51 protein-coding genes and 2 pseudogenes are annotated in these 55,107 nt (G+C 64.8%); 21 read left to right on the top strand and 32 right to left on the bottom strand.

The window, feature by feature from the left end; genetic code table 11:
- Positions 1-166: 166 nt before the first annotated feature.
- The 3 genes from J1M87_RS02830 to J1M87_RS02820 all read right to left on the bottom strand — a co-directional run bounded on the left by J1M87_RS02830 (position 167) and on the right by J1M87_RS02820 (position 3,777).
- Positions 167-1,585, bottom strand: a complete 1,419-nt coding sequence (locus J1M87_RS02830; RefSeq protein WP_206487612.1) for a xylulokinase — start codon at positions 1,583-1,585, stop codon at positions 167-169.
- A 32-nt stretch (positions 1,586-1,617) separates the two neighbouring features.
- Positions 1,618-3,324, bottom strand: a complete 1,707-nt coding sequence (locus J1M87_RS02825) for a SulP family inorganic anion transporter (RefSeq protein ID WP_206487611.1) — start codon at positions 3,322-3,324, stop codon at positions 1,618-1,620.
- Positions 3,325-3,432: 108 nt separating this feature from the next.
- A complete protein-coding gene (locus tag J1M87_RS02820; RefSeq protein ID WP_206487609.1) occupies positions 3,433-3,777 on the bottom strand; it encodes a helix-turn-helix transcriptional regulator in 345 nt (114 codons plus the stop codon).
- A 105-nt stretch (positions 3,778-3,882) separates the two neighbouring features.
- Between J1M87_RS02820 and J1M87_RS02815 the strand changes: the two genes are divergently transcribed.
- The 4 genes from J1M87_RS02815 to J1M87_RS02800 all read left to right on the top strand — a co-directional run bounded on the left by J1M87_RS02815 (position 3,883) and on the right by J1M87_RS02800 (position 7,785).
- Positions 3,883-4,530 (top strand): TetR family transcriptional regulator, encoded by a 648-nt coding sequence (locus tag J1M87_RS02815; RefSeq protein WP_206487607.1) that lies wholly within the window; start codon positions 3,883-3,885, stop codon positions 4,528-4,530.
- A 137-nt stretch (positions 4,531-4,667) separates the two neighbouring features.
- Complete coding sequence (locus tag J1M87_RS02810; protein ID WP_206487605.1) at positions 4,668-5,834, top strand: acyl-CoA dehydrogenase; 1,167 nt, start codon at positions 4,668-4,670, stop codon at positions 5,832-5,834.
- Between the two features lie 5 nt (positions 5,835-5,839).
- Complete coding sequence (locus tag J1M87_RS02805; RefSeq protein WP_307830743.1) at positions 5,840-6,688, top strand: 3-hydroxybutyryl-CoA dehydrogenase; 849 nt, start codon at positions 5,840-5,842, stop codon at positions 6,686-6,688.
- A 203-nt stretch (positions 6,689-6,891) separates the two neighbouring features.
- Positions 6,892-7,785, top strand: a complete 894-nt coding sequence (locus tag J1M87_RS02800) for an SDR family oxidoreductase (RefSeq protein WP_206487602.1) — start codon at positions 6,892-6,894, stop codon at positions 7,783-7,785.
- A 173-nt stretch (positions 7,786-7,958) separates the two neighbouring features.
- Here the strand turns inward: J1M87_RS02800 and fabG are convergent, their stop codons facing one another.
- From fabG to J1M87_RS02775, 5 genes are all read right to left on the bottom strand, one after another.
- On the bottom strand, positions 7,959-8,717 hold the full coding sequence (gene fabG / locus J1M87_RS02795) for a 3-oxoacyl-ACP reductase FabG (protein WP_206487600.1): 759 nt from the start codon (positions 8,715-8,717) through the stop codon (positions 7,959-7,961).
- Positions 8,718-8,784: 67 nt separating this feature from the next.
- A complete protein-coding gene (locus tag J1M87_RS02790; protein ID WP_206487598.1) occupies positions 8,785-9,519 on the bottom strand; it encodes a 1-acyl-sn-glycerol-3-phosphate acyltransferase in 735 nt (244 codons plus the stop codon).
- A gap of 15 nt (positions 9,520-9,534) precedes the next feature.
- Positions 9,535-10,290 (bottom strand): ABC transporter permease, encoded by a 756-nt coding sequence (locus J1M87_RS02785; RefSeq protein WP_206487596.1) that lies wholly within the window; start codon positions 10,288-10,290, stop codon positions 9,535-9,537.
- The gene (locus J1M87_RS02780) at positions 10,287-11,282 is read right to left on the bottom strand and encodes an ATP-binding cassette domain-containing protein (protein ID WP_206487594.1); all 996 of its coding nucleotides are present in this window, start codon (positions 11,280-11,282) and stop codon (positions 10,287-10,289) included. The genes J1M87_RS02785 and J1M87_RS02780 overlap by 4 nt, the downstream gene beginning before the upstream one ends.
- Before the next feature lie 97 nt (positions 11,283-11,379).
- The gene (locus J1M87_RS02775; protein WP_206487592.1) at positions 11,380-12,345 is read right to left on the bottom strand and encodes a lysophospholipid acyltransferase family protein; all 966 of its coding nucleotides are present in this window, start codon (positions 12,343-12,345) and stop codon (positions 11,380-11,382) included.
- Between the two features lie 116 nt (positions 12,346-12,461).
- Between J1M87_RS02775 and J1M87_RS02770 the strand changes: the two genes are divergently transcribed.
- Complete coding sequence (locus J1M87_RS02770) at positions 12,462-13,865, top strand: GntP family permease (protein ID WP_206487590.1); 1,404 nt, start codon at positions 12,462-12,464, stop codon at positions 13,863-13,865.
- A 10-nt stretch (positions 13,866-13,875) separates the two neighbouring features.
- Here J1M87_RS02770 and J1M87_RS02765 read toward each other — a convergent pair whose 3' ends face one another.
- Both J1M87_RS02765 and J1M87_RS28475 read right to left on the bottom strand, forming a co-directional pair.
- Positions 13,876-14,580, bottom strand: a complete 705-nt coding sequence (locus tag J1M87_RS02765; protein ID WP_206488738.1) for a M50 family metallopeptidase — start codon at positions 14,578-14,580, stop codon at positions 13,876-13,878.
- Between the two features lie 93 nt (positions 14,581-14,673).
- Positions 14,674-14,814, bottom strand: coding sequence for a hypothetical protein (locus tag J1M87_RS28475; protein ID WP_241256292.1), 141 nt, complete (start codon positions 14,812-14,814; stop codon positions 14,674-14,676).
- On the opposite strand from J1M87_RS28475, the gene J1M87_RS02760 reads away from it, so the two are divergent.
- The 4 genes from J1M87_RS02760 to J1M87_RS02745 all read left to right on the top strand — a co-directional run bounded on the left by J1M87_RS02760 (position 14,813) and on the right by J1M87_RS02745 (position 19,587).
- A complete protein-coding gene (locus J1M87_RS02760; RefSeq protein WP_241256291.1) occupies positions 14,813-15,703 on the top strand; it encodes a tripartite tricarboxylate transporter substrate binding protein in 891 nt (296 codons plus the stop codon). The genes J1M87_RS28475 and J1M87_RS02760 overlap by 2 nt on opposite strands.
- Positions 15,704-15,793: 90 nt before the next feature.
- Complete coding sequence (locus J1M87_RS02755; RefSeq protein WP_206487588.1) at positions 15,794-17,179, top strand: GntP family permease; 1,386 nt, start codon at positions 15,794-15,796, stop codon at positions 17,177-17,179.
- Between the two features lie 46 nt (positions 17,180-17,225).
- On the top strand, positions 17,226-18,908 hold the full coding sequence (locus tag J1M87_RS02750) for an ATP-binding protein (protein WP_241256290.1): 1,683 nt from the start codon (positions 17,226-17,228) through the stop codon (positions 18,906-18,908).
- Complete coding sequence (locus tag J1M87_RS02745; RefSeq protein WP_206487584.1) at positions 18,901-19,587, top strand: response regulator; 687 nt, start codon at positions 18,901-18,903, stop codon at positions 19,585-19,587. The genes J1M87_RS02750 and J1M87_RS02745 overlap by 8 nt, the downstream gene beginning before the upstream one ends.
- A gap of 61 nt (positions 19,588-19,648) precedes the next feature.
- Here the strand turns inward: J1M87_RS02745 and J1M87_RS02740 are convergent.
- From J1M87_RS02740 to J1M87_RS02725, 4 genes and pseudogenes are all read right to left on the bottom strand, one after another.
- Positions 19,649-20,605 (bottom strand): annotated as a pseudogene (locus J1M87_RS02740) (acyl-ACP desaturase).
- Between the two features lie 128 nt (positions 20,606-20,733).
- Positions 20,734-21,231 (bottom strand): GtrA family protein, encoded by a 498-nt coding sequence (locus J1M87_RS02735; RefSeq protein WP_206487582.1) that lies wholly within the window; start codon positions 21,229-21,231, stop codon positions 20,734-20,736.
- Positions 21,232-21,328: 97 nt separating this feature from the next.
- Positions 21,329-21,496 (bottom strand): hypothetical protein, encoded by a 168-nt coding sequence (locus tag J1M87_RS02730; RefSeq protein ID WP_206487580.1) that lies wholly within the window; start codon positions 21,494-21,496, stop codon positions 21,329-21,331.
- A 170-nt stretch (positions 21,497-21,666) separates the two neighbouring features.
- Positions 21,667-23,052 (bottom strand): hypothetical protein, encoded by a 1,386-nt coding sequence (locus tag J1M87_RS02725; RefSeq protein WP_241256289.1) that lies wholly within the window; start codon positions 23,050-23,052, stop codon positions 21,667-21,669.
- 157 nt (positions 23,053-23,209) lie between these two features.
- On the opposite strand from J1M87_RS02725, the gene J1M87_RS02720 reads away from it, so the two are divergent.
- The gene (locus tag J1M87_RS02720) at positions 23,210-23,974 is read left to right on the top strand and encodes a pirin-like bicupin family protein (RefSeq protein ID WP_206487578.1); all 765 of its coding nucleotides are present in this window, start codon (positions 23,210-23,212) and stop codon (positions 23,972-23,974) included.
- A gap of 58 nt (positions 23,975-24,032) precedes the next feature.
- Here J1M87_RS02720 and J1M87_RS02715 read toward each other — a convergent pair whose 3' ends face one another.
- Genes J1M87_RS02715 through J1M87_RS02705 form a run of 3 tightly spaced genes read right to left on the bottom strand, consistent with a single transcriptional unit; the run spans position 24,033 to position 27,111 of the window.
- Positions 24,033-25,616, bottom strand: a complete 1,584-nt coding sequence (locus J1M87_RS02715) for an ABC transporter permease (protein ID WP_241256288.1) — start codon at positions 25,614-25,616, stop codon at positions 24,033-24,035.
- Positions 25,613-26,491, bottom strand: coding sequence for an ABC transporter ATP-binding protein (locus J1M87_RS02710; RefSeq protein ID WP_206487573.1), 879 nt, complete (start codon positions 26,489-26,491; stop codon positions 25,613-25,615). The genes J1M87_RS02715 and J1M87_RS02710 overlap by 4 nt, the downstream gene beginning before the upstream one ends.
- The gene (locus J1M87_RS02705; RefSeq protein ID WP_274610832.1) at positions 26,488-27,111 is read right to left on the bottom strand and encodes a TetR/AcrR family transcriptional regulator; all 624 of its coding nucleotides are present in this window, start codon (positions 27,109-27,111) and stop codon (positions 26,488-26,490) included. The genes J1M87_RS02710 and J1M87_RS02705 overlap by 4 nt, the downstream gene beginning before the upstream one ends.
- Before the next feature lie 45 nt (positions 27,112-27,156).
- On the opposite strand from J1M87_RS02705, the gene J1M87_RS02700 reads away from it, so the two are divergent.
- Positions 27,157-29,115 (top strand): M13 family metallopeptidase, encoded by a 1,959-nt coding sequence (locus J1M87_RS02700; protein WP_206487569.1) that lies wholly within the window; start codon positions 27,157-27,159, stop codon positions 29,113-29,115.
- A 41-nt stretch (positions 29,116-29,156) separates the two neighbouring features.
- Positions 29,157-30,467 (top strand): cytochrome P450, encoded by a 1,311-nt coding sequence (locus J1M87_RS02695; protein WP_206487567.1) that lies wholly within the window; start codon positions 29,157-29,159, stop codon positions 30,465-30,467.
- On the opposite strand, the gene J1M87_RS02690 is transcribed toward J1M87_RS02695, so the two are convergent.
- From J1M87_RS02690 to J1M87_RS02675, 4 genes are read right to left on the bottom strand one after another with little or no spacing between them, the layout of a single operon-like run.
- Positions 30,445-31,539, bottom strand: coding sequence for an ABC transporter ATP-binding protein (locus J1M87_RS02690; protein ID WP_206487565.1), 1,095 nt, complete (start codon positions 31,537-31,539; stop codon positions 30,445-30,447). The genes J1M87_RS02695 and J1M87_RS02690 overlap by 23 nt on opposite strands.
- Entirely contained in the window at positions 31,539-32,864 is a 1,326-nt protein-coding gene (locus tag J1M87_RS02685; protein WP_206487563.1) for an ABC transporter substrate-binding protein, read from the bottom strand. The genes J1M87_RS02690 and J1M87_RS02685 overlap by 1 nt, the downstream gene beginning before the upstream one ends.
- A 28-nt stretch (positions 32,865-32,892) precedes the next feature.
- The gene (locus J1M87_RS02680) at positions 32,893-33,783 is read right to left on the bottom strand and encodes a carbohydrate ABC transporter permease (protein ID WP_206487561.1); all 891 of its coding nucleotides are present in this window, start codon (positions 33,781-33,783) and stop codon (positions 32,893-32,895) included.
- Entirely contained in the window at positions 33,780-34,733 is a 954-nt protein-coding gene (locus tag J1M87_RS02675; protein ID WP_307830715.1) for a sugar ABC transporter permease, read from the bottom strand. The genes J1M87_RS02680 and J1M87_RS02675 overlap by 4 nt, the downstream gene beginning before the upstream one ends.
- 140 nt (positions 34,734-34,873) lie before the next feature.
- On the opposite strand from J1M87_RS02675, the gene J1M87_RS02670 reads away from it, so the two are divergent.
- The gene (locus J1M87_RS02670; protein WP_374222344.1) at positions 34,874-35,353 is read left to right on the top strand and encodes a DinB family protein; all 480 of its coding nucleotides are present in this window, start codon (positions 34,874-34,876) and stop codon (positions 35,351-35,353) included.
- Positions 35,354-35,368: 15 nt separating this feature from the next.
- Here J1M87_RS02670 and J1M87_RS02665 read toward each other — a convergent pair whose 3' ends face one another.
- Complete coding sequence (locus tag J1M87_RS02665) at positions 35,369-36,274, bottom strand: L,D-transpeptidase (protein ID WP_206487557.1); 906 nt, start codon at positions 36,272-36,274, stop codon at positions 35,369-35,371.
- A gap of 293 nt (positions 36,275-36,567) precedes the next feature.
- Between J1M87_RS02665 and J1M87_RS02660 the strand changes: the two genes are divergently transcribed.
- The 4 genes from J1M87_RS02660 to J1M87_RS02645 are packed head-to-tail and all read left to right on the top strand — an operon-like array spanning position 36,568 to position 39,686.
- The gene (locus J1M87_RS02660) at positions 36,568-37,308 is read left to right on the top strand and encodes a glycosyltransferase family 2 protein (RefSeq protein WP_307830714.1); all 741 of its coding nucleotides are present in this window, start codon (positions 36,568-36,570) and stop codon (positions 37,306-37,308) included.
- A complete protein-coding gene (locus J1M87_RS02655) occupies positions 37,305-38,300 on the top strand; it encodes an acyl-CoA dehydrogenase family protein (protein WP_241256287.1) in 996 nt (331 codons plus the stop codon). Before J1M87_RS02660 ends, J1M87_RS02655 begins: the two co-directional genes overlap by 4 nt.
- Entirely contained in the window at positions 38,294-39,043 is a 750-nt protein-coding gene (locus tag J1M87_RS02650) for a PIG-L deacetylase family protein (protein WP_206487555.1), read from the top strand. The genes J1M87_RS02655 and J1M87_RS02650 overlap by 7 nt, the downstream gene beginning before the upstream one ends.
- A 13-nt stretch (positions 39,044-39,056) precedes the next feature.
- On the top strand, positions 39,057-39,686 hold the full coding sequence (locus J1M87_RS02645) for an SAM-dependent methyltransferase (RefSeq protein ID WP_206487552.1): 630 nt from the start codon (positions 39,057-39,059) through the stop codon (positions 39,684-39,686).
- Between the two features lie 6 nt (positions 39,687-39,692).
- Here J1M87_RS02645 and J1M87_RS02640 read toward each other — a convergent pair whose 3' ends face one another.
- Together J1M87_RS02640 and J1M87_RS02635 are read right to left on the bottom strand one after the other, a co-directional pair.
- Positions 39,693-40,433 (bottom strand): GAF and ANTAR domain-containing protein, encoded by a 741-nt coding sequence (locus J1M87_RS02640; RefSeq protein WP_206487550.1) that lies wholly within the window; start codon positions 40,431-40,433, stop codon positions 39,693-39,695.
- Positions 40,434-40,533: 100 nt separating this feature from the next.
- Entirely contained in the window at positions 40,534-41,559 is a 1,026-nt protein-coding gene (locus J1M87_RS02635) for a putative zinc-binding metallopeptidase (protein WP_206487549.1), read from the bottom strand.
- 219 nt (positions 41,560-41,778) lie between these two features.
- Here J1M87_RS02635 and nhaA point away from each other — a divergent pair, with 219 nt between their 5' ends.
- The gene (nhaA, locus tag J1M87_RS02630; RefSeq protein ID WP_206487547.1) at positions 41,779-43,635 is read left to right on the top strand and encodes a Na+/H+ antiporter NhaA; all 1,857 of its coding nucleotides are present in this window, start codon (positions 41,779-41,781) and stop codon (positions 43,633-43,635) included.
- Here the strand turns inward: nhaA and J1M87_RS02625 are convergent, their stop codons facing one another.
- Complete coding sequence (locus J1M87_RS02625; protein WP_206487545.1) at positions 43,636-44,721, bottom strand: DNA polymerase domain-containing protein; 1,086 nt, start codon at positions 44,719-44,721, stop codon at positions 43,636-43,638. It lies immediately after the preceding gene.
- Between the two features lie 2 nt (positions 44,722-44,723).
- The gene (locus J1M87_RS02620) at positions 44,724-45,773 is read right to left on the bottom strand and encodes an ATP-dependent DNA ligase (RefSeq protein ID WP_206487538.1); all 1,050 of its coding nucleotides are present in this window, start codon (positions 45,771-45,773) and stop codon (positions 44,724-44,726) included.
- An 88-nt stretch (positions 45,774-45,861) separates the two neighbouring features.
- On the opposite strand from J1M87_RS02620, the gene J1M87_RS02615 reads away from it, so the two are divergent.
- Both J1M87_RS02615 and J1M87_RS02610 read left to right on the top strand, forming a co-directional pair.
- On the top strand, positions 45,862-46,449 hold the full coding sequence (locus J1M87_RS02615; protein WP_206487532.1) for a hypothetical protein: 588 nt from the start codon (positions 45,862-45,864) through the stop codon (positions 46,447-46,449).
- Positions 46,446-47,882, top strand: a complete 1,437-nt coding sequence (locus tag J1M87_RS02610; protein ID WP_206487530.1) for an MFS transporter — start codon at positions 46,446-46,448, stop codon at positions 47,880-47,882. Before J1M87_RS02615 ends, J1M87_RS02610 begins: the two co-directional genes overlap by 4 nt.
- 4 nt (positions 47,883-47,886) lie before the next feature.
- Here the strand turns inward: J1M87_RS02610 and J1M87_RS02605 are convergent, their stop codons facing one another.
- The 5 genes from J1M87_RS02605 to J1M87_RS02585 form a co-directional block, all read right to left on the bottom strand.
- Positions 47,887-48,861 (bottom strand): GGDEF domain-containing protein, encoded by a 975-nt coding sequence (locus J1M87_RS02605; RefSeq protein ID WP_206487525.1) that lies wholly within the window; start codon positions 48,859-48,861, stop codon positions 47,887-47,889.
- Between the two features lie 153 nt (positions 48,862-49,014).
- Positions 49,015-49,893, bottom strand: coding sequence for a universal stress protein (locus tag J1M87_RS02600; RefSeq protein ID WP_206487523.1), 879 nt, complete (start codon positions 49,891-49,893; stop codon positions 49,015-49,017).
- A gap of 114 nt (positions 49,894-50,007) precedes the next feature.
- Positions 50,008-50,796: a hypothetical protein gene (locus tag J1M87_RS02595; protein ID WP_206487521.1), complete on the bottom strand. Its 789-nt coding sequence runs from the start codon at positions 50,794-50,796 to the stop codon at positions 50,008-50,010.
- 23 nt (positions 50,797-50,819) lie between these two features.
- Positions 50,820-51,707, bottom strand: a complete 888-nt coding sequence (locus J1M87_RS02590) for a universal stress protein (RefSeq protein WP_206487519.1) — start codon at positions 51,705-51,707, stop codon at positions 50,820-50,822.
- A gap of 141 nt (positions 51,708-51,848) precedes the next feature.
- Complete coding sequence (locus J1M87_RS02585; RefSeq protein WP_307830713.1) at positions 51,849-52,952, bottom strand: nitroreductase family protein; 1,104 nt, start codon at positions 52,950-52,952, stop codon at positions 51,849-51,851.
- A gap of 198 nt (positions 52,953-53,150) precedes the next feature.
- Here J1M87_RS02585 and ilvD point away from each other — a divergent pair, with 198 nt between their 5' ends.
- Positions 53,151-54,866: a dihydroxy-acid dehydratase gene (gene ilvD, locus J1M87_RS02580; protein WP_206487517.1), complete on the top strand. Its 1,716-nt coding sequence runs from the start codon at positions 53,151-53,153 to the stop codon at positions 54,864-54,866.
- Between the two features lie 121 nt (positions 54,867-54,987).
- Here ilvD and J1M87_RS29380 read toward each other — a convergent pair.
- A pseudogene (locus J1M87_RS29380) lies at positions 54,988-55,107 on the bottom strand (IS30 family transposase); the annotation flags it as partial.

Genomic DNA, 55,107 nt, shown 5'->3' with positions numbered 1-55,107 from the left:
GCGCGCAGTACCCGCCCACCCCGGGTCGAATCTGCTCGAGACTCGGAGGTGTCGACGCCAACCATGGTTCTCCTCGCGCGATAACTGGGCATACTCGATCCCCCTACGGTATTGCGTGTGCGAACGTCGCCGGCAGCCGGCGTTCTCGGCGGCTACCGGCGTCCACTCACCTGGGACTGACGCCCTCGGTCAGATCGCGCACCTCGGCGTATCGTTCTCGAACCGCGGGGGTGGGGTCGGCCTCGTACGTGTGTGCCGGTGCCTGCGCCCAGGTCGGCGGTGCGCTGGTGCCCGCCAGCGTCCAGGCCGCCTGACGCGCTGCACCGTCGGCGACGTATTCGCCCGGCTCGGGCACGATCACCGGAACGCCGAGGATGGCCGGTGCCAGTTCGCGTAGCGCAGCAGATTTCGCGCCGCCGCCGATGAGCAGCACCCGCGTGGTCTCCACACCTTGCCCGCGCAGGTGGTCGATACCGTCGGCCAGCCCGCACAGCAACCCTTCGACAGCCGCGCGAGCAAGGTGGCCCGGCGTCGAATTGTCCAGTCGTAGTCCATGAATCGCACCGGACGCATCGGGACGATTGGGGGTGCGTTCACCCTCGAGGTAGGGCACCAGGACCAGGCCCTCGCTTGCCGTCGACAGCGCCAACCGCGACAGCTCGTCGTGGTCGACGCCCAACAGACGCGCGGTGGCATCGAGGACGCGGGCGGCATTGAGCGTGCACACCAGCGGCAGTTGACGGCCGGTGGCATCGGCGAATCCGGCAACCAGACCCGAACCATCCTGTGCTGCAACCGAAGTCACAGCCGATACGACCCCGGAGGTGCCCACCGACACGAGCACGTCACCGGGCTGTGCGTCGAGCGCCAGTGCTGCCGCCGCATTGTCGCCGGTGCCCGGTCCGATCAGCGCCCCGGACTGCGTGCGGCCGATCGCCTCGTTCGGTGCGGCCACCCGTGGCAGCAGCGGAGTGCGGCCACGAAACCCCATCTCCAGCAGATCTGTTCGGTACTCGTCGGACGCGGCCGAGAAATATCCGGTGCCGCTGGCGTCACCACGATCGGTGGCCAGCGCGTCGAGGCCCGATGCGCCGCCGAGCTGCCAACTGAGCCAATCATGGGGAAGGCAGACCGCTGCGGTTCGATCGGCGTTGTCGGGTTCGTGATCGGCAAGCCACCGCAATTTCGCCACGGTAATTGCGGCCAGAGGTACCACCCCGACCGCCTCTGCCCAGGCCTGTCGGCCGTCGACGCCCGACTTCTCGCCCAATTCGGCAACGAGATCCTCCGCGGCCTGCGCCGACCGAGTGTCGTTCCACAGCAATGCCTCGCGCACCACGGCTCCTGCGTCGTCGAGGCAGACCATGCCGTGCTGCTGCGCACCGACCGAGACAGCATCGACGTCCTCGAGGCCCCCTGCGTCGGCGACGGCCTGGTCGAGCGCGTCCTTCCATCGCTGTGGGTCGATCTCGGTGCCGTCCGGGTGACCGGCTCGGCCCTGACGGATCAGCTCCCCCGACTCGGCGTCACGAACGAATACTTTGCACGATTGGGTGGAGGAGTCGATTCCGGCAACGAGAGCCACGGTGAGCTGGTCCTTTCCTACGCAAGTGTGACCTACGACCCTACCCGCGGGTCGAGGTCTACGTCCGCGACGAGGGTGCGGGCGTAGGCGATCGCCTGCGGCGTGGTGTCGAAGCTGCGTCGCACATCGTCGCCTCCGGTGGCGAAGACACCCAGCGCGGTGAGGGGACGCAGGTGTTCGGGTTTGGCTCCGGAGATGAGCACCGTGATGCCACGGTGCTCGAGTTCGCTGATCGCGTCCTCGAGGACGATGGCTCCGGTGGCATCGATCGTGCTGACTCGCGACATGCGCAGGATCACCACCTGCACGTCCGAGACGTCGGCGAGTTCGAGCAGGAAACTGTGCGCGGCACCGAAGAACAATGCGCCGTCGATCCGGTAGGCGACGATGTGCTGCCGAAGCAGCTCACCTTCTTCCGCAGAGACCGCGTCGAGTGCGTCCAGCGGAACCTGTTCGACCGTGGCCGATCGCGCGATGGCACGCAGGGCCAGGACAGCAGCGAAGCCGACCCCGACTGCAACCGCGGTGACGAGGTCGAAGACGACCGTGACGAGGAAGGTTGCCGCCATCACTGCGGTGTCTGCTCCGCTGGCGCGGGTGATCGCCAGGATGGACGCGGTCTCGACCATGCGGACCGTCGTCGCGAGAAGAACTCCCGCCAAGGCGGCGAGCGGGATATCGGCCACGAGTCCAGCGGCGGCGTACATGATCGCGGCCAGGATCAGAGCGTGTGTGAGTGCCGCGAGCCTGGTCCGAGCCCCGGACCGGACGTTGACGGCCGTGCGGGCAATGGCACCGGTAGCGGGAACGCCGCCGAACAGCGGTGCGGCGATATTGGCGAGCCCCTGCCCGAACAATTCGCGGTCGGGATTGTGCCGCGCGCCGACGCCCATCGAGTCCGCGGCCGTCGCGGAGAGCAAGGACTCCAGTGCCGCCAGAGCGGCGACGGCGAATGCGGGGGCCACCAGCGTGGTCAGGTCGCCGAGGTGCAGGAAGCTCAGAGTCGGGACGGACAACGAGGACGGAATCGCGCCGATCCGGGCGATATCGAGGTCGAACAGTCGAGTGGCTACCGTCGCGGCCGCCACCGCAACCAGCGAGAACGGAATCTTGGGTACCAGACGGCCGCCGACAAGCATGACGACCGCGACCGCCAGCGCGACAGCGGGGCTCAGCACGCTCGCGTGTGAGACGAACGACCGTGCGGCGTCGAACGCGGACTGCCACACCTTCTCGCCTCGGGCGTCGGTGATACCGAGCGCGGCCGGAATCTGCTGCAGCGCAATGACAACCGCGATCCCGGCCGTGAATCCTTCGATGACCGGTGCCGGCATGTAGCGCACAGCTCGGCCGATGCCCGCCACCGCGAGCACCAGCAGGACGACCCCGGCCATCAATCCGACAGCCAGCACACCCGTCGGGCCGTACTCGGCGACGATCGGCACGAGCACCACCGTCATCGCCCCGGTGGGCCCTGAGATTTGGAACCGCGAGCCGCCGAACACTGCGGCGACGACGCCTGCAACGATCGCCGTCGTCAGCCCCGCTGCAGCTCCGAGTCCTGTGCTGACACCGAAACCGAGCGCCAGGGGCAGGGCGACCAGAGCCACGACCAGGCCGGCGAGAAGGTCCGCACCGGGTGCCCGGAACGCGGGTTTCCATTCACTCCACCGAGGCAGGAGTGCCGTCATGGCCCCGAGTGTTTCGCTCGTACGGGTGTGGCTCGTCGGATCGGGCATGCGGTGGCCTCTGACTACTATTGGTTACCTTGTCTATTTGATTGCGAAGTTTAGTAAGTAATGAATCAGGAAGACAGGGTGCAGGCCGTCACACCTGGTGCGGTCAGGTCACGAACGCGGTCCGGACTCACCGTCCAGCAACTCGACCTGGTTGGCCACCACGCCGGTCAGTATCTCCCGCGCCACCACCAGTAGGTCCGCCACCTTCGGTGACGTCAATTCGTACGACACCGACAAGCCTTCCCGAGTGCCCACGATGAGACCGGCACGGCGCAGAATCGACAGCTGCTGCGACAGATTCGCCGGCTCGATACCCACTTCCGGAAGCATCTCGGACACCGCATGTTCGCGCTCGCTCAACAACTCGAGCACTCGAATACGTGCAGGGTGGGCCAACGTCTTGAAGAAGTCGGCTTTCATGCGGTACAGCGGTCGGCTCGAATCCGAGACCATGTCATCCTCCCGGGTCGCCCGCCAGCGGAGCGCCTACTTGCGAACACTAGCAATCAGCCGATGCGACCTGCCTACCGACGCCGAAACTCCGCTACCTTCACTCCCATGCGCGGAGAACCCGACGAGTCGACCGACTTCAGACTGACCGTGGCCACAGCGGCCCTGGACTTGTTCTCGGTCAAGGGCTACGAATCGACGACGGTCGACGACATCGCCGGAGCGGCAGGCATCTCCCGACGGACGTTCTTTCGCCAGTTCCGCGCCAAGGAAGACGTCGTCTTCGCCGATCACGAGATCCTGCTCGAGCAGGCAGGCGCATTCCTCGCATCCAACGAGGGCGATCCCTGGCATGCGGTATGCGACGCCGCCCAACTGGTGTACGAGCGATTCTCGGACTGGAAAGAGATGTCACGCCTGCGCTACCAGGTGGTCCACCGGATTCCGGCCCTGCGCGACCGCGAGATCGTCACCGTCTTCCGCTACGACCGACTCTTCGTCGAGTACCTCCAGAGCGTCCTCCCCGATCATCCCCACCTGGAAATTCTGCAGTTCTCGGCCTCGGTCACCGCCACCCACAACTACATCCTCCGGCGAATGATCCGCGACGGACTCCCGACGTCCGTCGACGATCTGCGGTCTGCGCTGGCGCAGGTACGAGCGCAGTTCCTGGGCGAGATCGTCGTCGCGTCGTTCCCGCGGGGAATGTCCGTCACCAAGGTGCTCGACGCATTGGCCGATCACACAACCGACTGACCGACCCGTTCGAGTGGCACTCAGTGCCGCCATTTGGCAACAAGCCCTTGAACACGGCCCGATTGCGTCGTACAGTGGATACACCCTTGGCACTGAGTGCCCTATCTCGTCAGTGCTGACCCCTAGATTCAAGGAGTGTGGCCGATATGGCCGGAAATCCCGACTTCGATCTGTATCGATCGCCAGAGGAGCACGACGAACTTCGTGCAGCCATACGTGCGCTCTCGGAGAAGGAGATCGCCCCGTACGCCAAAGAGGTGGACGAGGACTCGCGCTTCCCCGAAGAGGCACTCCAGGCCCTCAACGCCTCGGGCTTCAACGCCATTCACGTTCCCGAGGAGTACGAGGGCCAAGGTGCCGACTCGGTCGCGACCTGCATCGTCATCGAAGAAGTCGCTCGTGTCTGCGGTTCGTCCTCGCTGATCCCCGCGGTCAACAAGCTCGGCACGATGGGCTTGATCCTCAAGGGCTCCGAGGAATTGAAGAAGCAGGTCCTGCCGTCACTCGCCGGTGGCGCGATGGCCTCCTACGCCCTGTCCGAGCGCGAGGCAGGCTCCGACGCCGCGAGTATGCGCACCCGGGCCAAGGCCGACGGCGACGACTGGATCCTCAACGGCTCCAAGTGCTGGATCACCAACGGCGGCAAGTCCGATTGGTACACCGTCATGGCCGTCACCGATCCCGACAAGGGCGCCAACGGCATATCCTCGTTCATCGTGCACCGCGACGACGAGGGATTCGTCGTCGGCCCCAAGGAGAAGAAACTCGGAATCAAGGGCTCGCCCACCGCCGAGCTCTACTTCGAGAACTGCAAGATCCCCGGCGATCGCATCATCGGCGAACCGGGCACCGGCTTCAAGACCGCCCTCGAAACTCTCGACCACACCCGCCCCACCATCGGCGCACAGGCCGTCGGCCTGGCCCAGGGCGCTCTCGACGCAGCAATCGCATACACCAAGGACCGCAAGCAGTTCGGTACCGCGATCTCGAGCTTCCAGGCCGTGCAGTTCATGCTCGCGGACATGGCGATGAAGGTCGAAGCGGCACGATTGATGGTCTACAGCTCCGCAGCCCGCGCCGAGCGCGGTGAGAAGAACCTCGGGTTCATCTCCGCGGCAGCGAAGTGCTTCGCCTCCGACGTGGCCATGGAGGTCACCACCGACGCGGTACAGCTGTTCGGCGGTGCCGGATACACCACCGACTTCCCGGTCGAGCGCATGATGCGCGACGCCAAGATCACGCAGATCTACGAGGGCACCAACCAGATTCAGCGTGTCGTCATGTCACGGGCGCTGCTCAAATGAGCAACATCGACCTCGTAGGCGTCATCGGCGGCGGCACCATGGGTGCCGGGATCGCCGAGATGTGCGCGCGCTCCGGCAGTTCCGTCATGATCCTCGAGACGAGCCAGGCCACCGCAGACGCGGCCCAAGCGCGCCTCGACAAGTCCTTCGCCCGCGCCGTCAAGTCCGGCCGCATCGAACCCGACGCAGCCGAGAAAGCCCGCGCCGCAATCACGTTGACGCTCGATATCAACGATTTCGCAGACCGCGACCTTGTCGTCGAAGCGGCACCGGAGATCGAATCGCTCAAACTCGAGCTGTTCGGCAAGCTCGATTCCATCGTCAAACCCGAGGGAATCCTGGCCACGAACACCTCGTCGATCCCGGTCATCAAGATGGCCAATGCAACGAAGCGTCCCGACAAGGTCGTCGGCGTGCACTTCTTCAACCCCGTGCCGGTGCTCCCGCTGGTCGAGATCGTCGTCAGCCTGCTCACCAGCGAAGAGACCGTCGCCGCTGTCACCGACTATGCGGGAAACACGTTGGGCAAGAAGACGATCCGCGCCGGTGACCGCGCAGGCTTCATCGTCAACGCGCTGCTCATCCCGTACATGGTCTCGGCCATCCGCATGCTCGAGTCCGGGTTCGCCAGTGCCGAGGACATCGACGAGGGCATGGTCAACGGATGCGCGCATCCCATGGGGCCGTTGCGTCTGACCGACACCGTCGGCCTCGATGTCACCCTCGCCGTAGCCGAGTCGCTGTACGCCGAGTTCCGCGAACCCCACTACGCGCCGCCGCCATTGCTGCAGCGCATGGTGGACGCGGGAATGCTCGGCCGCAAAACTGGTAAGGGTTTCTACACGTATTCGTAGTACCCCTCCCATTCCGCGTGAATGGTCCATTCACCTGCACTGGACCCCGTCAGGGCCTGTGAATGGACCATTCACGCGTTCAGGGGTGTCGCCGGAAAGGGCCAACTGTTTGCCACCGACGAAACCGGGAACCCAGAGTGGACCCGGAATCGAGCAGCTGGTTCCTCCTCCACCGTCGACTCAGGTCTGGAGACAGCACTTTCATGTCCGACCAATACACCTTCACCGACCCCGTCACGCAGTACCGTCAGGACGGCTTCCCTGAGCAGCATCAGGATCCGCCCGGTCTGGCGGCAGAACTCGAGCCCCTCGCCGACCACGGCGAGGACAGCTATCGCGGGTCCGGTCGCCTGACCGACCGCAAAGCGCTCATCACAGGTGCCGACTCCGGAATCGGTCGCGCAGCAGCGATTGCCATCGCCCGCGAGGGTGCCGACGTGGTGCTCAACTATCTACCGTCCGAGGAGAAAGACGCTCAGGAAGTCGCTGCGCTGGTTCGCGACGCGGGACGCACGGCCGTCCTGGCTCCCGCGGATCTCACCGACGAGCAGGCCGCGCGCGGAATCGTGCGCACTGCCGTCGACGAACTCGGTGGCCTCGACCTGTTGGTCAACGTGGCAGGCAAGCAGCAGTTCGTCGAGGATCTGGCCGACCTGACGTCCGAGCAGTTCGATCAGACGTTCAAAACCAACGTATACGCACTGTTCTGGATCATCCAGGAAGCAGTCCCGCACATGCCCGCCGGTTCGACGATCGTCAACACCAGTTCGATTCAGGCGTACACACCCTCACCCGGCCTGGTGGACTACGCGACGACGAAGATGGCCATCAACACCATCAGCAAGGCACTTGCGCAGCAGTTGGCACCCAAGGGAATTCGCGTCAATGTCGTTGCGCCGGGCCCGTTCTGGACGCCGTTGCAGGCGGCCGGCGGTCAGCCGACCTCGGCATTGCCCGAGTTCGGCAAGGAAACCCCGCTGGGCCGGGCAGGTCAGCCAGCCGAGATCGCGGGTGCCTACGTGTACTTGTCCTCGGCCGAATCCGGTTACGTCACCGGCGACACGCTCAATGTCAACGGCGGCATGCCGACGCCGTAGTCGACACCCGCTCTGTGTGAATGGACCACTCACACCCGTCTGGGCCCGTGAATGGACCATTCACACCCGTCTGGGTTCTGCGTGAATGGACCACTCACACCCGTCTGGGCCCGTGAATGGACCATTCACACCCGTCTGGGCTCGTGAATGGTCCATTCACACATCGCGAGAGGTCAGTCCTTCGGACCACCCGCCGCGTAGACGACCTGACCCGAGATGAAGCCGGCTCCCTCGCTCACGAAGAACGATGCCAGGTGTGCGATGTCGTCGGGATGTCCGACGCGATTGACCGGGATCTGCGATGCGGCAGCAGCTTTGAAGTCCTCGAACGGCACTCCGACCCGCTCGGCGGTTGCCGCGGTCATCTCCGTTTCGATGAATCCCGGGGCGATGGCGTTGGCGGTGACGCCGAACTTGCCGAGCTCGATGGCGAGGGTCTTGGTGAAGCCCTGCATTCCGGCCTTGGCGGCGGAGTAGTTCGCCTGGCCGCGGTTGCCGAGCGCCGAGGTGCTCGACAGGTTGACGATGCGGCCCCATTTGGCGTCGATCATGTGCTTCTGGACCGCGCGAGTCATCAGGAACGATCCACGCAGGTGCACGCCGAGCACCGAGTCCCAATCCTGCACCGTCATTTTGAACAGCAGGTTGTCGCGGGTGATTCCTGCGTTGTTGATCAGCACGGTCGGTGCACCGAACTCGCTCGCGATGCGATCGACCGCAGTCTGAACGGATTCCTCCTCTGCGACGTTGGCACCGATGGCCACCGCCTGCCCACCCGCGGACTGGATCGCGTCGACGGTGTCGCTGCACGCGGCCTCGTCGAGGTCGACCACTGCAACCCCGAAACCGTCCTTGGCCAGGCGCTTTGCCACCGCGGCACCGATTCCGCGTGCACTACCGGTGACAATGGCCGTCTTGATCTGATCACTCACGAATATCTCCTAGTACGACGCGAACCCGTTTACCTGTCATCTGTTTCTATCAACCCCGGTGCCGCGGTCAGTACGCAGCCACCGCCCCGTCGAGCGCCTTCTGCATGTTCTCTGCCACCACCCGCGTGATATCGATCGGTTTCTCGGGCAACTCGGTGATGGGAGTGTCGATGTAGACGCTCGCCTGCTTCACCTTCGTGGTGGGGCCGTAGCTCAATCCGATACAGATCAACACCGGTTCGACGCCCAGTTTGCGAGCCCGCAAGGCGATGTGGCCGATCCCGCTGCCGACGTGCTGCACTTTGGTTGGATCTTCGAGATTGCAGGTGCCCTCGGGGAACACCGCCAGGTCGTCGCCTCGCTTCATGCGCTCGGCGCTGATGTCCATCATGCGGCCGCCTGCAGCGCTGACGGCACGCATTCCGTGGTTCTTGCCGCGAAAGACGGGGATGCCGCCCATCATGTCGATTCGCCTGCGCTGCTTGGGTTCCTGGAACAACTCGTCCTTGGCCAGCACGCGTGTTCTGCCGATCACCGGACGCAGCGGCGACGACCATGCCGCCGCTGCGAGGGTGTACGGGTCGCTCTCGGTGAGATGGTTGACCGCGATCAGCAACCGGGTGTTGTCGTACACCAGGCGACGCAACTCCTCACGGGCACCGTCGGGATAAGACACCCGAGGGCGGAATCGCCGGGCAAGGGCGGCGTACGCCAGCCTCGCGACGTGACGGTTCTGCTGGTGTCGCAGATAGAAGTCGTACACGGTCACATCGTTGTCGAGAATGACTGCAGGCCGATCCATGAACCGAGCTTAGCCTCACACCCGCGAGGAACCCATAGCTCGGATTCCGACGGCAAGTCCGACCACCGCGGTAGCCACGGCGGCGACCACACCTGCTGTCACGGTCGACCCCGTGAACTCGCCCGCGAAGAGCGCACGCTCGGCATCGACGAGGTACCCGAGTGGGTTGATATCGACGAGGAACTGCATCCATCCAGGAGCGGCGGTGAGCGGAAGCATCGTGCCGGAGAGGATGAGGAGCGGAAACATCAGGGTTTGCTGGATGGACCAGAACACCCAGTCCTGGCCGCGCACAGCCAGAGCCAGCGCGTAGGACAACGCCCCCAGCCCGACGCCGAACACCCCGAGCAACACGATCCCCACGGCCGCGCCGATCGGATGCACCGACAGCCCGAGCGGCAGTGCCACCAGAATTATCAACACGGCTTGAGCGGCCAGCGGCACCATTTCCTTGAACGCACGCCCCACGAGCAGGGCCGATCTCGGCAGCGGGGTCACCAGCATCCGTTCGTGCGAACCCTGCTGCAGCTCGGCCAGCAAGTTCGAGCCCGTCATGGACGTGCCGAAGATGGTGATCATCGCGAGTACGCCCGGCACGAACCAGTCCCAGACGCTGCCACTGCCGAGGCCGGGAACCTCGGTGAGCAGTGGACCGAACAGCGCCAGCAGAATCAGCGGTTGAACGAGACTGAAGATCACCGTGAACGGATCACGCACCATCGGCCGCAGTTCACGACTCATCACCAGCGTGCTTCCTGACAGAACGTTCATCGGAGTTCTCCTGCCGTGCGTGCGAATTCGAGGGACGAGCTGGTCGATGCGGCGCTCTCGCGCAGACTGCGACCGGTGAGGCCGAGGAACACATCGTCGAGAGTGGGTCTGGTCATCTCTGCCGTGCGCACGTCGATGTCGTGAGATCGACTCAGGTGCAACAGCTCCGGGAGGATCACCTCGGCGCGCTCGACCCGGATGTTCAGACGCGAATCCGCGACGGTCACATCCTTGACCCCGGCGACACCGGCGAGCAGGGATGCCAGCGCCGAGGCGTCGGACACGGTGAGGACGATCAGATCGCCCGCCAATTCCGATTTGAGTGCGGCAGCCGTGTCGTCGGCGATGACGGTGCCGTGATCGACGACGATCACTCGCTCGGCCATCGAATCCGCCTCGTCGAGGTAGTGCGTCGTGAGCACGATCGTGGTCCCCATTTCCCGCCGCAGACGCAGGATGTGTTCCCAGAGGTTCGCCCGGCTCTGCGGATCCATGCCGGTGGTCGGTTCGTCGAGAAACAACAGCGGTGGCCTGTGCACCAAGCCCAGGGCGATGTCGAGTCGCCGCCGCTGGCCACCGGACAGCGTCGAGACGGTACGGGCCGCGAGCTCACCGAGTTCGAGAGCCTCGATCAATTCATCAGCGCGACTGCGTGATCGGTGACGCGTCATGCCGTAGCACAGCCCTTGCACCACCAGCTCGTCGCGGACGCGCTGATTGTGACCAGCACCGTTGCCCTGACCTACGTAGCCGAGGCTCCGCCGAACTCGATCCCGATCTCGAGCCACATCGAATCCGGCGATCCGAGCCGAGCCCGACGTCGGGGCGAGCAGCGTGGTCAGCATGCGCAGGGTGGTCGACTTACCGGCTCCGTTGGGGCCGAGCAATGCCACCAATTCGCCCTCGTCGATCGTGAGATCGATGCCGCGAACCGCCTCCACGGTCTTCTTGCCTTGCCTGAAAGTTTTGGTCAAACCCAGTGTTTCGATCATCCGTCGCGCCCCTGTGTCGTATGGATTTTCCGTACGACACAGACGTTAGGAACGATCGCGGTCAAGTTCGGTCCGCGTTGGCCGAGGCAGTGAGCACTCAGCCGAAGACGGGAAACTTTCGCTTACGGGCGAGGGCATCCATGCCTGCCTGAATGCTCGCGCGGACCTCCTCGTATTTGGCGTCGACGTATGCCTCGTCCTCGCACAGAGTCGGATCGTGGTCGAGCTCGATCGGCGGCATGAAACGGGTGCGGATCTTGGCGGGCAGCGGAATCTGTGGCAACGCCGCGGGTGCGATGATCCACGGCAGCGAGATCGCGATGGGAAAGACCTTCAACCGCGCAATCTTGTCCAGCTTGAGCACTTTCGAGAGTGTGTCACCGCGAACGAGCACCGGCATCGCGTCGGCTCCGCCGACCGTGGCCACGGGCACGATGGGCACCCCCATTCTTATGGCGAGCTTGACGAAACCGGTTCGGCCACCGAGAGTCGCCTCGTCTCGTTTGCTCCAGGGCCGCAGTGAATCGACTTCACCGCCGGGCCAGACGATGACGTCCCGCCCTTCGGCCAACGCGGTCGACATCGAATCCGGCGCAGCAGGAAGCACACCCATCGATCGAAACACCTTGCCGATCAACGGAAACGCCATCAGCGCATCGTGCGCCGTTCCGTGGAGCACCCGTGCCTCGCCGAAGTGTCGCCACCACTGCGCTCCGACCGTCCATGCATCCCAGACGAACGGCGCACCCGAATGCACGCCGACCACGAGCACCGGCGACTCGGGGATGGTCTCCCAGCCGTCGATCTCCATCCGGAAGTAGCGGTCCATCACCCCGTTCCACAGCCGCTGCTGACGATCCATCGCCACGGTGTCCTGATCGTCGAGATCCCAGCCACCGGCGCGTTCGGCGACCACCGCTGTCAGGCCCCCGGACGACTTGGCACGTCGCTCTTTCATCTTCAGTCGTGCGGCTGCGGCGTACCGTTGCGCCTGCTCGCGCAACTGCTTCTTCTCGGATTCCGCAGAGCCATCCCCACCCTTTGGGTGATCCCCATCACTCATACTCGCACCGTACTCCCCCGAGCCGAAGACGACAGACGACGAGCGCTCGTAACCCCGCGGGAGGTCCGACTCCTCCGATATGGTCGAAATTCGAGCCGAGCGAACGAGGTGCACCGATGGATCCGATCGAACCGGCATACGGAACGACGACATTGCTGCTCATTGCAGCCGCAGCCGTCGCGGTCCTGCTTTTTCTCATCATGAAGGTGAAACTGCACGCCTTCGTCTCCTTGGTCCTGGTCAGCGCGGTCACCGCCGTGGCAGCGGGAATCCCGCTCGAGGACGTGCCCTCGGCCCTGCTGTCGGGCTTCAGTTCCACACTCGGCTCGGTGGCACTGCTCGTCGCGTTGGGTGTGATGGTCGGCAGACTGCTCGAAATCACCGGTGGTGCCCAAGTGTTGGCGGACACCCTGATCAACCGGTTCGGGGCCAAACGCGCGCCTCTCGCACTGGGCGTCGCCGCACTCATCTTCGGCTTCCCGATCTTCTTCGACGCCGGACTCGTGGTCTTCTTGCCGATCATCTTCACCGTCGCCAAGCGCTTCGGCGGATCGGTACTGCTGTACGCCCTGCCCACCGCGGGTGCGTTCGCCACCATGCACGCCATCGTTCCCCCGCACCCCGGCCCGGTTGCCGCCACCGACCTGCTCGGCGGCGATATCGGATCGGTCCTTCTCATCGGCATTCCCGTCGCCGTCGTCTCCTGGTTCGTCGGCTCCTACCTCGTCGGTACCCAGCTCGGCAAGCGGTTCCACACCACGCCGGTCGACCTGTTCTCCACCGGGTCGACGGACTCCGGCGAGCGCGAGAAAGAGATGGCCGCCCTCCGCGACCCGGCACCGAAATTCGGCGCGGTGCTGTTCATCCTGCTGACGCCGCTGGTGCTGATCTCGCTCAACACCGTCGTCAACACGCTGACCACCTCGGGCGTACTCACCGGTGACGAGACCTGGGCTGCCGCTCTGACCCTGATCGGCCAAACCCCCATCGCCTTGCTGATCACCTTGTTGCTGGCCCTGTTCATCCTCGCGCCGGGACGTTTCCCGGTGGCCGACGGTGCCAAGTACATGGATCAGGCCCTCGGCCCCATCTGTTCGATCATTCTGATCACCGGTGCCGGCGGAATGTTCGGTGGAGTTCTACGGGCCAGCGGTATCGGACAATCGCTCACCGCGTCGCTGTCGGACATCGGCCTGCCGATCATCCTGCAGGCCTTCCTGATCGCCACAGCACTTCGTGTTGCACAGGGTTCGGCCACAGTTGCGCTGACCACCACAGCCGGGCTGATCTCGGTGCAGGTGGCCGAGCTGGGACTGAGCAACTTCAAGATCGCGCTGCTCGTGTTCGCACTGGCCGCCGGAGCCACCGTGCTCTCCCACGTCAACGACTCCGGCTTCTGGCTCGTCAGCCGGTTCTTCGGCATGGACGAAAAAACGACGCTCAAGACATGGACCGTCATGGAAACAACACTCGGTCTCTCGGTCTTCGCCGTCGCGTCCCTGCTGTGGGTGGTGTTCTAGCAGGCCGGAATCACTGCACCGGAACGAGGATTCGCCATGCACCCACTGCCAACGAGCCGACGGTGACGAGCAGAAACAACCCGACCCAGACAATGCCGGGCAGGAAGGTCAGCCGGGCCAGTTGATCGGCGTCCGAATCTCGGGCCCGACCTGCGCTTCGGGAGCGTTGCAGTTCCAACACCGGGCGCGGACCGGCGATCAACAGGAAGAACGTGAGGAAGTACGCAGCAGCCACCTGCTGCTCGCCGGTGCCCCACCAGGACACCACGAACAACGCCGCACCGACGGTGACCAGCGACAGCAAGCCGTAGATGTTGCGAATCATCAACAGCATCAACGCAATCGAGATCAGACCGATCCAGAGCACTGCCACGGCGTGTTGGGTCCCGAGCACGAGCGCAGCGCCGAGGCCCAGCAGCGACGGACCCACATAGCCCGCGAAGGTCATCGCGATGACACCGAGTCCGGTGGGCTTGCCCTTCGAGATGGCGACGCCGGAAGTATCCGAATGCAGTCGCAGCCCCATCAGCTGACGGCCGGTGATCAGCGCGACGAACAGGTGCGCGCCCTCGTGCGCGATGGTGACGACATTGCGCGCGATCCGCCATGTCTGCGGCAACACGACGATGACGAGCGCAGCAAGAGCCGTGGCTTGGACGATCCAAACAGGGGGATCAGGACTCACCGCGGAGATGCGGTCCCAGAATTCGTTCACACCCCAGTATGCGGTCTTGCCGACGAGAGGCAGGACCACAAAGAACTTTGTTTTCATTGCTTTCCTATGGGTGACGCCGGTCACGGCCGTGCGTCAAGATGAACGCACGATGACGAATCCACTGAGTTCGATGACGCGACGCCGGGCGCTGGCGTGCTTGGCGACGCTTCCGATGGCGTTGTCGGCCGGATGCAGCAGCCTCGGTACGTCGTCGACTCCGTCGAATCTGCGCATGCTCATTCCCAACACTCCGGGTGGCGGATACGACGTGACCGCCAGGACCGCGTCGCGCATTCTGGAGAACCGAGGTTTGACCGGACCTATCGAGAAGTTCAACGTCGTCGGTGGCGGCGGTTCGGTCGCACTGGCCAGGCTCGTGCGCGAGGCGGGAAACGGCTCGCTGATCGGCATGGTCGGGGTCGGCGTGGTCGGTGCCGCCCGCGTCGCCGACGCACCCTGGGGAATGTCCGAGGTCACCGCACTGGCGCGACTGGTGGATGAACCGGAAGCCCTGGTTGTCCGTTCGGCCTCCCCGATGGCCTCCGTCGACACCCTGCTCGATGCCTGGCGTCGGGCACCGGAGCAGTTGACCATCGGAGTCGGGTCGGCGGTCGGCGGGCCCGATCACCTGTTCGCACTGGAGTTGGCACGCGCAGCCGATATCGACACCGCCGCTCTGAACACGGTGAAGTTCGACGGTGCCGGAGACCTTCTGGCGGCTGTCCTCAACGGCACGGTCGATGTGGGTGTTGCAGGTGCGGGCGAGTACACCGATCAGATCGAAGGCGGTTCACTGCGCATCCTTGCGGTCTCGAATGCGTCGGGCTCGCAGATCCGCGGCACCACCGCGGCCGCCGACGCTCCGACCCTCGTCGAGTCCGGAATCGCCCTGGAGTTCACCAACTGGCGCGGATTCGTTTCTCCCCCAGATATTTCCGAGGCCGATCGTAGCGAACTGATCGAGGCCCTCACCCGCATGCACGCTACGGACGAGTGGCGGGCGGCCCTGGCCTCACGCGGCTGGACAGACTCGTTCCTCGTCGGCGAGGAGTTCTCGGAATTCCTTGCTGCAGAGGATCTTCGGATGAAAAGTACCCTGACCGAACTCGGCGTCACCCCTTAGCGCCGAACCCGAACTGCCGATCGAGGTCGGCGTCCAACAGTGCACTGCGAAGCTTCGCCGTGCGCTGATCGAATCACGGAAGGACATCTCGTGGACGACTGGGTCCAAACCCTTTCCACAACGGCGCTGCTGTCGATCGCCGGCATCTCCATCGCAGTACTGCTGCTGCTGATCATCAAGCTGAAGGTGCACCCCCTTCTGGCTCTCGTGATCGTCTCTCTCGGAACGGCTTTCGCTGCAAGAATTCCGATCTCGGAGATTCAGGACGTCCTGATCGACGGTTTCGGTACCACCCTCGGCGAGGTTGCACTTCTGGTCGGACTCGGTGCCATGTTCGGTCGGCTCGCCGAGATCAGTGGCGGCGCGCAAGCACTCTCCAGCGCGCTCGTTCGCAAGTTCGGCGACAAGCGCGCCCCGTTTGCGCTGGGCGTCGCTTCCCTGCTGTTCGGCTTCCCGATCTTCTTCGACGCTGCGTTCATGGTGATGCTCCCCATCATCTTCGGCGTGGCGCGCCGCCTCGGCGGAAGCGTCCTGCTCTATGCCCTTCCAGCTGCGGCGGCACTGTCGACGATGCACGTCTTTCTGCCGCCGCACCCGGGCGCAGTGGCGTCGACCATCCTGCTGGGCGGCGACGTCGGATTGACCATCCTGATCGGCATCGTCGTGGCCGTGCCCACCTGGTTCATCGCCGGCCACCTCTACGGCACCTTCATCGGCAAGCGGATCAATCTTCCGGTACCGGATCTGCTCAGCGGTGGCCCTCAGGTCGAGACAGTGGAGAACCCGCCGAAGCCGAGCACCATCATCGCGCTCCTTTTGCTTCCGCTGCTCCTCATCTTCGCCAACACCGCGCTCACCACGGCAGCCCGAACCGGCAACCTCGACGAGGACTCCCCACTGGTCACCATTGCCCAGGTCATCGGATCGACACCCGTCGCCCTGCTGATCACGGTCATGGTCTCGATCTACGTCCTCGCGCTCCGTCGTGGCCGCACCGCGTACTTCGTCGAGGAACTGCTCGACAACGCACTCAAGCCCATCGCGCCCGTCGTCCTCATCACCGGTGCCGGCGGCATGTTCGGCGCGGTGCTGCTCGCCAGCGGTATCGGTGACGCCCTCGCCGAGACACTGCGCGGTGTCGGCCTTCCGCTGATCGTCTCCACGTTCGCCGTTGCAGCCATCCTGCGCATCGCCCTCGGCACGGCCACCGTGGCCATCACCACATCGGCCGGGCTTCTCGGAGCGTCCATCATGGCGGCGGGGCTGAACCCGGTGCAGACGGTCGCGATGATCCTCGCCCTCGCCGCAGGATCGTCGATCTTCCCGCATGTCAACGACGCGAGCTTCTGGCTCATCGGAAAGCTCCTCGGTATGGACGTTCCGACGACCTTCAAGACCTGGAGCGTCATCAAAACCCTGATCTCCGTCGTCGGGTTCGCCCTGTCCTCGGTCGTGTATGTCGTAGCGTCGATCTGAACCGGCGCTCGCCGGCTGGGACACAGATGCAGGCATTATGAACCACATGCGACGACGATCGGCTCCGCGCAGCCTGGCAAGCCAGGTTCTGCTGCTGCAGCTGGTCGTCGTCGCTGTGGTTCTCGTTGCGGTGGCCGGCGTCTCGGTGCATCAGACCGCAATGGAATTCCGAGACACCCAAGGCGGACGCTTGCTCGCCGTCGCCGAGAATCTCGCCTCGACCCCCATCGTCCGCGAGCAGGCCGCATCGATCGAAGCGGACAAGCTGCTGGCACCGGAGGTCGACCGAGCCGTCGACCTGTCCGGGGCCACGGTCGCCGATATCGTCGTGTTGAACGCGACCGCTTCGGGTGGATCGGTGATCGTCGCCTCCTCCGTACCGGACCGCGTCGGGATCACCGGCGAGCTCGGTGCCAGCGATGCTCGTGACGGTCGGGCATGGACCGGGGACGTTCGGGTCGACGGTCAGGAGTCCATTTCCGGTCAGGTACCGGTTCTGTCCCCGACAGGAACAGTCCTGGCCGTCGTCGCCGTCAGCTCGACCTACCCGTCCACCTGGCGTCTCATCGCCGACGCAGGCGCACCGTTCCTGCTCTATCTCGGCCTCGGAGCCGGTCTGGGATTGATAGGTTCGTGGCTGCTGTCCCGACGCATCAAGACGCACACCCGTGGGCTGGAGATCGCCGAGATCGCACATCTTGCCGATCATCGAGAAGCGTTGCTGCACAGCATCCGGGAAGGGGTTGTCGCGGTCAACACCGAAGGCGTGATCACTGTTCTCAACGACAGCGCCGCCGAACTACTCGACCTCACCGAACACACCGCCGGTACGGCCACTGCGGTCGGCCGCAATCTCGACGCCGTGCCGCTCGACCCGTCTGTGCGCCGGTACCTGGTCGACGCGCAGGACAGCGGAGACGTCGTGCTCACCACCGCCACGAGAGTGCTCGTTCTCAGCCGCCGATCCGCATCGAGCAAGGGTCGCCGGATCGGCACGGTCACCACGATGCGAGACAGCACCGAGCTGGCGCGGCTACAGAGCCAACTGTCCTCCCACCGGTCGGTCACCGACACCCTGCGCGCCCAAACCCACGAGTTCGCCAACCAGTTGCACACCATCTCGGGATTGACCCAACTGGGCGACCAGGACGCAGTGACGGACTTCGTCGGTGCGCTCACTCGGCGTCGGGCGGAGATCAGCGATGCAGTCACCCGGCGGATTTCCGATTCGGCCGTTGCGGCACTGCTGATCGCGAAGACATCGCTGGCCGCCGAGACCGGCGTCGTGCTGGAACTGAATCCACGCTCACAGCTGCAGGCGCTGAATCCGATGCTCGCCACCGACATCATCACCGTTCTCGGCAATCTGATCGACAATGCCGTGGATGCGTCGACCGGTAGTGTCGACGCCCGCGTGGTGGTCGACATCGATGGTTCCGATGGAATCGAGATTCGAGTCGCCGATTCGGGACCCGGCGTTCCCGAGAGCATGCGCACCGAGATCTTCTCGCGCGGCGTCACATCGAAGACGCAGACACCGGGAGGGCGCGGAATCGGGCTTGCGCTCGTTCGGATCGTCAGTTCGCAGCACGGCGGCACCGCCGAGGTAGATGATGCACCGGGAACCGGTGGTGCCCGGTTCACCGTGCGCATTCCCTACGACAACGCGCCACCTCAACACGGGAGCACCCGTATGGCAGACATCGGAAGTGACGAGAGCAATGACTGATCCGGGCCGACCCTACGAGGTCCTCGTCGTCGACGACGACTTCATGGTCGCAGACATCCACCGACGATTCGTCGACGCCACCCCCGGCTTTCGGACCGTCGGAGTGGTACACACCGCGGCCGACGCAGTCGCTGCGGTGCGCACCATCGCACCGGATCTGGTGCTGCTCGACGTCCATCTCCCGGACCGCTCCGGCCTCGATGCACTGCAGCGACTCCGCAGCGAAGGCAACGACGTCGCGGTCGTCGTCGTCACCGCGGCCCGAGAGCTCGACACCGTGCGCCGTGCGCTCCGCGGTGGTGCCGCCGACTACCTGGTCAAGCCGTTCGAATACCCGCAACTGCTGGAGAAACTCGAGAACGTGCGCCAACGAGCCCGCGCCCTCTCCGATTCCAACGGCATGGACCAGTCGGTCATCGACTCTCTGTTCGGGGCACCGAAGCAGTCCACTCCGCAGCACCTCCCGAAAGGACTGAGCCAGGAAACCGGATCTCTGGTGCTACGGACCGTCGGTGAGAGCGGGGAAGTATCGGCCCGAGAATGTGCCGACCTCGCCGGTCTCTCGAGAGTGAGCGCGCGCAGATACCTCGAGCACTACGCCTCGACCGGAATCCTCACGGTTCGTCTCGAATACGGCCGCGCTGGAAGGCCGGTACACCGATACCGCGTCACCGGCTGATCCAGAGATCTCGGACGGCATCGCGCGGTGTCATCTCACCGGCGCTTCCCACGCACACACGCTACGACGCGTGCGCCTCGGCCTTCGCGCGTTCGCGGGCGAGGGAGCGATCTCGCATTTCCTCGAACTTGGTGGCCTGACGCTCGAGGTCCTCGAGGAACGCGGCCAGTTCCTCACGCTTGTTCTCCCCGCGGCCGGTGAAGTCGTTGCGCTCGAACACACTCCACTTGCGCAGTACCGGCCAGACGACGTCCTCGAGGTGCTGACGCAGGTCGTAGATGCCGTGCTTGGCCATCAGCACACCGTTGCGGCGGAAGTTCGGCATACCCGCACCGGGCATCACGAAGTTGGTCACGATGTCCGAGACGGCCTGCAACGTCTGATCGGGCGAAATATCCATCGCCGCGCCGGTGATGTTGCGGTAGAAGATCATGTGCAGGTTCTCGTCGGCGGCGATGCGCTGAAGCATCCGATCGGCGATGGGATCGTCGCAGACCTTGCCGGTGTTGCGGTGCGAGACGCGAGTGGCGAGCTCCTGGAACGTCACATACGCCACCGAATGCAGCAGACCGACCCCCGCGCCTGCAGGCGAGGCATAACCATTGGTCATGTGGATCATCCGGGCCTGTTCGAGTGCGACGGGATCGACGCCACGGGTGACGACGAGGTAATCGCGCATGACGATGCCGTGGCGGTTCTCCTCGGCGGTCCACCTGCCGACCTAGGTTCCCCATGCACCGTCCTGGGAGAAGTTCTCGGCGATCTCCCGGTGGTAGGAGGGCAGGTTGTCCTCGGTGAGCAGGTTGGTGATCATCGCCGCCTGCGCGACATCGGAGAGCTTGGACTGCTCGGGGTCGTAGTCCTGGCCACCCAAGGCAGCGAAATTGCGGCCTTCGTCCCACGGCACGTAGTCGTGGGGATGCCATTCCCGCGCCATCGACATGTGACGGTTCACGTTGTCCTCGGCAGTGGGCACCAGCTCCTGCAGAAGCTCGAGCTGTGTCAGATCCCTGGCCATCGACATGCCTCCTAGCATTGACGTCAGCTCATCAGCCTAGAGCCATACACCCGACGAACGTGAAGCCTCGCCGAGATTCTGTTAGACCTAGCAAGCCCGACCCCGCGACCGCTGGTGCGATTCACAGGTCAATGCTGCGCAGGCTCGGGAGCCGAGAACGTCGGTGCGCGAAACACCCACCCGCGAAGAGCCAGGAACCGAGCCGCACCGAAAATCCCGCTGACGGCGATGACCACCGACACCTGCACATAGGTCGCCGCACCGGGAAACAGGATATGCACGGCAGCCAGCGAAGCGGTACTGAGGCCGAGTCCGATCAGAGCAAGCCCACCGGCCTCCCACTGGGCCTGGAACCAGCCCACCCGACCTGCGGCCCGAAAGGTGTGCCGGCGATGCAGCTCGTTGGCCAGGACAGTGCTGACCGCGACACCGACAAGATTTGCGGTGAACGATCCGAGAAAAGACAGGGCGACGAACAGTAGGGCATAAACACCATTGCTCGACGCGCCGACGAGGACGAAACGCGCGAACTGAGCCAACACCGACTCCTCGCGCAGTCTCGCCGTGATGCGAGGGGCACAGCTCGGCCGCCCGGACGGGCCCGACGCCTTCACCGCAGTACTCACGAGGTCTCCAGTTGCAGAACCGGAAGCGTTCGGTCAGCGCTTCGACTCGATACAACTCCGAGTACCGACACATCGATACTCGGACGTGACGGAAGTCTCAGGCCTTCGAAGAACTTTCTTCACGGGCGCGCTTCTTGCGGTCCAGGTCGATGTTCAGGCTGTCCGCCTTGATCGACGCGACGAACAACACCGCAACGAGAACCACCACTACGACGATGGTGATGACGACCACCGCGATGCCGAAAATTGCCAAGATACCGTTCATGTCCTGCCTCCCGTGTCAGGCAATACGGTACTTGTCGTAGACCCGCCGCTCCACTCCGGCCCTATAGGTCGTTCCGCAGGCTGCACTCCAGCCCTCTCGGTCGTTCCGCAGGCTGCACTCCAGCCCTCTCGGTCGTTCCGCAGGCTCCACTCCGGCCCTCTCGGTCGTTCTCAGCTCACCAAGCGCGCCACAGCACGCATCGGCAGCGACAACCAGGTCGGTCGGTTGCGGGCTTCGTAGAGGACCTCGTACACAGCCTTGTCGAGTTCGTATGCGCGAAGCAGATCGGCCTCGTCTCGGGGATCATGCCCGGCCACCGAGGCATACCCCTCGAAGAAGGCAGCGATGCTCCGCGCCGCCCACCGATCGGCACGCTCACGCACCGACGGGTCCTCGGGAGCGTCGACAAGCAGATGATTCGCGGCGTAGTCGAACGAGCGCAGCATTCCCGCCACGTCACGCAGGGCGCTGTCCATCTGCTTGCGCTCGGCCAAGGTCTTGGCCGGTTCGCCTTCGAAGTCGATGAGCAACCACCGCTCGGGCGTCCCCAATACCTGTCCCAGATGCAGATCACCGTGAATCCGCTGCACCGAGGTACTGTTCGACGCCTCGGCCCGCGAGATCAGGGTCGTCGCTGCCGGAATGTACCGAGCGATGTCCGGCACCACTCGCGCCACTCCCGAAATGCGGGCGAGAATCTCCTCGACGGCAGTCGATTCCACCGGGCGTTCGACGGTGCCCATCACCGACGCCAGGTCGTGATGCACCTGCGCGACGGCCGCTCCGATACGGTGCGCGTCCGGGGCGAAGTCACCGGGCAGGTCCTCCACCGCCGTCTCCGGAGAATCGAACACCTCGCGCACGCTCGCCAATGCAGCCGTCCAGCCCTCGGCCGAGTTCGCGGCGAAATCCTGGATCATCCCCAGTGTGGTCCGCTCGCCGCCGACCTCGGCCTCCAGCCAGCCCCGCAGCGGTGCCACGTTGACACTGCCCGCCTGCGCCAGAGCACGATGTAATTCCACATCGGGACTGATCCCCGGCGGTATCTGACGAAACAGCTTGAGCAACAGTTGATCACCGAGAATCACCGACGTGTTGGACTGCTCGGCCCCGAGAACCCGACCACGCAACCCGCTCGGCACGCTCGAGCCGTCGACGACTTTGAATTCGATACTGCCCGCGCCAGTTTCGTCTGCAAAGGCATCGCCGTACAAACCGATGATCTCGGGATCTCGCAGACCGTCGAACACGGCCACCTCGCCGACCACCGGCAGCACCCACGGTCGAAGCTCATCGGTCAACTCGGTGCGGAACCCCAAGGGCACCTGGTAGGTCTGCGTCACCACCGCCGCGTCCTGAGTGAGCTGCACCTCCACCAGCAAGTGTTCTGCGGCGAAATGCGGTTCGTCACGGAGAACTTCGCGCGCAACGATCCGCACCGAGTTCACCGTCGACCCCTTTGCGCCGAACCAGCGTTGCGCCGGCAACCACGTCGTCAGAGCTTCGGTGAGCTGCGGTTCGACAGTGCGTGCCACACTCGAGCTGGAATCGATCATGAGAATCTCTCGCCGCCTTCTTCGGAGTGTGCAGAGGATGTGACCGTACGCAGCGAAACCTACCCACTCGTGGCCACGTCCACACCCCGGCAGCAAAGACACCCGAACGTTATGCGGGTCGTACGCCCGCACACCGACATGCTCGTAGAGTGGTTTCATGTCCGCTCCATCGACTGCCCACATCGACGTGCACCGCGCCGGTGACCGTCTGAAAACCCGTGTGTCCTGGCTGGACTCGAAACATTCGTTCTCGTTCGGTCAGCACTACGACCCCGACAACACACACCACGGACTGCTCCTGGTCAACAACGACGACATCGTCACCGCCGGTCAGGGATTCGAGACCCACCCGCACCGGGATACGGAAATCGTCACGTGGGTAGTGCAGGGCTCACTGGTACATCAGGATTCGATCGGACACTCCGGAATCATCTATCCCGGATTGGCCCAGCGCATGAGCGCAGGCAAAGGCATCATGCACTCGGAGAAGAACGACTCCTGGAGCATCGACGGCAATCGACACACCGAACCCGTTCGCTTCGTGCAGATGTGGGTCATTCCGGACAGCCCGGGCACCACCCCGGGTTACGAACAACTCGAGATCGGCGACGAATTGTTGCGCGGCGGGCTGGTCACGGTCGCGTCGGGCATGGACAAACATCGCGGTCAGGCCGCGATCGGCATCGGCCAGAAGTCGGCCGCTCTGCACGCTGCGAGGCTCGTTCCCGGTAAGACGGTGACCGTGCCCGAGGCACCGTTTCTGCACGTGTTCGTCGCGCGCGGCACCGTCGTGCTCGAAGGTGTGGGTGATCTGTACGAGGGCGATGCGGTACGCATGAGTTCCACTGGTGGACAGCGCATCAGCGCCATCGAACCGGCCGAGGTACTGATCTGGGAGATGCACTCACGGCTCGGTGCGTAGGGCCGACGCTCAGCGATCCGCTCTCCACCAGCCGGCAAGCAATGCTGCTCGCCCATCCTCACCCGCGGATGTCTCTTCGCACGAAGGCTGCCGAGCCCGCACTGCAGACGACGGCCGCGATGACGAGCAGCCAGCCGATCGACTCGAGCGAGTCGATGCCGTCCAGCGACCTCGGAACATGAGTGAACGGGGACAGGTCGAGCCACGGCTGCGGCAGTCCGATCACCGCCCCGACCTGACCGAGCGCCACGAAGCCGGCGAGAACGGCCCACACGGCCGACGCGAACCCAGGGAACGCGCCGAACAGCGCAACACCGAGCGCCGTCACCACCCACACGGCCGGCAGTTGCCCCAGTGCTCCGCCCACGACAGAACCGATTTCTCCTGCGATATCACCGGTGGACGCTCCGTAGCCTGCCCCGATGGTGAGCCCGAGGACCACGAGCAACCACACCGGCCCGAGCACGGGGAACAGCAGGTGGGCGACCAACCAACGAAGACGCGAGACGTCGGTGGCCAACACGATCTCGGCCAGCCCTGCCTCTTCTTCACTGTGCGCCCGCAGCAGAGCCGATACCGAATAGGCGGCCACGAGGATGCCGACGCCGCTCAGCACGGCGACGATGAACGACTGTTCGACGGTGCTGCCGCCGAACTTTTCCAGTGCATCGTTGAAGGTGGTGCTCGCGCCGATCTGCCCGCCGATTCCGTCCACCGAGGATCCGATGGTGATGCCGAACAAAGCGATCCCGACGGTCCAGAGGGCAAGGGTCCCGCGAGAGAGCCGCCAGGCGAGGGCGACCGGCCCGGACAGTGACGGCGCGGCCGACACCGAGCCGCGACGCTCGGCTCGTAGGCCACTGCCGAGATCGCGTCGCTTCGCCCCCACGAAGGCCGCTGCGCAGAACGCGGCTGCTGTCGCCAGAGACAGCAGCATCGGCCACCACCGCTCGTCGGCAAAGGGCCGCACCTGGGCCGACCATCCGATCGGTGACAACCATGACAGGGTGCCCGAGCCGGCGTCGCCGATAGCCCGAAGCGCGAACGCTGCGGCCAACACGCCGAGCGCGTAGCCGCGTGCCGCACGCGCATCCGGTGCCACCTGCGCCGCCAGCGCAGCGCAGCCGACGAAGACGCCACCGACGACAACGATCGCCGCTCCGAACGCCACGCTTCCGACCAACGGCAGACCGAACGCCGACAACGAGATCGAGGACAACAGTGCCGTCGCCGCGACCCCGCCGCCTGCCAGCAGCATCGCGGCAGTCAGCCCGGCGTATCGCCCGACCACCGTGGACCCGATCAACTCGGTTCGTCCGGCGTCCTCGTCCCCTCTGGTGTGCCGAACCACGGTGAGGATCGCTGCCAGCGGCACCAATGTGAGCATCAGTCCGGAGCGCCACGACACCAGAGCGCCCAGACTGCTGCCGAAGATCGGGCCGACGAGTGCCGCCTGAGCCGGGACGGCGACGGTGCCGACATAGAACGTCTGACGATCTGCGGCCGTCGGATACAGACCCTCGATACTGACTGCATAGAGCAGCGGTAGCGCACCGAGCAGAACGATCCACAGCGGCGCCACCACCCGATCACGGCGCAGGTACAGACGCAGCAACGCGCCGGTACCGACCAGGGCGCTCATGCGTAGTACCTCAGGAACAGCTCCTCGAGAGTCGGGGCCGAACTGACCAGGCTCTGCAACCCGGCGTCGGAGAGGATGCGCATCGTCGCTGCGAGGGCATCGTTGTCGACGGTGCAGGTGATGGCGGCACCGTCCACGGTCACTGCGCTCACCCCGGCGAGGGTGTCCAGATTCTCGGGTACTCGATCGACCTCGGCGGTGATGGTCGTGTGAGTGAGGTGCCGCATCGACGCGAGCGTGCCTGCGTCCACGGTTCGCCCGTCCTTGACGATGGTCACCGAGCTGCACAGCGCATCGACCTCGGACAGAATGTGCGAGGACAACAGCACCGTGACTCCGCGTCGGGCGGCGTCTTTCACGCAGTCGGCGAAGTGCTGTTCCATCAGCGGGTCCAGCCCCGAGGTGGGTTCGTCGAGAATCAGCAGTTCGACGTTCGATGCCAGCGCCGAGATCAGCGCGACCTTCTGCCGGTTGCCTTTGGAGTACGTGCGGGTGCGCTTGCCCGGATCGAGCGAGAACCGCTCGATCAGCTCGGCGCGCCGAGCGGTGTCGATCCCGCCGCGCATCCGAGCGAGCAGGTCTATCACCTCGCCGCCGGTCAGCGACGGCCACAGCGTCACATCGCCCGGGACGTAGGCCAACCGCCGATGCAGCGCCGCGGTGTCGGTCCACGGGTCGCTTCCGAGTAAGCGCACGGCACCCGAGGTGGCCCGGATCAGACCGAGCAGGATGCGGATCGTCGTGGACTTACCCGCGCCGTTGGGCCCGAGGAAGCCGTGCACCTCACCGGTCTCGACGGTCAGGTCGAGTCCGTCGAGGGCGGTGACGGTGCCGAAGGTCTTGCGCAGGCCTTCCACCGTGATTGCGTCGGTCATTCTTTCGCCTCCAGATACGTGTCCAAAGCCTGCGAATCGGTGAGCAGCCCGTCGGTGTAGAGCTCGAGCGCCGGTAGCGTGACCTCGTCACCGAGCGCGGTCAGTGCCTCGGCGAAGGTCACATCGGGGCCGGCCATCTGCACGTACAGCAGTAGACCGCCCACGTTCTGTCGGGTCAGGAATCGGGCGCGGGCCACCGGGTCTCGGCTGGGTGTCAAGCGTCCCTCACGCACACCGTCGTCCATGTAGCGGACGGCGTCGTCGACCATGTGCTCGAACAGCTCTCGTGCCAGCGCACCGCCCACGGTGAAGCTGCGGACGATGTACGCGACGATCGGTGCGTATTCGTCGAGGCGAGCGAGCTGTTCCATCATCGCCGCGGGTGCGGCCGACGCAGTCTTCGAGTCGCGGATCACCCGTAGAACATGCTCGTCGCAGGCCGCGCGCAACCCGTCCTTGGACCCGAAGTGGTGGTTGACGAGCCCGGGTGAGACTCCGGCGGCCGTGGCGATCGATCGCACCCCGGCGGTGAAGCCCTGCGCACCGAAGACGTCGATTGCGGTATCGCGGATTCGGGCCCTCGTCGTGAGATCCTCCGATGCTGTACGCATGTACAGCATATTAAACACTCGTTCAACCGCGCGCAAGAGTGTAAAGATGGACGGATGACTTCAGTAGTGAACTCGGGCATCGATCTCAGCTACCAAGACGAGAACACACGCGCACAGGACGACCTCTTCGTGCATGTCAACGGCAAATGGCTCGAGGATTACGCCATCCCGGCCGATCGGGCCGTCGACGGCGCTTTCAGGACCTTGTACGACCGCGCCGAGGTGGATGTGCAGACCATCATCGAAGAGTCCGCCGCCGCCGAACCCCCTGCAGGCAGCGACGCGCAGAAGATCGGTGACCTGTTCTCCTCCTTCATGGCCGCCGACCGCGCAGAGGAACTCGGCGTCACCCCGATCGCCGAGGAACTGACCGCCGTCTCCGACGCACCGGACCTCGTCACTCTCGCCGGCGTTCTCGGTTCCCTGCAACGCACCGGAGTCGGCGGTGCCATCGGCCACTATGTCGACACCGACGCCAAGCAGTCCGACCGCTACCTCGTCCACTTCAGCCAATCCGGCATCGGCCTGCCCGACGAGTCGTACTACCGCGAGGACGAGTACGCAGAGATACGCGCGGCCTACATCGAACACATCTCAAAGATGTTCGCGCTCAGCGGACTCGAATACGACGCGCAGACGGTGTTCGAGCTGGAACGCAAGATCGCCGCCGGTCACTGGGACGTCGTGGCCAGGCGTGACGCCGAGAAGAGCTACAACCTCGTCCAGTTCGATTCACTGGTACAGAACGAACCCGGATTCAACTGGGCGGCATGGATTTCCGGACTCGGTGCCAGCACCGAGCAGTTCACCGAGATCGTCGTCCGACAGCCGTCGTTCCTCAGCACCTTCGTATCGCTGTGGACCTCCGAGGACCTCGCAGCATGGAAGGCGTGGTTGGCCTGGCGCGTCGTACATTCTCGCGCGCCGTTCCTGACGAGTGCGATCGTCGACGAGAACTTCGCGTTCTACGGAACGACACTGACCGGCACCGAGGAGAACCGCGAGCGGTGGAAGCGCGGGGTCTCGCTGGTGCAGGACATTCTCGGCGAGGCCGTCGGCAAACTCTACGTCGAACGCCATTTTCCCGCCGATTCCAAGGCACGGATGCAGGTCCTGGTCGACAATCTCACCGAGGCCTACCGCCGCAACATCTCCGACCTCGAGTGGATGAGCCCGCACACGCGATCGAAAGCACTCGACAAGCTGGACAAGTTCACTCCCAAGATCGGCTACCCCGATCGCTGGCGCGACTACTCCGCCGTCGAGATCCGCGCCGATGATCTGCTCGGCAACTACCGCCGTGGTTACGCCGCGGACTACCAGCGCGATCTGGACAAGCTCGGCGGCCCGGTGGACCGTGACGAATGGTTCATGACGCCGCAGACCGTCAATGCGTACTACAACCCCGGAATGAACGAAATCGTCTTTCCCGCAGCCATTCTGCAGCCACCGTTCTTCGACCCGGAGGCCGACGACGCAGCCAACTACGGCGGCATCGGAGCGGTGATCGGCCACGAGATCGGCCACGGATTCGACGATCAGGGTGCCAAGTACGACGGTGACGGCAACATGGTCGACTGGTGGACCGACAGCGACCGCACCGAGTTCGGCAAGCGCACGAAAGCACTGATCGAGCAGTACAACGAGTTCGAACCCGCCGCACTACCCGGCCACAAAGTCAACGGCGAATTCACCATCGGCGAGAACATCGGCGATCTGGGTGGCCTGTCCATCGCCGTGACCGCCTACGAGATCTCCCTCGAAGGCAAGGACGCACCGGTACTCGACGGCTTGACCGGATTGCAGCGGGTGTTCTTCGGTTGGTCGCAGGTGTGGCGCACCAAGGCACGCGATGCCGAGGCGATCCGCCGACTCGCAGTCGATCCGCACTCGCCGCCGGAGTTCCGCTGCAACGGCGTCGTGCGCAATCTGGACAGTTTTCACCAAGCCTTCGACGTACAGCCCGGGGATGCGCTGTACTTGGAGCCGGACAAGCGCGTCAAGATCTGGTAGCTCCGGTCACATCATCGGGCAATACGGGGAGGGTATTTCGGATGAGGGAATTCGTACGATGGCTCGCAGCGCACGGGGTCATCAGGTTCGCCGCCAAGCGGGCCGCGGCAGCAGGCGATCTACAGTCCATGTTGGTCGCCGATCCGCAGACGCGAGCGAATCCGTCGCCGATCTACGAGAAACTTCGTGACACCGCGCCACTGGTGAAAACCCGCATCTCGAACATCACCGTGCACCACCGGGTGGCGTTCGACCTCCTACGCTCCGACGACTTCCGCGTCACCCATCTGGGTGGAACGCTGCCCACACCCCTGCAGTGGGTCGAGCGGCACACCAGATCGGGTGCTCTGCATCCGATTCTCCCGCCGTCACTGTTGTCGGTGGAGCCGCCCGATCACACGCGGTATCGCAAACTGGTGTCCTCGGTGTTCACCGCCCGCGCGGTGACGCAGATGCGCGATCAGGTGCAGGAGACCGCCGACGCGCTGCTCGACGAGCTCACCGACGGATCTCCGGTCGTCGATATCGTCGATCGGTATTGCGCGCGCCTACCGGTGGCGGTGATCGGGCGCATCCTCGGTGTCCCGGCGCAGGACAATCAGCGGGTGCTCGAGTTCGGTGAGATGGCCGCACCGAGCCTCGACATCGGATTGTCGTGGAGCCAGTTCAAGCAGGTCGAACGCGGACTGGTCGGCTTCGATACCTGGCTCTCGCAACACATCGCGGACCTGCGCCGCAATCCCGGTGACGATCTGATGAGCCAGCTGATCGCCGCGAAGGACGAGGGCATCGGCCTCGACGACGAGGAGCTCAGGGCCACTGCAGGATTGGTGTTGGCGGCAGGTTTCGAGACGACCGTCAATTTGCTCGGCAGTGGAATCCGGCTGCTGCTCGATCACCCCGATCAGCTCGCCGTACTCCAGCACGATCCCTCGCACTGGCCCACTGCCATCGACGAGATGCTCCGAATGGAATCACCGGTGCAATTGACCGCGCGGGCCGCCAAACACGACGTCGTGGTGGAGGGCGTGCCCATCAAGGAGGGATCGCTGGTGATCCTCGTACTCGCCGGGGCCAACCGCGACCCGCTGGTGTTCGAGAATCCCAACACGTTCGACGTCACCCGGGCAAACGCGGGCAAGCATCTGTCGTTCTCGGGTGGACGTCACTACTGCCTCGGTGCCGCGCTCGCCAAGGCCGAATCGGAAGTAGGACTCAAGGCCCTGTTCGACAGGTTCCCCCAGCTACAGTCCGCGGGAGAAGGAACCCGGCGCAACACCCGCGTACTGCACGGGTGGGCAAGCCTTCCGATCGACCTCGGTCAACCCGCTACGACAACCGCAGGCCGGTAGCGGAGTCGAAGAAGAACAATTCCTCCAGTTTGGGCATCAGCCGGACAGTTTCGGCCAGCGCGATGGACAGCTTTCGGTCGACGCGAAGCGCGATCCTCCCGGACGGCGTCGTCCATCCGCCGTCCGGGCTGGGTGCGGAGGCGTACACGAACGACTCCGCACCCAGTTCCTCGATCAGCTCGACGGTCAGTTGCAGGCCACTGTGCGCGGCGCCGCTGCCCTCACCCACGAGATCCCAGGATTCCGGCCTGATCCCGACGGTCACGCGTTCTCGGGTCGAGGACGGAACCGGAATGCGCAGTTCACCGATCACGGCAGCGCCGTCCACCACGGGTGCGTCGACGAGATTCATTCCGGGTGACCCGATGAATCCCGCGACGAACGTGTTGACGGGGTTGTCGTACAGCTCACGCGGAGAGGCGATCTGCTGCAGCTTTCCGCCCAGCAACACCGCGACACGATCGCCCATCGTCATGGCCTCGACCTGATCGTGGGTGACGTAGACCGTGGTGGTACCCAATCGCCTTTGCAGACCGGCGATCTGGGCCCTGGTGGACACTCGCAGCTTGGCATCCAGATTGGACAGTGGCTCGTCCATGCAGAACACCTTGGGCTGACGCACGATGGCCCGGCCCATGGCCACTCGCTGACGCTGCCCGCCGGAGAGCTTGCCGGGCTTACGGTCCAGCAGCGGCTCGAGCTCGAGCATTCTCGCCGCGTCGAGCACCCGGGCTGCGGTGTCCGACTTGCTCATTCCTGCATTGCGCAGCGCGAAGCCCATGTTGTCGCCGACGGTCATGTTGGGATACAGCGCGTAGTTCTGAAACACCATCGCGACGTCCCTGGCCCGCGGTGCCAACGAGGTGACATCCACTCCGTCGATGGCGATGTGCCCGCCTTCGACGGACTCGAGACCGGCGAGCATCCGCAGACTCGTCGACTTCCCGCAGCCCGAGGGCCCGACGAGAACGATGAATTCACCATCCGCGATATCGAGTTCGAGGTTGTCGACAGCGAGCGAATCGGCACCCGGGTACCGGTGCGAGACACCGGCGTAGTGAACGGCAGCCATTACTTCGGCAGCTTCGGGGTGATCTGACGGTCGATGATCTGCTGCAGTTGATCCGAGACCGACGCGAATGTGGTGGCGACATCGGCGTTCTGCAAGGCGATCTGCTCGAGTCCGGTACCGATGATCTTGTCGCCGCCGGGGACGAACACGCGGGCGTAGTCCTGCGAACGGGTCTTCGCCAGCTGGTCGACGGCCGTCTTCGCATTGGGGTTGGCCTCGAGGAACGCGATCTCCGACGCGTCCTGCTGCGCGGATTTCCGGACCGGCATGTAGCCCGTCTTCTGCGAGAAGTAGGCAGTGTTGGCACCGTTGGTGATGAAGTCGATGAATTTGAGCGCGTTGATTTTTCGCTCGTCCGAGATCTTCGCCGGAATGGCCAGGCCTGCACCGCCGGTGGGGCAGCCGGGTGTGCCGTCGGTAGCGGGCAGGAACGCTGTGCCGAACTCGAACCCGGCACCCTTGGTGATGGTCGAGAGATCGCCGGTGGAGGCGATGGTGGAGGCCAGGATGCCTGCGGCGAAATCGTTGGCGATGTCGTTCGACACCGCGGCGTACTTCTTGGTGTGGATCATCTCCTGCAGGAACTTGCCTGCCGCAATAGTATTGGGGTCGTCGAACTTCAGCGTGAACTGATCCGAGTAGGCCCCACCGAAGGTCCAGATCGGGCCCTCGAACGTCCACCCCAGGTAGTCGACGGCGTTGCCCCAACCGTGGGCGAGCTTGCCGTCGCCCACGACCGCCTGAATGCGCGGGCCCCATTCGTCGAACTCCTGCCAGGTGGCGGGTCCGCGATCGGGCAGTCCGGCAGCCGACCAGACGGCCTTGTTGTAGTAGAACAGCGGCGTCGAGCGCGAGTACGGCAAAGCCCAGTGGCTGCCGTTCCAGTTGTAGTCGGCCAGCAGAGAATCCACGTAATCGGATTGGTCCACTCCGGCTGCGGAGAAATGCTTGTCGAGTGGCTCGATCGCACCGGTGAGGGCGTAGTTGAACCACCAGACGTCCGAGAGCACGACGACGTCGGGCACATTGTTGCCGGACAGTGCGGCGTTGAACTTCTGCGAGACCTCCTCGTAGTTCTTGCCCGCATCGATGAGATTGACCGTCAGGTCCGGGTTCTCGGCTTGGAAGCGCGAGATCAGTTCCTTCTCGTAGTCCTGGGACTTGCCCGGGTGGTTCGACCAGAAGTTGATCGTGCTCGCATCGCCCTCGACACCGTCGCCGGAGGAGGAGCCCGATCCGGGGCCGCTGCAGGCGGCCAGAGCAGCGGCAGCGGCCGCTGCACCGGTGAGCGTGAGGAATCCACGTCGATTGATGATGTGTGCCATGGTGTTCGACTCCTGATAGTGAGGTGAATCAGCCCTTGACCGCACCGGAGGTGAGGCCCTTGATCATGTGGCGTTGCAGGACGAGAAAGACGAGAAGGATCGGCAGAATGGTCAGCACGGTCGCCGCCATCACCGCGCCCCAGTTGGTGTAACCCTCGCTGTTCTGCAGCAAGGTCAGGCCGACCGGAAGCGGCGCGACCGAGGAGTCGTCGGACATCAGGAACGGCCAGAGGTATTCGTTCCACTCGGTGACGATCGTGATGATGGCGAAGGCCACCATGGTCGGACCGGACAGCGGCAGGATCACCCGGAACATCAGCCGCACCGGACCAGCCCCGTCCATGCGGGCTGCCTCGATGATCTCCGGGGGCAGCGACAGGAAGTGGTTGCGCATCAGGAAGGTGCCGAAGGCGACACCCGCCAGCGGAACGATGATGCCCTGGAACGAGTTACGCCAGCCCAGATCTGCGATGAGCGAATAGTTCGAGATGACGGTGATCTGGTTGGGCACCATCAACGCGGCGATGATGACCAGAAAGACGATGTTCTTGCCCGGGAAGCGCAGAAACACCAACCCGTAGGCACTGAGCACACCGAGAGCGAACTTCACCGAAGACAGGACGGAGGTGATGATGATGGAGTTACGCAGGTAGGTGAAGAACGGCACCTCCGTCGTCGCCTCGTCGTAGTTCTGCGGATGAAAGACGCTCGGCCACCACGTCACCGGCTGCACGTAGATGTCCGGGCGGTCCTTGAACGAGGTGATCAGAATCCAGAACAGCGGAAGCCCGATCATCAGCAGAACGGCGGCCATGGCGGCGTAGCCCAGGATGTTCGCCGTGCGGCGGGTGCGCTGCGGATCGCGGTCGTGCGCCGGCTTCTCCGGCACCGCTGCGGCGGGCTTGCTGACTACTGTCATCGCTGATCGTCTCTATCCATGATTCGTACCTGCACGAGAGTGACGATCAACAGCACGAGGAACAGGATCGTCGCGACGGTGGCACCGTATCCGGCCCGGAAATTGCGGAAGGTTTCCTCGTAGACCTGGTAGACCATCGTGGTGGTGCCGGTGCCGAGTGGGCCGCCGCGCGTCATCACGTTGATGATGTCGAAGACCTGAAGTGAGTTGAGCAGCACGGTGATCGAGAGGAAGAACGTCGTCGGACGTAGCTGCGGGAGCAGCACTTTGCGGAATGTGGTCCAGCGGCTCGCCTGATCTATCTCGGCTGCTTCCATCAACTCCTTGCGCACGCCCTGCAGAGCCGCGAGGTAGATGACGAAGGTGTACCCCAGGTTCTTCCACAGGTACGTCACGGTGATCATCACCATCGCCCACTTGGGGTCCTGGTAGAAATCCGGCACCGAGCCGAGCCCGACGCGTCGCATCAGATCCTGTACCAGGCCGAAGTTGGGATCGAAGACGAACTGGAACGCGATACCGATCGCTGCACCGGAAATGACGTACGGGGCGAACACCGCGGAGCGAACGAAGTTGCGGCCACGCAGCTTTCGATCGAGCAGCATGGCCAGGATCAGGCCGAGCACCAACGAACCGACAACGGCCGCGACCGTGAACACGACGGTATTGCCGACGATCTGCCAGGTGTCCTCGCGAGAGGCCCACTCGCGGTAGTTGGCGAAGCCGACGAACGTGGACGTGGGCGAGGACAGATTCCAGTCGAAGAACGAGAACTGGAAGTTCTCCACCAGCGGCCGATACGTGAACACCGCCAGCAGCACCAGGTTGGGGCCGACGAGGACGAAGAACAGTGCGTAATCACTCCACGGCCGCGAGAAGAAGGAGTGGAGCCGACCGGCTCGCTCTTTCTTCCGCGGTGCGGGCAGCACTCGTTCGGTTGTTGCGCTCACCGCGAGCACTGTGCTCAGTCTCGGCCAACGGACGGTGAACTCGGCTCCAACGGCTACCGTCGCGCAGACCAATGCTGCGCAGTGGTCCCGTAATGTGACCATCGGCTTACGTTCACCATCGAACCCGAACGGAGATGCCGGTGGGCTCGTTCGAAGTTGGAGTTGCCGATGAGCGGACGCAGTTCGACGCGTTCGTCGAGGACTACCGGAACAGTTTCGAGGCCGCCCTGGAGGGCCTGACCGAGGAGCAGGCCCGCCGTCGCCTGGTGCCGTCCGCGACGACATTGCTCGGGTTGGTCAAGCACGTCACGTGGATGCAGCGGGTGTGGTTCGAGGAATGCATCGGCGGAACGTCGCGTCGGGAACTCGGTTTGGTACAGAACCCCGAGCAGTCGTTTCGCCTCGACGCCGCAGACACCGTCTCTTCTGTGCTGGAGAGCTACCGGATCGCGTGCGGGAACGCTCGGGCCGCGGTGGACAACCTCTCGCTCGATGCGATCGTCACCGGCCACCGGGCTGGTCCGCGTACGGTCCGGTGGGTCTACCTACAGGTTCTACGCGAGCTCGCTCACCACCGCGGGCATGCGGACATCCTGCGGGAGCAGATCTCGGCCCGTTAGAGGGGCGGCGGCGCTCTAACGGTTCCAGTCGCCGAGGCCGTCGGACCCGCTCAGGGTGCCGCCGTCGGTGTTGACGACGATGACAGGGTCACCCTTCTGGGCGTTGTCGAAGAACCACTTGCCGTCCTCGGTGCTGACGTTGAGGCAGCCGTGCGAGGAGTTGGAGTACCCCTGCTGCGATTCCGACCACGGGGCGGCGTGCACGAAGATTCCGCTGTAGGAGATGCGGGTCGCGTACTCGACGTACGTGCGGTAGCCCTCCTCGGAATCGACGGGGACGCCGTACGTGGACGAATCCATGTACATGTCACGGAATCGCTCGCCGACGATGTAGGTGCCGTTGGGGGTTTCGTGCCCCGGCTTGCCCATCGAGGTGGGCATGGTCTTGACGACCTCGCCGTTGCGGGTGACGGTGATCATCTTGGTGTTGTCGTCAGCAGTGGTGATGATCGAGTCGCCGGTGGAGAATTCGGCTTTCGCACCGCCCGCTTCGACGGTCACCCGGGTGTGTGCGGGGTAGAACTCGTTGGGCAGCCACCGCACCTGACTGTCGTTGATCCAGTAGAAGTGGCCGGCAACGGACGGGTCGGTGGTGACGCGGATGGCGCGGAGCGCCGCATCGCGATCTCCGATGGGCTCGTCGAATCGAATGGCGATGGGCTGCGCAACTCCGACGACCTCGCCGCCGGACGGGCTGATGCTCGGATCGGCGAAATTCGCCGGTGCGAGCTGTGGCACGAGGGGCTGCGCGGGCGCGGCCGGGTCCGAGGAACCGGGCAGTCCGGGAATGGAGATGTCCGGGCCACCGGGCCAGAGCGGGGCTGCCTGCGCCGAGCCGAATGCGGCGGAGGCGGCAAGGGCTGTACCTGCAAGGATCGCGCCGATACGGGCGAATCTGCGTGTGCGAACCGGTGATGCCATGTAATCCGACCATCCTTCGTGCTGCGTCCCGATGCCCATCGACAGTGCTTGTGCGCGGGCGAGACCCATTAACACATACCACCTGAACATTTGCTAATCGGATACAGCCGACAGCGGCGAAGACGATCCGGGTACGACTACCGTCTCCGCACCGAACCCGAGCCTTGTCGTTGCAGGCCAGGGCATAGGTGTCGACGGCCCCGAAGTGGGTATGAGTGCAAGAGCACACCATCCGTCCAGACACCGGCGGCTCTCATTGCGGACTGCACGTCCGGTGTCGAAAAGGGTGAACCGTGATCGCCGACGCTGTACCTCGTGGCCCACTCGGCCTTGCATCCATCGGCCACATGGTCGTCGTCGTACCCGCGCACAACGAGGCGGACCTGCTCGACGCCTGCCTGACGGCGTTGGCGCGGGCCTCGCGTCGCGTCGTCGAGGTGGCCTCGGTGACCGTCTCGACGATCCTCGTTCTCGATGCGTGCACGGACGAGTCCGCGCGCATTGCCGCACGTCATCCGGGTGTCTCGACGGTCGATGTTGCCCATCGCAATGTCGGAGCAGCTCGGGCGGCCGGATTCGCGAGCCTGCCCGCGAGCCACGGACTCGACGCGGCCACCTGGTTCGCCACCACCGACGCGGACACCCGCGTCGGCGAGCAGTGGCTCGTCGACCACCTCCGGTACGCAACGGCAGGCGCGCGAGCGGTCGTCGGAACGGTGACCGTCGACTTCGAGGGCCCTGTCGACCAGATGGTGGCGCTGCGTTCGACGTACGACGCGCAGTACCGTCACGAACTCGGCCACCCGCACGTACACGGAGCCAATCTCGGAGTCCGGGCGGCCGACTATCTGTCCGTCGGTGGATTCGCGCCACTGGCGACCGGCGAGGATCACGATCTGGTCCGTCGGCTCGAGCTCGCCGGCATCGTATGTACTCGGGTGTGCGACGTCGCGGTCGCGACATCGGGCCGACTGCGCGGCCGAGCGCCCGACGGCATGGCCGGATTCCTACGTTCTCTGGAGCCTTCCGCATGATCGAGACGAGCCTGCGCGCATCGACCGACCGAACCGAGCGACACAGCGGGTTGCGCGCTGCATTCTTGGCGTTCGAGGCCGACGGGCGTCTCGATCTCGCGCTGCCCGGCTCGGGGTACACCGATCTGCGATGGCAATCGCTCGCTGCGCTCAGTCGGCTGCACACCGTGCTCGGCCGGTGGAGCGAGGCACATACCGATGCGATCGCGATCCTGCACGAACTCGACGGGCCGACGCCGCAGCGCGGGCAGATCTGGGGAGTATGGGCCGCGGAGCCGCCTGCCCCGATACTCGAAGCGGTACAGCAGGATTCGGGCTGGGTGCTCTCCGGAACCAAACCGTGGTGTTCCGGCGCGTCGCTGTGCACGCATGCCTTGGTGACTGCTCGGGTGGACGGTGGCCCGCGGTTGTTCGCGGTCGATCTGACGCACGGTGGAGTGACTCCGGTGCCGAACACCTGGCATGCGGTGGGAATGAGCGAGAGCGACTCCGGTCACGTGGCATTCGAGGAGGTCCCCGCCGTTGCCGTCGGCGGACCGACGGACTATCTGACCCGACCGGGCTTCTGGCACGGGGCAATCGGGGTATCGGCGGCCTGGTTCGGCAGCGCCTGTGCGGTTGCGGACACGCTGCACGCTGCAGTCCGAGACCGACCGGACCCGCATCGGCTGGCCCATCTCGGTGCCATCGCTGCCGCGCTCGGCGCAGCCTCGAGCGCACTCACCACCGCCGCTGCCGAGGTCGACGCCGACCCGTTCGATCGTTCCGGTCGCGCTCGAACGCGGGCACGCATCGTGCGCGCGGTCGTCGAGGATGCCGCGACGCAGTGCATCGACCGCGTCGGTCGCGCCCTCGGTGCCGGCCCCCTGTGCGGCGACGCCGAGCACGCCGGGCGCGTCGCCGATCTGACCGTCTACTTGCGCCAGAGCCACGCCGAGCGCGATCTCGAAGCTCTCGGTCGAGACATCGCCGAGGAGGACAACCCGTGGTAGAGAACGCCTTCGATACCGAAAACGACCCCGGCACAGCGGAGTCGGACTGGATGTCGGCGAACTGGTCGGTCCCCGGATTGCAGTGGAGCGAGGTCGTCACGATGATCGTCGTCGCCCCACACCCGGACGACGAGGTGCTCGGCATCGGGGGACTGCTGTCTTTGGCCGCAGCGGCAGGCGTCGATGTGCGGGTGGTCGCCGTGACCGACGGCGACGGCTCGCATCCCGGTTCCCCTACGGTGACAGCGGAGGATCTGCGCACCCGCCGCCCCCTCGAATCCGCACGTGCTCTGGCCGCACTCGGAGTCGATCATTCCCCGACGCGTCTGCACTTCACCGACGGAGCCGTCGAGCAGCGCGAGGACGATCTGACCGCTGCCCTGAGCCCGTTGCTCGACGCCACCCCGGGGACCTGGTGTCTGACACCGTGGCGAGGGGACGGACATCCCGATCACGAGGCGACCGCTCGGGCCACGATCGCCGCGGCGAACTCGGTGAGCGTACCGGTGCTGGAGTATCCGATCTGGATGTGGCACTGGGCAACTCCGGATCACCCGGCTGTACCGTGGACACGATGCCGCCGCATCGATCTGCCTGCGCACGCTCTCGACGCCAAGCGTGCCTCGATCGAGCAGTTCGATTCCCAGATCCGGCCGTTGTCCGATCATCCCGCGGACCGAGCCGTACTACCGCCGCACGTACTCGCCCGGTATCAGCGTCCTTTCGAGGTGGTGTTCGCATGAGCAGGGTCCTCGAATGAGTTTGGGAGCCGAGTACTTCCGCGGCGTCTACGAGTGCGAAGCCGACCCGTTCATGCTGAACAGCAAATGGTACGAGAGGCGCAAGTACGCATTGACCATGGCCTCACTGCCCAAGGCGCAGTATCGGCGCGCACTCGAGCCCGGTTGCTCCATCGGCGTTCTCACCGAGCAGATCGCCGCTCGGTGCGAGCACGTGGTGTCCACGGACGTGGTGCGCAGCGCACTCGATTCTGCTCGCAGTCGTATAGGCGACACTGCGGCAGTCGAATTCGCCTTGTGGTCGCTGTCGGACGACTGGTCTGCCCTTCCCGAGCCGGGGATGCTCTTCGATCTGATCGTCATCAGCGAGGTGGGCTACTACCTGGACACAGCCGACCTGACGTCGGCCATGACGCGTGCGGTCGAGCATCTCGAGGTAGGGGGCACGCTCGTGGCGACACACTGGCGTCACGATGTGGACGACTATCCCCTCACGGGCGACCGGGTGCACGAGGTCATCGCCGCCACGAAGGGGTTGGCCTTGCTCAGTCGCTATCTCGACCAGGACGTCCGCATCGAGGTCTTCGTCGCCTCGGACGGTCCGGCAGTGTCGGTCGCGAGTTCCGACGGCCTCGATGTGCGGTGACGCAGCTCAGTCGCTGGATGCGGCCGCGTCGGCCACCACTTGCGCGGCGAGGTCGGCGAGTTTGACGTTGGTGTCCTGAGACAGCTTGGCCAGCAGGGCGAACGCCGACTGCGAGTTGAGGTTGTACCGCTCCATCAGCATGCCCTTGGCCTGACCGATCACGTCTCGACTCGTCAATGCTGCACGGATCTGTTGCTCCTCGCGTGCGGTGGAGAATGCGATGGCGGCGTGGGCAGCGAACAGCGAGCCGATCGATTCCGCCTCGGCCGAGAACGCATGGGCGCGCGTGGAGTGCAGGTTCAGCGCGCCGAAGTTGACCCCCTCGACGTAGAGCTGGAAGCAGATCATGCTCTTGACCCCGAGAGCGGACGCGGCATCGGTGAACAGTGGCCAGCGTGTGTCGGTGTCCATGTCGTCGATCCTGATGGTCGTCTGTTCGATCGCCGATTCCAGGCACGGGCCTTCGCCCAACTGCTCCTGGATCTTGTCGCAATGACCTGCCGTCTCGCCCACCAGCGCAGCACTGTGCACGAAGGTGCCCTGCAGCACGGTGGTGATGGACGCGAACTCGGCGGCCGGGACGTTGGCCACTGCCGATTCGGTGATCGTCAGCAGCACTCGATCCGGATCCGAGTGTTGGCGACGAAGCTTCTCCGCGACTTCCGCCAGACGACGGCTGAGCACGAAATCGGAGACCGAGGGACTCATGCCGGTCGACTCCACCGTCTGCTCGCTGATGATGATCACCTCGTCCTGGTGCTACCAGGGGCGTACCCCCCGTTCGGCGCAATGCCGACAACACAGAATACGCCCCCGTCCAGAAAGCTCAACGAACGTTAGCCGGGCATCAGAGTGTGCTGGGTGCAATCAGAGAATGGACGAAGCCGATCTTCTTCACCACCGTCGGCGGCAGCACGAACGGGTAGAGGTCCTGGTGACCCATCGACCGGTTGATCTGGTTCAGCGCCCACGACAGCGGTAGCCACCACTCGACGATCTGGTCGAAGCCGACGTCGCCGGGAAGCGGGCTTTCCAGCGTCGAACCGGCAGGTGCCATCCCGAAGGCGGCAGCCGTGTCCAGGGTGTCACGAATATGCAGGTAGTGCGCGAAGGTTTCGGCCCAGTCCTCGGCCGGATGCATCGTGGCGTACGAGGAAACGTAATCGTCTTCCCAGCCGTCGGGTGCACCCTCGTTGTAGTGCCGATCGAGAGCGGCCTGGTAGTCCGAATCCGGATCGCCGAACAGTTCCTCGAACGCCGCTCGATGCTCGCCGTTTCCTACCAGCACCATCTGGTAGTAATGGCCGATCTCGTGACGGAAGTGACCGACCAACGTGCGGTACGGCTCGGACATCGCCACGCGCAGCTGTTCGCGGTGCACATCGTCACCCTCGGCCAGGTCGAGGGTGATCAGACCGTTGTCGTGGCCCGTCATCACCTGCTTGTCGGCACTCGAGAGCAGATCGAAGACCAGTCCCGTGGCACTGTCCTCGTTCCGGCCGACGATCGGCAGCCCCAGTTCGGTCAGTTCCAGGATGACGCGGCGCTTGTTGGTCTCGGCGTCGGCGTACGCGGCCATGGCGTCCACATCCTCGTCGGCCGGCCGGGTTCTCGTCAGCCGGCAGGACAGGCAGAGCTCGTCGGAGTCGGCGGTATCGACCAGCCAGTTGCAGCGCGCGGTGTTGAGGTTGGCGCACATCTTCCAGGTGGCACCGTCGACCTCGGCTTCGGCGATTCCGTCGTCGGCATTGTCGGGAAGCACCAGCAGGGCTCTGCTCGGCAGATGGAAGCCGAGTGCGCTCGAGCAGCTCAGACACAGCGAGTTCTCGAACGAGAGCTTCTGTCCGCATTTGCGGCAGATGAAATCACGCATGGATTTTCCTTCATTGCAGGGGCGAGTCGGGCCCGTATTCCCGTTTGGGTACGAACTAATGCCATTTCTCGACGATGTCGCACTCATCTTTCGCGCTGCGGCGGGTTCGGCAGCGTCATAACGTTACTCTGCGCGCTCCCACCTGCGTGGAAGCAAACCGTCGTCGGCCGTGTTGGTGCAGACTGCTTCACAACACTTCGTGGAAGGACCGGGCCGCAGATGGCAGATCAGATCACGCCGACGAATCGGCCGATGGCACGTTTCGTCGAACGGATCTCGCAGGCTCGCGGCGAGAAGAACAGCGAGACACTCGCGGCGGGCTTCCTACTCGCGGCCACACTCATTGCCCTGATCTGGGCGAATTCACCCCTCGGCGATACATACCACTCCTTCTGGCACACCGAACTGTCGATCACCGTCGGCGAGCAGGGCATCTCCCTCGATCTCGCGCACTGGGTCAACGACGGGCTGATGGCACTGTTCTTCTTCGTCGTCGGCCTCGAGGTCAAACGCGAGTTCGCGATGGGTGAGCTCACCGACCGCTCACGTGCCGCGATCCCCATCGTCGCTGCCCTCGCCGGGCTCGCCGCACCCGCACTGCTGTTCTTCGCCTTCAACCCCTCCGGCCCGGCCGCCCAGGCGTGGGGAGTGGTCATTTCCACCGACACCGCGTTCCTGCTCGGTGCCCTCGCGGTGCTCGGGCCGAAGAAGGCCGCGCGGTTGCGCATCTTCCTGCTCACCCTCGCCGTTGCGGACGATGTGGGCGCGCTTGCGGTCATCGCGTTCTTCTATACCGACGACCTGAACCTGCTGCCGTTGGCACTGGCATTCGTCGGCCTCGGCCTGATCTTTCTGATGCGTCGGCTCGAGGTGTGGCGCGGCGTCGGGTACTTCGTCGTAGCCCTGTTCACGTGGGTCGCGATGTACGAATCGGGAGTTCACCCCACCCTGGCCGGGGTGATGATCGCGCTGATCCTTCCGGTCTACCCGCCCCGCCGCTCCGAGGTGGAACACGCGTCGGATCTGACCCGGGCGTTCCGGCAATCACCGAATCCCGAATACGCGCGCGCGGCGAGACTCGGCCTCGATCGTGCGGTCTCGGTCAACGAGCGACTGATGCGTCTGTACCAGCCGTACACGGCGTTCATCATCGTGCCGATCTTCGCGCTCGCCAACGCTGGAGTGGTGCTGAGCGCAGACACACTGAAGGCCGCATCGACGTCCACGCTCACCTGGGGCATCATCGCCGGGCTCGTCCTCGGCAAGCTCGTCGGAATCACCGGTGCGTCAGCGATTTTCGCGAAAGTCAAACCCTCTTCTCTCGCTCCCGGCCTGACACTCTCGCACATCGCAGGCGGTGCAGCGCTGTCCGGAATCGGGTTCACGATCTCGCTGTTCATCATCGATCTCGCCCTCGACGATCCACTGCTGGCCGACGAGGCACGCGTCGGCGTGCTCGCGGCGTCGGTGATCGCCGCACTGCTCGGCTGGATCCTGTTCCGCATCGACGCCACGATTCACCCTCCGAAAGCCGAAGCATCACTACGCATTCTGCGTCCGGTCGACGCCAAGCGCGATCACATCCGTGGACCGGTCGACGCACCACTGACCATCGTGGAGTACGCCGACTTCGAATGCCCCTTCTGCAGCAAGGCGACCGGCAGCGTCGCCGAGGTTCGCAAACATTTCGGCGATGACCTTCGCTACGTCTACCGCCACCTGCCGCTCGACGATTATCACCCGCATGCCCGCTACGCCGCATACGCCAGCGAGGCCGCCGCAGCGCAGGGCAAATTCTGGGAGATGGCCGACGTGTTGTTCCGAAACAGCGACAACCTCGAACCCGAGGACATCGACGGTTACGCACGTGAGCTCGGCCTCGACATCGACAAGTTCGACGACGACATCCGCACCGGCGATCATGTCGTGCGCGTCGAGGACGATGAACTCGATGCCTCGTCCTCCGACGTCGGCGGGACACCGACGTTCTATCTGGGACGAGGTGACAAGAACCTGACCAGACACATCGGACCGTACGATGCGGCCACTCTGATCCGGGCGCTCGAGAACAGCTAGTTACCCGTCCGTCCGATTTCCCTCCGCATCCCAGTGCTCGGCGACTTTCTTCGACGGCTGCACTCGCGGCGGTTCTCCGGGCATCTTGGGATAGTCGGGCGGAAAATTCAGCTCCCCACCCGGCAACGTCTCCCACAGATGCAGGAGTGGTTCGAGAGAGTAAGCCCGAGAATCCATGTCGGCCCACGGGTCCCCGTCGGACAGGTAGTCCGGCACCGTGACGAGGTTGTACTCGCGCGGGTCGGTGACATCGGCCAACCGCGACCACGTCATCGGCGTACTCACCGTGGCTCCGGGCCGAGCCCGCAGACTCCACGCACTGGCGATCGTACGATCCCGGTTGTTCTGGTTGTAGTCGATGAAGATGCGTTCTCCGCGTTCCTCTTTCCACCAATTGGTGGTCACCCCGTCGTCGCGACGTTCGAGTTCGCGACCGAGACCGATGGCCGCATGACGGACCTGCTCGAAGGTGTATTGCGGTTCGATGCGCACATAGATATGAATGCCCCGATTGCCACTGGTCTTCGGGTAGCCGCGTAATCCCAACTCTTCCAACAGCTCTCGGGTCACATCGGCCACTCGCAGAGCGTCGGTGAACGTGGTTCCCGGCTGCGGGTCGAGATCGAGACGCAGCTCGTCCGGATGGTCCACCTCCGGTCGCCGGACCGGCCACGGATGGAAGGTCAAGGTACCCATCTGAGCTGCCCACACCAACGCCGCCGGCTCCGACGGGCAGAGCTCCTCGGCGGTGCGCTTACTGGGGAAGGCGATCTTCACCGTCTCGATCCACTCGGGCGCGCCCTTGGGCAACCGCTTCTGATAGAAGCCGTCGCCGTCCTTGTCCTGGGGCCCGAGAGCCAGACGCATGCCCTCGCGGTAGCCGTCGGGCCACCGTTCCATGGCAGTGGGTCGATCGCCGATTGCCCGCATCAACGGCTCACCGACGGCACCGAAGTACTGGCACACCTGCAACTTGGTGATCTCGGGGGTGTGCTCGGTGGCCTCGAAGATCACCCGATCGGGACTCGAGACTCGCACCTCGCGGTCACCGGCGTCGACGAATGCCGGTGGTGTCTTCGCGGCCATCTCTATCGCCCTCCCGCAATCACATCGGCCACGTCGTAGCGCACCGGCACTTCGAGTTGGTCGTAGGCACACGAGCGCGGTTCACGATCAGGTCGCCACCGCAGAAACCGGGCCACATGCCGCAACCGCGCGCCTTCCATCTGGTCGTATGCCACCTCCACGACCCGCTCGATACGCACCGGAATCCAATTGCGATCGTTCGAGGAGTTCCAGCGTGTCGCCTCGCCGTCGTAGGTGACGTCCGCACCGAGCCGGAGGGGTTCGAGTTCTTCGAGCAGTTCCAACCGCCGCTTGTCGGTGAACGCCGACGCGCCGCCGATCATCCGCAGGTCGTCACCGTCGTAGAGCCCGAGCAGTAGCGATCCGATACCGTTGCCGGACTTGTGAATTCGATAACCGATCAGCACACAGTCGGCGGTGCGGGCGTGCTTGATCTTGATCATCTCCCGCTTGTTGGGCAGATAGAGCCCGTCGAGCTTCTTGGCCACCACCCCGTCGAGACCGGCACCTTCGAACCGCTCGAACCAGTCCTGCGCCACCTCGGCATCATCGGTGGCCGAGGTGACGAAGCAACTCGGCCCGCCCGTGCCGACCGCCTCGAGCAACCTCGCTCGCCGAATCGAAAACGGCTCGTTCGTCAGATCCTCGTCACCGATTGCCAACAGATCGAATCCGATGAACTGAGCGGGAGTCTGCTCCGCGAGCATTCTCACCCGACTCGCCGCGGGGTGAATTCGCTCCGACAACGACTCCCAGTCCAGCCGAGTGGAACCGTTCTTCTCGCGAGGCACCACTATTTCGCCGTCGACGACGATCTTGTCCGGCAATTCCGCCTTGACGGCCTCGACCAGCTCCGGAAAGTAGCGCGCCAGGTCCTTACCCCCGCGCGAACCCAACACCACCTCGTCTCCGTCGCGGAAGACAACGGCGCGGAACCCGTCCCATTTCGGCTCGTAGGACCACGCAGGCGGGCCGTCTTCGGGTTGCGCGGGCACCACTTTGGCCGCTTTGGCGAGCATCGGCGCGACCGGGACAGCAAGGGGAAGATCCACGCAGATCATCCTGCCTCATGCGGCCGACAACCGAGTCCGATATTTTCTACACACACGGTCGACCGAATCTACGAGGGCAGGACTCACCATGGCGTCACCTACTCGTTCGATCCGCGCACTCGTCGTCGCACTGGCGGCGTGCACGGCTCTGATCCTCGGCGGGTGTGCCTCGGAGGTGTCCGGTACCGCCGTCGCCATCTCCGGTGCCTCCATAGCCCCCACCACGACGAACGCGCCCCGAACCACCGACAGCGCCCCCACCGGCACCGTCGACGGCGGCGGCAGCGTGGACATCTGCGTGAACCTCGGCGGCACCGTCGACGAGGCCGACATCGCCACTGCGAACTGTGGATCTCCCCAGTCCAACTACGTTGTCTTCGCCAAGACACCGACCTCGGCCGAGTGCCCCGATGATGCCGATCAGTACTACTACGAGACCTACTTCGACATCGAACAGGGAGCACTGTGCCTCGATATCGACTGGGTGGTCGGCGGCTGCATGGACCTCGCCGGTGAATTCGCCCAACGGGTGGACTGCACCACCCCCGGAGACGACACCCGCCGCGTCGTGACCATCCTGGAAGGTTCGTCCTCGGTCGACGACTGCCCCGACCCGGCGCAATACGGATTCGAGAAGGAGTCACGCAACTTCGTGGTCTGCGTCGAGAAGTTGTGACCACCGAGAGCATCGCGCTCTCCAGTGCACGGGGCCGCTGGATCGTCGCAGCCACCGTCCTCGGTTCGGCTCTGGCGATGCTCGACGCCACCGTGGTCAATATCGCGCTGCCTGCGATCGGCCGCGACCTCGGATCCGGCGTCACCGGTCTGCAATGGACTCTCAGCGGCTACACCCTGACGCTGGCCTCGTTGATTCTGTTGGGCGGCTCTCTCGGTGACCGGCTCGGACGCCGACGTGTCTTCGTGTGGGGCACCGTATGGTTCGCGACCGCCTCGGTGCTCTGCGGACTCGCTCCCGACATCGAAGTGTTGATCGCGGCGCGGCTGCTGCAAGGCGTCGGCGCAGCCCTACTGACACCTGGCTCGCTTGCGTTGATCTCGGCGTCCATCCGGACCGAGGATCGAGGAGCGGCGATCGGAATGTGGTCGGGGTTGGGCGGCGTCGCGGCGGCGATCGGGCCGTTGCTCGGCGGCTGGCTGGTCGACGCCGTCGGCTGGCGCGCGGTGTTCCTGATCAACGTTCCACTCGCCATCGCGGTCGTGTGGGTGGCTGCGAAACATGTTCCCGAAAGCCGAGACCCACATCCGACGGGTCGGCTCGACGCACCGGGGGCGGTGGCGGTTGCGGTGGCACTGGGTTTGCTCACATACGGCCTCATCGAGTCGCACGTCCTGTCGCTGGCTCTCGGTGTCCTCGCGGTCGCAGCGTTCGTGCTGATCGAACGCCGTACACGCGATCCGCTGATACCGCCCTCACTGTTCGCGTCGCGGGTGTTCCTTGCGGCCAATCTGGTGACCTTCGCCGTGTACGCGGCACTGGGCGGCGTGTTCTTCCTCCTGGTACTGCAGTTGCAGTTCGCGGTCGGGTTCTCTCCGGTCGCGGCGGGGCTGGCCACCATCCCCATCACCGTGCTGATGCTCGTATTGTCCGCCCGCGCAGGACGGCTCGCGGCACGCATCGGCCCGCGCATCCCGATGACAGTGGGGCCACTGCTGTCTGCGACGGGATTGCTGCTGATGCTGCGCATCGGGCCGGGATCGGCCTATGCGACCGATGTGCTTCCCGCCGTCGTCGTATTCGGCCTCGGCCTGTCCGCACTGGTGGCCCCGTTGACCGGGGCCGTCCTGAGCGCGGCACCCGATGACCGCGCCGGGATCGCCTCCGGCGTCAACAATGCGGTGGCCCGCACCAGTCAGTTGCTTGCCGTTGCTGCGCTGCCCGCACTGGCGGGCATCGCCGGATCCGACTACTCGTCCCCGCAGGTGTTCTCCGCCGGATTCCATTCCGCGATGCTGATGTGCGCCGGTCTGTTGGTGATCGGCGCTCTGATTGCCGCGGTGCTGATCCGCGGGAACCGCAGCGACGCGTCGGACTGCCCACCGCACTGTGATCTCGGCTCACCGCCGATCGGTCGGGGCAACCTCGACTGATCGCTCACAGCTCCTCTCGACGAGCACGTTTCACCTCGTAGAGATCGGCGTCGGCGCGGGCGAGAATGTCCGAGACCGGCTCTTCCGGCGCGGTCGACTCCGCTGTCCCCACACTGGCGTAGGGCAGGGACCGAGCAGTGATTCGGATGAATTCGTCCACCACCTCGCGCGGTTGCCCGGTCAGGAGGGCGGCGAATTCATCGCCGCCGAGGCGCGCAATCACCGCACCCGGCGGAGCGACCCTCGACCACGATCGCGCCAGGTCGATCAGCAAGTCATCACCCGCCCGATGTCCGCCCGAATCGTTGACGGACTTGAAATCGTCGACGTCGACGATCACGACGACCACCGGTAACCCGGTTGCTCCGTGTCCAGTCGCCTCGGCTGTCGCCATCTCCCAGCCTGCCCGGTTGAACACGCCCGTCAGCGGATCGGTGCACGACGCGACGACCAGCGACTTGGTCACGACTCCGAACGCCTCGCCCGCAGCAACGATCGCTACGCCGAACACCAGATACGAGATCGGATACATCACGGAGGGCGAGACAGCCACCGCCGCGAGGACAACCACTACGAGAACGCCGACGAGTGCTCTGCCGACCACGTCCGAGTGGAACGCTCGGATGTACATCGCCAGAAACATCGCCGCCACCAAGCATTGGCTCTGCGACACCGGAAGTCGGTGAAAGACCATCACCGCAGGTGTCGCGACCATGGCCGCGGCCAGCGCACACCGATGCGCAATCGGCGCACCTGGGCGAAGCCACAACATCGCCAACCCGGCCGTCCCCAGGCACACGGCCACGACCCCACCGGTGATATCGGAGACCACGTGGTCGAATTGGTACAGCAGATTCAGGATCACATCGGCCGCGTACAAACCCGTCGTGGACAGCAAGAAGTACGACAACAGTCGCGTCCGAAGGCCCGCTGTCGTGTGCATCGAACCCGGATGCAGAACGTGATCGAACGAACGCATGGCCATTACGATGCCAGTGCACGATGACGTTGTCTCAGTCGGCCGGGTGAACCGGGCGCGCGGCGGCCACCTCCGGTGCTGCAGTGTTCACCGCTCCGAATTTCCGGGCTCGCCGGCGATAATGCCGCGTGGCAACGAGTCACGCGCCGCACATCATCGAACGATCAGCACCGAGCAGTCGGCGTGGTGCACCAGATTCTGACTGACCGATCCCAGAACGGTACCGAGCAGAGCACCTCGACCGCGACATCCCACCACGATCATCGAGGCCGACGCCGACATCGCACGGAGTCCTCTCGTCGGGCTCGACTGCGCGCTCACGGTGCTCAGCGCAACATTCGGGTACTTCTCGTGCATGGTCTCCACATGTGTTTCGAGCCAGTGCTTCTCGTGCGCGCGAATGCTCACCCAGTCGACCTCTTCGAATCCTGTTCCCAGGCCTGCCTGTGCGGCGAATCCCCAGTAGTTCACCGCGACCACTGGCGCGCCGAGGGTCTGGGCGATCTCGAGCGCCACACCGAGCGCCCGATCCGACTGCTCACTTCCATCGACCCCCACCACGATCAGGCGAGCGGGGTCGGAGCTGTCGAGCGCGTTGCGCATGAGCAGAACCGGGCACTGTGCGTGCGAGACCACTCGGAGCGAGTTACTGCCGAGAGTCAGGTCGCGCAGAACGCTCGACTTCCTCGATCCAAGGACGACCAGCTCCGCGCCGGCCTTCGACACGTACGAGGCGATGGTCCCATCAGCGGTGACGGTATCGACCGATACCTCGGGTGCTGCGTCGTGAATCGCTGCAGCAGCACGGGCGAGGTGCCCACGTCCGATCGCCCGCAGGTCTCTTTCCAGCGCACCGCCGTCGACGAACGCTGCCGACCCGTACCAATCCCCCGCCGGGACCGCATGAACCAGGCGCACGGGTGCGTGCACCTTCGCCGCATAGAACGCCGCCCACTGCGCGGCGGCATCGGCCTCTCTCGATCCGTCAATGCCCACCAGGACGGGAAGCATGCGGTCGGTGGAATTACTCATGATTCTTCCTTCTCTCGTAGTCGACCGTCGTTGCGGCCGAATCGCATCGAACGTAGATCTGCAACCGCACCCACATTCGGAGTCAGCTCCAGCCCGAGGCAGGCCGCCGGGAGTTCAGCGAAACAGTGCGGATACCGCTTCGAGCTCGGCATCGGATCTACGACCACTCGAGTCCAGTTCGACGTAGAAGCTCTCGTAGCCACGCGGATCGGCACCGCGGTCGCCGGTACTGCGCCGCTCGAACACTCGTGCACCGGGCCATCGATCGAGCACGGCCGTTGCGAGAACACGCCCGTCCGGCGAGACTCCACCGATCGGCCCGTACTCCGCGATCATCACTGCGCGGACCACGCCACCGATCGCTGCGGTGGTCACCGGAAAGACTCTCGGTCCCGCGCTGGTCGGGATGTCGACCGTGATGGACTCGGACCCCAGCACCACCGCGTCCGGCACCTCTGCTGCCTCGTCGTTCGGCATCGGCTGGGCGCGACGGTCGGGGCAGGTCAGTTCGACGCCCGAGATCGATGTCGGGGACACTTCGATCAGTCGGTGCATCGGTGGTTCCTTCGAATGCGGCCGCGGTAGGGCCTGTTCGAGCACATCCCCTCGCGCGTCGAGGACCACACGCGCGATACCGTGCACGACGACAGTGGATACCGTTGCGCGATCGGGATTCTCGGCGTCGAACTCCAGCACGACCGACGAGCCGAGTGTGCTGCGCCCCAACTGCGACCGCCCCTCGACGTAGAAGTACACCCGACTCCCGATCCAGATGCAGGGCAGAACGTCGACGGTGGGGCCGAAGTGATCGTGGCCGATCAGCCGAGCCCGTGTCGCGTTGCGCGCAATTCGGTTCGCGGTGCTCGCGTCGAGTATGCGTCGACTCTCTTCTCTGTGACGCACGCGATTCGGCACCGTCCGATTGGTCATCGGTCCCTGCAGATCATCACGGGGCAGTGCGCGTGCCGGGTCAGGTTGTTGCTCGTCGATCCGAACAGGGCACTGGCGACAACGCCTCGACCATGGCTGCCGACCACCACCATGCCGGCCCGCTTGGACTGCTCTATCAGCAGGCGCGCCGGGTTTGTCTGCTGTACAACATGTTCCACGATGACGTCCGGATACTTCTCGCTCCACCCGGCAAGGCTCTCGGACACCAGCAGCTGCTGTTCGCGCTCGATCTCGGCCTCATCGGGCGATCCGGGCAGGGACAGGGCCGCACCCTGCGACAACGAGCGCCAGGCGTGTGCGGCGATCAGCGGAACCTCGAACCGCGAGGCCAGATCGAAAGCTTGCTCGACCGCTGCTTCACTCGTCGCACTTCCGTCGATGCCGACCAGAATCGGTGCGTCGACGGCATCGATGCCCTCACGCCATACGATCACCGGGCACCACGCTGTGGTCGACGTCCGCCGGGCTGTGCTCCCGAACAACGCGGACACGATCGGCCCCGAACCAGAGTTGCCGACGACGAGCATGCGTGCGGTGCGCGAGAGCTCGACCATCATCGAGCATGCCGACATCTCTTCCACGGAGGTGGTCACGGCGCTGTTCGGATGCCGGGCCAGCACCGAGGTGGCGACATCGGTGACGATGCGTTCTGCCGCGCGACGCTGCTCTTCCCAGACGTCGAGGGGAACGACCGACGCGGACTCGTCCATGTAGAACGCTGGATGCTGTACCGCCCCTGCGATGTGCAGCGGGGCCTTCAACCGCTCGGCCAGGGTGGCCGCCCACAGTGCAGCGCTGATGCTGCTCGGCGAACCATCGACGCCCACAACGATTTTCTGATGATGTGCCAGAACCATGGCCATCTCCTGTCCTCGGTCCGGGCGGACCATACGTCCGGCCCGTCGACGGTCATCCGTTCTCGGATGCTCGATTCCCATTGGACAACTCGACAGTGGCCGCGCCACAGAGCATTTGGTCCCCAGTTTCAGGTACGTGATACCCGGTCACAGCGGGGTGGTTCTGCGCGACCCCCGCGCCGTGCTGCGGGCGGCCACCGACAACACCGAGGACACCGCTCGTCTCGGGGTCGGGGCGAGAGGCGAGCCGGTCATCGGCGCACCGATCCGAATCAGCACCTGCGGCACACCCCGGCCGGGGGCCAAGGACTCGACCAGGCGGCGACTTCCCGACTGCTCGGTCATATGCGTGAGAGGGCAGGTCGCCAGGCCATCGGCCGTTGCGGCCAGCAGGAAGGCGGACATGGCCCGCCCGCACTGCAACCAGTCCAGCCGTTCATCGGACGCAGTACCGAGAATCACCACCGTGGACTCGTCGTTCACCGGCTCTCGTGTGTGCGTCCCGCCGATGCGATGCGGCTCGGGAAATTCACGGCCCACCTGCACCCTGGATGCTTCCGCGCGATCGGTGAGGGCCTCGGGCGGAATTCCTCCGGATCGGAACGAGTGTCCGGCCCACCACCTGATCTCGGCCTGATACGTCGCGTCGTACTTTCGCACGCTCGCACTCAGCCTCGATGCGGTGGCCAGTGTCTGCTTGGATTCGGCCGACAGGAACGTCGCTCGGACCTGGTCGGTTCCGTCCCCTCGCCCGAGGTAGCGCGCCGGAATGCGGTTGTCCGGTACCGGACCGAATGCCCGACGATCCGAATGGCGGCGATTGATTGCCGACAACAGATCGAACTCGTGCGATCGGGGGTGCGCGTCATGGGTCAATCGAATGCGCGCGAGGTGGTCCGGCGCACCGGCCGTCGGCATCGGCTCGACATCTGCCGTCCACCGAAAGGCCGCGGCCGCGGTGCACAGATGATCGAGCGCAGCGCCACAGCTGAGCACCATCTGCCGCTCGGTCGGGTCTATCGCCCCGAGCAGTCGGGACCGATCGGTGAACAGATCGAGTCCGTGTTCGGAGTGCACCCACCTCCACGGCTGACTGTTGTGCACCGACGGAGCGCGACACGCGAGCTCGACCAACATCTCCACCACGGCAGAATCCGGATTGTCGTTCATCTTCTCTCCTCGTTCGTCCCACCGCGAGGCGATGGCTGCCCACCACTGTCGACCCGCGAGGACCGTGCACGACAGGGCCATTGGTCACAGTGTGGAGGGAACTTCCGCCGACACAGGGCCGGGCGCGAGAACGTCCGAGACCTGTTCCGTTGACCCGTCGGCCCATGCCGTCCGCGGATGGCTGTCCACGGGTTTAGGGTTGACGGTGAATGCGACCTCAGGAGCGGAACCTCCGGGACGCTACCGAGGATCCATGTTGGCCGACCGTTCAGGAGTGTCATGACGACCCCGCAGAATCCCCGAGAAGACATCGACGTCAAACCTCGCAGTCGCGACGTCACCGACGGACTGGAGAAGACCGCCGCTCGCGGCATGCTCCGTGCCGTCGGAATGGGCGACGAAGACTGGGGCAAGTCCCAGATCGGTGTGGCGTCCTCGTGGAACGAGATCACCCCGTGCAACCTCTCGCTCGAACGTCTGGCCAAAGCCGTCAAGAAGGGCGTGCATGCCGCCGGTGGCTACCCGCTCGAATTCGGCACCATCTCGGTGTCCGACGGCATCTCGATGGGCCACGAGGGCATGCACTTCTCGTTGGTCTCCCGTGAGGTGATCGCCGACAGCGTCGAAACCGTCGTCAGCGCAGAACGTCTCGACGGTTCCGTCCTGCTCGCCGGTTGCGACAAGTCCTTGCCCGGGATGCTCATGGCCGCGGCGCGTCTGGATCTGGCGAGCGTCTTCCTCTATGCCGGCTCCACCCTGCCCGGGTTCGCGACCCTGTCCGACGGCAGCGAACACCAGGTGACGATCATCGACGCCTTCGAAGCCGTCGGGGCCTGCTCGCGTGGACTGATGTCGCGAGCCGATGTCGACACCATCGAACGCGCCATCTGCCCCGGAGAAGGTGCCTGCGGCGGAATGTACACCGCCAACACGATGGCCAGCGCAGCCGAAGCGATGGGAATGTCCCTGCCCGGTAGCGCTTCCCCGCCTGCGCCCGATCGCCGACGCGACGGATTTGCACATGCCAGCGGTGAGGCCGTCGTCGACCTGTTGCGACGCGGCATCCGTACCAGTGACATCCTCACCAAGGAAGCCTTCGAGAACGCCATCGCCGTCGTCATGGCCTTCGGCGGTTCCACCAACGCCGTGCTGCATCTGTTGGCCATCGCGCACGAAGCCCAGGTGGACCTGACGCTCGCCGATTTCACCCGCGTCGGCGCGAAAGTTCCCCACCTGGCCGACGTCAAGCCGTTCGGTAAGCACGTCATGACCGACGTCGACGCCATAGGCGGCGTGCCCGTCGTCATGAAGGCTCTGCTCGACGCCGGCCTGATGCACGGAGACTGCATGACGGTCACCGGAAAGACCGTGGCGCAGAACCTCGCTCACATCGCACCGCCGGATCCCGACGGCAAGGTACTGCGCGCACTCGACACGCCGATCCACCCCACCGGTGGCATCACCATCCTCGAGGGAACGCTCGCCCCCGGCGGAGCCGTCGTCAAGTCGGCGGGCTTCGACTCCGAAGTCTTCGTCGGCACCGCACGAGTCTTCGAGCGCGAACGCGCCGCCATGGACGCACTCGAAAACGGCACCATCGCCGCAGGTGACGTCGTGGTCATCCGATACGAAGGGCCCAAGGGCGGACCCGGCATGCGCGAGATGCTCGCCATCACCGGAGCCATCAAGGGCGCAGGACTCGGCAAGGATGTCCTGCTGCTGACCGACGGGCGATTCTCCGGCGGAACCACCGGCCTGTGCGTCGGACACGTGGCCCCCGAGGCCGTCGACGGCGGTCCTATCGCTTTCGTACGCGATGGGGATCAGATCCGTCTCGACGTCGGTCAGGGCACGCTCGACCTGTTGGTCGATGCAGCCGAGTTGGATTCCCGCACGAAGGGCTGGGCCCCGCTGCCTCCGCGCTACACCCGCGGGGTGCTGGCCAAGTACTCCAAGCTGGTGGGATCGGCGTCCAATGGTGCCGTGCTGATCTAGCCCCGCCCCCGCCCCCGCTTTCCGCGTGAATGGACCACTGCATACGTCTGGGCAGTGCAGTGGTCCATCCACTCAGACACCGGCGGAAGGTGAATAGACCATTGCATACGTCTCGGCAGTTTCAAGCGGTCGTTGCAACGATTAGCTCGTTGATCACTTTTGCTGGTGAGTTCCAGCCTAGCGTTCGGCGGGGGCGGTCGTTGAGTTCGTCGGCGACCGCTTGAAGCCGCTCTGCGGTATG

Origin of the sequence: Rhodococcus sp. KRD162 (assembly GCF_017168335.1) — a bacterium.
In the GTDB taxonomy this organism is placed as follows: domain Bacteria; phylum Actinomycetota; class Actinomycetes; order Mycobacteriales; family Mycobacteriaceae; genus Rhodococcoides.
Note: the sequence above shows the minus strand (reverse complement) of the source record. Positions and strands in the feature narration are given on the sequence as shown.

Coding starts and splice junctions, on each gene's coding strand:
- J1M87_RS02745 (WP_206487584.1), top strand. CDS start 18,901: ATGACTGATCCGGGCCGACCCTACGAGGTCCTCGTCGTCGACGACGAC.
- J1M87_RS02715 (WP_241256288.1), bottom strand. CDS start 25,616: ATGAGCGCCCTGGTCGGTACCGGCGCGTTGCTGCGTCTGTACCTGCGC.
- J1M87_RS02725 (WP_241256289.1), bottom strand. CDS start 23,052: ATGATCGATTCCAGCTCGAGTGTGGCACGCACTGTCGAACCGCAGCTC.
- J1M87_RS02730 (WP_206487580.1), bottom strand. CDS start 21,496: ATGAACGGTATCTTGGCAATTTTCGGCATCGCGGTGGTCGTCATCACC.
- J1M87_RS02635 (WP_206487549.1), bottom strand. CDS start 41,559: ATGCGTGATTTCATCTGCCGCAAATGCGGACAGAAGCTCTCGTTCGAG.
- J1M87_RS02820 (WP_206487609.1), bottom strand. CDS start 3,777: ATGGTCTCGGATTCGAGCCGACCGCTGTACCGCATGAAAGCCGACTTC.
- J1M87_RS02665 (WP_206487557.1), bottom strand. CDS start 36,274: ATGGCATCACCGGTTCGCACACGCAGATTCGCCCGTATCGGCGCGATC.
- J1M87_RS02770 (WP_206487590.1), top strand. CDS start 12,462: ATGGATCCGATCGAACCGGCATACGGAACGACGACATTGCTGCTCATT.
- J1M87_RS02645 (WP_206487552.1), top strand. CDS start 39,057: ATGAGTTTGGGAGCCGAGTACTTCCGCGGCGTCTACGAGTGCGAAGCC.
- J1M87_RS02600 (WP_206487523.1), bottom strand. CDS start 49,893: ATGAGTAATTCCACCGACCGCATGCTTCCCGTCCTGGTGGGCATTGAC.
- J1M87_RS02710 (WP_206487573.1), bottom strand. CDS start 26,491: ATGACCGACGCAATCACGGTGGAAGGCCTGCGCAAGACCTTCGGCACC.
- J1M87_RS02780 (WP_206487594.1), bottom strand. CDS start 11,282: ATGATCGAAACACTGGGTTTGACCAAAACTTTCAGGCAAGGCAAGAAG.
- J1M87_RS02615 (WP_206487532.1), top strand. CDS start 45,862: ATGGCGTCACCTACTCGTTCGATCCGCGCACTCGTCGTCGCACTGGCG.
- J1M87_RS02750 (WP_241256290.1), top strand. CDS start 17,226: ATGCGACGACGATCGGCTCCGCGCAGCCTGGCAAGCCAGGTTCTGCTG.
- J1M87_RS02700 (WP_206487569.1), top strand. CDS start 27,157: ATGACTTCAGTAGTGAACTCGGGCATCGATCTCAGCTACCAAGACGAG.
- J1M87_RS02585 (WP_307830713.1), bottom strand. CDS start 52,952: ATGGCCCTGTCGTGCACGGTCCTCGCGGGTCGACAGTGGTGGGCAGCC.
- J1M87_RS02625 (WP_206487545.1), bottom strand. CDS start 44,721: ATGGCCGCGAAGACACCACCGGCATTCGTCGACGCCGGTGACCGCGAG.
- J1M87_RS02680 (WP_206487561.1), bottom strand. CDS start 33,783: ATGACAGTAGTCAGCAAGCCCGCCGCAGCGGTGCCGGAGAAGCCGGCG.
- nhaA (WP_206487547.1), top strand. CDS start 41,779: ATGGCAGATCAGATCACGCCGACGAATCGGCCGATGGCACGTTTCGTC.
- J1M87_RS02685 (WP_206487563.1), bottom strand. CDS start 32,864: ATGGCACACATCATCAATCGACGTGGATTCCTCACGCTCACCGGTGCA.
- J1M87_RS02790 (WP_206487598.1), bottom strand. CDS start 9,519: ATGGATCGGCCTGCAGTCATTCTCGACAACGATGTGACCGTGTACGAC.
- J1M87_RS02695 (WP_206487567.1), top strand. CDS start 29,157: ATGAGGGAATTCGTACGATGGCTCGCAGCGCACGGGGTCATCAGGTTC.
- J1M87_RS02690 (WP_206487565.1), bottom strand. CDS start 31,539: ATGGCTGCCGTTCACTACGCCGGTGTCTCGCACCGGTACCCGGGTGCC.
- J1M87_RS02825 (WP_206487611.1), bottom strand. CDS start 3,324: ATGCCCGATCCGACGAGCCACACCCGTACGAGCGAAACACTCGGGGCC.
- J1M87_RS02760 (WP_241256291.1), top strand. CDS start 14,813: ATGCTCATTCCCAACACTCCGGGTGGCGGATACGACGTGACCGCCAGG.
- ilvD (WP_206487517.1), top strand. CDS start 53,151: ATGACGACCCCGCAGAATCCCCGAGAAGACATCGACGTCAAACCTCGC.
- J1M87_RS02815 (WP_206487607.1), top strand. CDS start 3,883: ATGCGCGGAGAACCCGACGAGTCGACCGACTTCAGACTGACCGTGGCC.
- J1M87_RS02775 (WP_206487592.1), bottom strand. CDS start 12,345: ATGAGTGATGGGGATCACCCAAAGGGTGGGGATGGCTCTGCGGAATCC.
- J1M87_RS02785 (WP_206487596.1), bottom strand. CDS start 10,290: ATGAACGTTCTGTCAGGAAGCACGCTGGTGATGAGTCGTGAACTGCGG.
- J1M87_RS02705 (WP_274610832.1), bottom strand. CDS start 27,111: ATGCTGTACATGCGTACAGCATCGGAGGATCTCACGACGAGGGCCCGA.
- J1M87_RS28475 (WP_241256292.1), bottom strand. CDS start 14,814: ATGCGCAGATTCGACGGAGTCGACGACGTACCGAGGCTGCTGCATCCG.
- J1M87_RS02800 (WP_206487602.1), top strand. CDS start 6,892: ATGTCCGACCAATACACCTTCACCGACCCCGTCACGCAGTACCGTCAG.
- J1M87_RS02590 (WP_206487519.1), bottom strand. CDS start 51,707: ATGGCCATGGTTCTGGCACATCATCAGAAAATCGTTGTGGGCGTCGAT.
- J1M87_RS02720 (WP_206487578.1), top strand. CDS start 23,210: ATGTCCGCTCCATCGACTGCCCACATCGACGTGCACCGCGCCGGTGAC.
- J1M87_RS02605 (WP_206487525.1), bottom strand. CDS start 48,861: ATGCGTTCGTTCGATCACGTTCTGCATCCGGGTTCGATGCACACGACA.
- J1M87_RS02655 (WP_241256287.1), top strand. CDS start 37,305: ATGATCGAGACGAGCCTGCGCGCATCGACCGACCGAACCGAGCGACAC.